This is a genomic window from Mesorhizobium sp. M1A.T.Ca.IN.004.03.1.1 (genome assembly GCF_003997555.1).
Lineage (GTDB): Bacteria > Pseudomonadota > Alphaproteobacteria > Rhizobiales > Rhizobiaceae > Mesorhizobium.
In genome coordinates this window covers 53,314-108,896 of the sequence record NZ_RZTV01000002.1, presented here as the reverse complement: position 1 = coordinate 108,896, position 55,583 = coordinate 53,314, and the positions used below count along the sequence as shown (strand labels likewise).

The 55,583-nt window shown below is 63.7% G+C and carries 56 protein-coding genes (2 of these 56 only partly in view); 32 read left to right on the top strand and 24 right to left on the bottom strand.

Annotated elements, in window-relative coordinates:
- The 5 genes from EOD29_RS06475 to EOD29_RS06455 all read right to left on the bottom strand — a co-directional run.
- A protein-coding gene (locus tag EOD29_RS06475) for a cyclopropane-fatty-acyl-phospholipid synthase family protein (protein ID WP_067330259.1) crosses the window boundary here: on the bottom strand, positions 1-672 show its 5' portion. The gene continues 612 nt to the left of window position 1, outside the view; only the first 672 of its 1,284 coding nucleotides appear in the window; the start codon lies at positions 670-672; its stop codon lies off the left edge, out of view.
- A 230-nt stretch (positions 673-902) separates the two neighbouring features.
- Positions 903-1,487: a 50S ribosomal protein L9 gene (gene rplI / locus EOD29_RS06470; protein ID WP_095779181.1), complete on the bottom strand. Its 585-nt coding sequence runs from the start codon at positions 1,485-1,487 to the stop codon at positions 903-905.
- Between the two features lie 207 nt (positions 1,488-1,694).
- Positions 1,695-1,943 (bottom strand): 30S ribosomal protein S18, encoded by a 249-nt coding sequence (gene rpsR / locus EOD29_RS06465; protein ID WP_006203718.1) that lies wholly within the window; start codon positions 1,941-1,943, stop codon positions 1,695-1,697.
- Complete coding sequence (gene rpsF, locus EOD29_RS06460; RefSeq protein ID WP_067330265.1) at positions 1,943-2,428, bottom strand: 30S ribosomal protein S6; 486 nt, start codon at positions 2,426-2,428, stop codon at positions 1,943-1,945. The genes rpsR and rpsF overlap by 1 nt, the downstream gene beginning before the upstream one ends.
- Before the next feature lie 358 nt (positions 2,429-2,786).
- Positions 2,787-4,733: an LTA synthase family protein gene (locus EOD29_RS06455; protein ID WP_082954121.1), complete on the bottom strand. Its 1,947-nt coding sequence runs from the start codon at positions 4,731-4,733 to the stop codon at positions 2,787-2,789.
- Positions 4,734-4,989: 256 nt separating this feature from the next.
- Between EOD29_RS06455 and fabD the strand changes: the two genes are divergently transcribed.
- The 8 genes from fabD to gmk all read left to right on the top strand — a co-directional run bounded on the left by fabD (position 4,990) and on the right by gmk (position 11,883).
- Positions 4,990-5,931, top strand: a complete 942-nt coding sequence (gene fabD, locus EOD29_RS06450) for an ACP S-malonyltransferase (RefSeq protein WP_127246212.1) — start codon at positions 4,990-4,992, stop codon at positions 5,929-5,931.
- Between the two features lie 82 nt (positions 5,932-6,013).
- Positions 6,014-6,133 (top strand): hypothetical protein, encoded by a 120-nt coding sequence (locus EOD29_RS38010; RefSeq protein ID WP_292083607.1) that lies wholly within the window; start codon positions 6,014-6,016, stop codon positions 6,131-6,133.
- 105 nt (positions 6,134-6,238) lie between these two features.
- Complete coding sequence (fabG, locus tag EOD29_RS06440; RefSeq protein ID WP_127246211.1) at positions 6,239-6,976, top strand: 3-oxoacyl-[acyl-carrier-protein] reductase; 738 nt, start codon at positions 6,239-6,241, stop codon at positions 6,974-6,976.
- Between the two features lie 314 nt (positions 6,977-7,290).
- A complete protein-coding gene (locus EOD29_RS06435; protein ID WP_006203723.1) occupies positions 7,291-7,527 on the top strand; it encodes an acyl carrier protein in 237 nt (78 codons plus the stop codon).
- A 34-nt stretch (positions 7,528-7,561) separates the two neighbouring features.
- The gene (fabF, locus tag EOD29_RS06430; RefSeq protein ID WP_095779177.1) at positions 7,562-8,824 is read left to right on the top strand and encodes a beta-ketoacyl-ACP synthase II; all 1,263 of its coding nucleotides are present in this window, start codon (positions 7,562-7,564) and stop codon (positions 8,822-8,824) included.
- A gap of 103 nt (positions 8,825-8,927) precedes the next feature.
- Positions 8,928-10,157, top strand: coding sequence for an endolytic transglycosylase MltG (gene mltG / locus EOD29_RS06425; protein ID WP_095800079.1), 1,230 nt, complete (start codon positions 8,928-8,930; stop codon positions 10,155-10,157).
- Between the two features lie 155 nt (positions 10,158-10,312).
- Positions 10,313-11,203, top strand: a complete 891-nt coding sequence (locus EOD29_RS06420) for a YicC/YloC family endoribonuclease (protein ID WP_095800078.1) — start codon at positions 10,313-10,315, stop codon at positions 11,201-11,203.
- 5 nt (positions 11,204-11,208) lie between these two features.
- The gene (gene gmk, locus EOD29_RS06415; RefSeq protein WP_066995702.1) at positions 11,209-11,883 is read left to right on the top strand and encodes a guanylate kinase; all 675 of its coding nucleotides are present in this window, start codon (positions 11,209-11,211) and stop codon (positions 11,881-11,883) included.
- Between the two features lie 48 nt (positions 11,884-11,931).
- Here the strand turns inward: gmk and rsmA are convergent, their stop codons facing one another.
- The 6 genes from rsmA to lptF all read right to left on the bottom strand — a co-directional run bounded on the left by rsmA (position 11,932) and on the right by lptF (position 19,733).
- Positions 11,932-12,792: a 16S rRNA (adenine(1518)-N(6)/adenine(1519)-N(6))-dimethyltransferase RsmA gene (gene rsmA, locus EOD29_RS06410; RefSeq protein ID WP_127246210.1), complete on the bottom strand. Its 861-nt coding sequence runs from the start codon at positions 12,790-12,792 to the stop codon at positions 11,932-11,934.
- On the bottom strand, positions 12,789-13,823 hold the full coding sequence (gene pdxA, locus EOD29_RS06405) for a 4-hydroxythreonine-4-phosphate dehydrogenase PdxA (RefSeq protein ID WP_127246209.1): 1,035 nt from the start codon (positions 13,821-13,823) through the stop codon (positions 12,789-12,791). Before pdxA ends, rsmA begins: the two co-directional genes overlap by 4 nt.
- Before the next feature lie 78 nt (positions 13,824-13,901).
- A complete protein-coding gene (locus tag EOD29_RS06400) occupies positions 13,902-14,828 on the bottom strand; it encodes a peptidylprolyl isomerase (protein ID WP_066995711.1) in 927 nt (308 codons plus the stop codon).
- Positions 14,829-15,034: 206 nt separating this feature from the next.
- Positions 15,035-17,449 (bottom strand): LPS-assembly protein LptD, encoded by a 2,415-nt coding sequence (locus tag EOD29_RS06395; protein WP_066995713.1) that lies wholly within the window; start codon positions 17,447-17,449, stop codon positions 15,035-15,037.
- A complete protein-coding gene (gene lptG, locus EOD29_RS06390; RefSeq protein ID WP_127246208.1) occupies positions 17,449-18,531 on the bottom strand; it encodes an LPS export ABC transporter permease LptG in 1,083 nt (360 codons plus the stop codon). Before lptG ends, EOD29_RS06395 begins: the two co-directional genes overlap by 1 nt.
- A 2-nt stretch (positions 18,532-18,533) precedes the next feature.
- Positions 18,534-19,733 carry an LPS export ABC transporter permease LptF gene (gene lptF / locus EOD29_RS06385; RefSeq protein ID WP_067330299.1) on the bottom strand — a complete coding sequence of 400 codons (1,200 nt, stop codon included), beginning with the start codon at positions 19,731-19,733 and terminating at the stop codon, positions 18,534-18,536.
- Positions 19,734-20,081: 348 nt separating this feature from the next.
- Between lptF and EOD29_RS06380 the strand changes: the two genes are divergently transcribed.
- Complete coding sequence (locus EOD29_RS06380; RefSeq protein WP_127246207.1) at positions 20,082-21,608, top strand: leucyl aminopeptidase; 1,527 nt, start codon at positions 20,082-20,084, stop codon at positions 21,606-21,608.
- 7 nt (positions 21,609-21,615) lie between these two features.
- Complete coding sequence (locus EOD29_RS06375) at positions 21,616-22,065, top strand: DNA polymerase III subunit chi (protein WP_127246206.1); 450 nt, start codon at positions 21,616-21,618, stop codon at positions 22,063-22,065.
- Between the two features lie 192 nt (positions 22,066-22,257).
- On the opposite strand, the gene EOD29_RS06365 is transcribed toward EOD29_RS06375, so the two are convergent.
- Entirely contained in the window at positions 22,258-23,034 is a 777-nt protein-coding gene (locus EOD29_RS06365) for an OmpA family protein (RefSeq protein WP_127246205.1), read from the bottom strand.
- Positions 23,035-23,141: 107 nt separating this feature from the next.
- Positions 23,142-26,381 carry a DUF6212 domain-containing protein gene (locus tag EOD29_RS06360; protein ID WP_128203106.1) on the bottom strand — a complete coding sequence of 1,080 codons (3,240 nt, stop codon included), beginning with the start codon at positions 26,379-26,381 and terminating at the stop codon, positions 23,142-23,144.
- Positions 26,382-26,638: 257 nt separating this feature from the next.
- Here EOD29_RS06360 and EOD29_RS06355 point away from each other — a divergent pair, with 257 nt between their 5' ends.
- Positions 26,639-27,592, top strand: coding sequence for a glycosyltransferase family 2 protein (locus tag EOD29_RS06355; RefSeq protein ID WP_164748224.1), 954 nt, complete (start codon positions 26,639-26,641; stop codon positions 27,590-27,592).
- A 33-nt stretch (positions 27,593-27,625) separates the two neighbouring features.
- On the opposite strand, the gene EOD29_RS06350 is transcribed toward EOD29_RS06355, so the two are convergent.
- A complete protein-coding gene (locus EOD29_RS06350) occupies positions 27,626-27,916 on the bottom strand; it encodes a hypothetical protein (RefSeq protein ID WP_127215833.1) in 291 nt (96 codons plus the stop codon).
- A 237-nt stretch (positions 27,917-28,153) separates the two neighbouring features.
- On the bottom strand, positions 28,154-30,829 hold the full coding sequence (locus tag EOD29_RS06345; RefSeq protein ID WP_127246203.1) for a DUF6212 domain-containing protein: 2,676 nt from the start codon (positions 30,827-30,829) through the stop codon (positions 28,154-28,156).
- 231 nt (positions 30,830-31,060) lie between these two features.
- Here EOD29_RS06345 and EOD29_RS06340 point away from each other — a divergent pair, with 231 nt between their 5' ends.
- From EOD29_RS06340 to EOD29_RS37810, 5 genes are all read left to right on the top strand, one after another.
- Positions 31,061-31,576 (top strand): hypothetical protein, encoded by a 516-nt coding sequence (locus tag EOD29_RS06340; RefSeq protein ID WP_245299612.1) that lies wholly within the window; start codon positions 31,061-31,063, stop codon positions 31,574-31,576.
- A gap of 140 nt (positions 31,577-31,716) precedes the next feature.
- The gene (locus tag EOD29_RS06335; RefSeq protein ID WP_127215831.1) at positions 31,717-32,457 is read left to right on the top strand and encodes a sulfotransferase domain-containing protein; all 741 of its coding nucleotides are present in this window, start codon (positions 31,717-31,719) and stop codon (positions 32,455-32,457) included.
- Between the two features lie 335 nt (positions 32,458-32,792).
- Positions 32,793-33,191, top strand: a complete 399-nt coding sequence (locus EOD29_RS06330) for a hypothetical protein (protein ID WP_127246202.1) — start codon at positions 32,793-32,795, stop codon at positions 33,189-33,191.
- Positions 33,188-33,991, top strand: a complete 804-nt coding sequence (locus EOD29_RS37815) for a sulfatase-like hydrolase/transferase (protein WP_127246201.1) — start codon at positions 33,188-33,190, stop codon at positions 33,989-33,991. The genes EOD29_RS06330 and EOD29_RS37815 overlap by 4 nt, the downstream gene beginning before the upstream one ends.
- A complete protein-coding gene (locus EOD29_RS37810) occupies positions 33,955-35,187 on the top strand; it encodes a sulfatase-like hydrolase/transferase (protein ID WP_127246200.1) in 1,233 nt (410 codons plus the stop codon). The genes EOD29_RS37815 and EOD29_RS37810 overlap by 37 nt, the downstream gene beginning before the upstream one ends.
- A gap of 28 nt (positions 35,188-35,215) precedes the next feature.
- On the opposite strand, the gene EOD29_RS06315 is transcribed toward EOD29_RS37810, so the two are convergent.
- Genes EOD29_RS06315 through EOD29_RS06305 form a run of 3 tightly spaced genes read right to left on the bottom strand, consistent with a single transcriptional unit; the run spans position 35,216 to position 38,230 of the window.
- Positions 35,216-36,199, bottom strand: coding sequence for an NAD-dependent epimerase/dehydratase family protein (locus EOD29_RS06315; protein ID WP_127246199.1), 984 nt, complete (start codon positions 36,197-36,199; stop codon positions 35,216-35,218).
- 31 nt (positions 36,200-36,230) lie between these two features.
- Positions 36,231-37,307, bottom strand: coding sequence for a glycosyltransferase family 2 protein (locus tag EOD29_RS06310; protein WP_066995901.1), 1,077 nt, complete (start codon positions 37,305-37,307; stop codon positions 36,231-36,233).
- Positions 37,308-37,312: 5 nt separating this feature from the next.
- Positions 37,313-38,230 carry a lysylphosphatidylglycerol synthase domain-containing protein gene (locus EOD29_RS06305; protein WP_127246198.1) on the bottom strand — a complete coding sequence of 306 codons (918 nt, stop codon included), beginning with the start codon at positions 38,228-38,230 and terminating at the stop codon, positions 37,313-37,315.
- 513 nt (positions 38,231-38,743) lie between these two features.
- Between EOD29_RS06305 and EOD29_RS06300 the strand changes: the two genes are divergently transcribed.
- The gene (locus tag EOD29_RS06300; RefSeq protein ID WP_245457221.1) at positions 38,744-39,211 is read left to right on the top strand and encodes a DUF995 domain-containing protein; all 468 of its coding nucleotides are present in this window, start codon (positions 38,744-38,746) and stop codon (positions 39,209-39,211) included.
- A gap of 192 nt (positions 39,212-39,403) precedes the next feature.
- Here the strand turns inward: EOD29_RS06300 and galE are convergent, their stop codons facing one another.
- The 3 genes from galE to EOD29_RS06285 form a co-directional block, all read right to left on the bottom strand.
- The gene (galE, locus tag EOD29_RS06295) at positions 39,404-40,537 is read right to left on the bottom strand and encodes a UDP-glucose 4-epimerase GalE (protein ID WP_127216988.1); all 1,134 of its coding nucleotides are present in this window, start codon (positions 40,535-40,537) and stop codon (positions 39,404-39,406) included.
- Complete coding sequence (locus EOD29_RS06290) at positions 40,537-41,598, bottom strand: UDP-glucuronic acid decarboxylase family protein (protein ID WP_095823633.1); 1,062 nt, start codon at positions 41,596-41,598, stop codon at positions 40,537-40,539. Before EOD29_RS06290 ends, galE begins: the two co-directional genes overlap by 1 nt.
- A gap of 790 nt (positions 41,599-42,388) precedes the next feature.
- A complete protein-coding gene (locus EOD29_RS06285; protein WP_127246197.1) occupies positions 42,389-42,856 on the bottom strand; it encodes a carboxymuconolactone decarboxylase family protein in 468 nt (155 codons plus the stop codon).
- Positions 42,857-42,991: 135 nt separating this feature from the next.
- Between EOD29_RS06285 and EOD29_RS06280 the strand changes: the two genes are divergently transcribed.
- The 3 genes from EOD29_RS06280 to EOD29_RS06270 are packed head-to-tail and all read left to right on the top strand — an operon-like array spanning position 42,992 to position 45,128.
- Positions 42,992-43,636 carry a TetR/AcrR family transcriptional regulator gene (locus EOD29_RS06280; RefSeq protein ID WP_245475261.1) on the top strand — a complete coding sequence of 215 codons (645 nt, stop codon included), beginning with the start codon at positions 42,992-42,994 and terminating at the stop codon, positions 43,634-43,636.
- 12 nt (positions 43,637-43,648) lie between these two features.
- On the top strand, positions 43,649-44,272 hold the full coding sequence (locus EOD29_RS06275) for a hypothetical protein (protein WP_095823631.1): 624 nt from the start codon (positions 43,649-43,651) through the stop codon (positions 44,270-44,272).
- A 7-nt stretch (positions 44,273-44,279) separates the two neighbouring features.
- Entirely contained in the window at positions 44,280-45,128 is an 849-nt protein-coding gene (locus EOD29_RS06270; protein WP_127240974.1) for a 23S rRNA (adenine(2030)-N(6))-methyltransferase RlmJ, read from the top strand.
- A 24-nt stretch (positions 45,129-45,152) separates the two neighbouring features.
- On the opposite strand, the gene EOD29_RS06265 is transcribed toward EOD29_RS06270, so the two are convergent.
- Positions 45,153-45,908: a helix-turn-helix domain-containing protein gene (locus EOD29_RS06265; RefSeq protein WP_127246195.1), complete on the bottom strand. Its 756-nt coding sequence runs from the start codon at positions 45,906-45,908 to the stop codon at positions 45,153-45,155.
- A 181-nt stretch (positions 45,909-46,089) separates the two neighbouring features.
- Here EOD29_RS06265 and EOD29_RS06260 point away from each other — a divergent pair, with 181 nt between their 5' ends.
- The 5 genes from EOD29_RS06260 (at position 46,090) to EOD29_RS06240 (ending at position 49,076) form a co-directional block, all read left to right on the top strand.
- Positions 46,090-46,512 (top strand): VOC family protein, encoded by a 423-nt coding sequence (locus tag EOD29_RS06260; protein WP_127246194.1) that lies wholly within the window; start codon positions 46,090-46,092, stop codon positions 46,510-46,512.
- A gap of 25 nt (positions 46,513-46,537) precedes the next feature.
- Positions 46,538-46,900, top strand: a complete 363-nt coding sequence (locus EOD29_RS06255; protein ID WP_127246193.1) for a DoxX family protein — start codon at positions 46,538-46,540, stop codon at positions 46,898-46,900.
- Between the two features lie 110 nt (positions 46,901-47,010).
- Complete coding sequence (locus EOD29_RS06250; protein WP_127246192.1) at positions 47,011-47,463, top strand: hypothetical protein; 453 nt, start codon at positions 47,011-47,013, stop codon at positions 47,461-47,463.
- A gap of 201 nt (positions 47,464-47,664) precedes the next feature.
- Entirely contained in the window at positions 47,665-48,243 is a 579-nt protein-coding gene (locus EOD29_RS06245) for a TetR/AcrR family transcriptional regulator (protein ID WP_127246191.1), read from the top strand.
- On the top strand, positions 48,240-49,076 hold the full coding sequence (locus tag EOD29_RS06240) for a DMT family transporter (RefSeq protein WP_127246190.1): 837 nt from the start codon (positions 48,240-48,242) through the stop codon (positions 49,074-49,076). Before EOD29_RS06245 ends, EOD29_RS06240 begins: the two co-directional genes overlap by 4 nt.
- Positions 49,077-49,096: 20 nt before the next feature.
- Here EOD29_RS06240 and EOD29_RS06235 read toward each other — a convergent pair whose 3' ends face one another.
- On the bottom strand, positions 49,097-49,690 hold the full coding sequence (locus EOD29_RS06235) for a TetR/AcrR family transcriptional regulator (RefSeq protein ID WP_067330364.1): 594 nt from the start codon (positions 49,688-49,690) through the stop codon (positions 49,097-49,099).
- Positions 49,691-50,367: 677 nt separating this feature from the next.
- On the opposite strand from EOD29_RS06235, the gene EOD29_RS06230 reads away from it, so the two are divergent.
- The 5 genes from EOD29_RS06230 to EOD29_RS06210 all read left to right on the top strand — a co-directional run bounded on the left by EOD29_RS06230 (position 50,368) and on the right by EOD29_RS06210 (position 53,159).
- Positions 50,368-50,742: a histone gene (locus EOD29_RS06230; protein ID WP_127246189.1), complete on the top strand. Its 375-nt coding sequence runs from the start codon at positions 50,368-50,370 to the stop codon at positions 50,740-50,742.
- Between the two features lie 257 nt (positions 50,743-50,999).
- A complete protein-coding gene (locus tag EOD29_RS37045) occupies positions 51,000-51,692 on the top strand; it encodes a GNAT family N-acetyltransferase (RefSeq protein WP_348630410.1) in 693 nt (230 codons plus the stop codon).
- A complete protein-coding gene (locus tag EOD29_RS06220; protein WP_245475259.1) occupies positions 51,620-52,165 on the top strand; it encodes a glutathione S-transferase family protein in 546 nt (181 codons plus the stop codon). Before EOD29_RS37045 ends, EOD29_RS06220 begins: the two co-directional genes overlap by 73 nt.
- Before the next feature lie 116 nt (positions 52,166-52,281).
- Positions 52,282-52,665 (top strand): TfoX/Sxy family protein, encoded by a 384-nt coding sequence (locus EOD29_RS06215; RefSeq protein WP_164763701.1) that lies wholly within the window; start codon positions 52,282-52,284, stop codon positions 52,663-52,665.
- Positions 52,666-52,742: 77 nt separating this feature from the next.
- Positions 52,743-53,159: a GFA family protein gene (locus EOD29_RS06210; RefSeq protein WP_127246188.1), complete on the top strand. Its 417-nt coding sequence runs from the start codon at positions 52,743-52,745 to the stop codon at positions 53,157-53,159.
- A gap of 93 nt (positions 53,160-53,252) precedes the next feature.
- On the opposite strand, the gene EOD29_RS06205 is transcribed toward EOD29_RS06210, so the two are convergent.
- Positions 53,253-53,903 (bottom strand): outer membrane protein, encoded by a 651-nt coding sequence (locus tag EOD29_RS06205; protein WP_066995784.1) that lies wholly within the window; start codon positions 53,901-53,903, stop codon positions 53,253-53,255.
- Between the two features lie 412 nt (positions 53,904-54,315).
- On the opposite strand from EOD29_RS06205, the gene EOD29_RS06200 reads away from it, so the two are divergent.
- Positions 54,316-55,080 carry an SDR family oxidoreductase gene (locus EOD29_RS06200; protein WP_127246187.1) on the top strand — a complete coding sequence of 255 codons (765 nt, stop codon included), beginning with the start codon at positions 54,316-54,318 and terminating at the stop codon, positions 55,078-55,080.
- A protein-coding gene (gene uvrC / locus EOD29_RS06195) for an excinuclease ABC subunit UvrC (protein WP_127246186.1) crosses the window boundary here: on the top strand, positions 55,077-55,583 show its 5' end (the start). It continues 1,578 nt past the right edge of the window; the window shows 507 of its 2,085 coding nt (coding positions 1-507); the start codon lies at positions 55,077-55,079; its stop codon lies off the right edge, out of view. Before EOD29_RS06200 ends, uvrC begins: the two co-directional genes overlap by 4 nt.

Below are 55,583 nucleotides of genomic sequence, written 5' to 3'. Positions count from 1 at the left end.
GTCCTGCAGGCCCAGTGCATGTGCGCGGTCGGTGGAGACGCTCTGCTGCTCGGTGGATAGCGTCACGCCCTGCACGTCGACGTCGAAGGCCTTGGCGAGATAAAGCCCGAGGCCGCCCCAGCCGGAGCCGATATCGAGCACCGTCTGGCCGGCTTTGAGTCTCAGCTTGGCGGCGATGTGGCGCTTCTTGGCGACCTGCGCTTCGTCCAGCGTCATGTCGGGCTGTTCGAAATAGGCGCAGGAATACTGCATGTCCTCGTCGAGGAAGAGCTTGTAGAGTTCGCCGGAGAGGTCGTAGTGGCGCTGCACGTTGCGGCGAGATCTCGACGCCGTGTTGATCTGCTGCAGGCGGCGGAAGGCATGGCGCAGACCTTCGATGGCCTTCGACCAGGTCACGTCGATGCCGCCGCTGCCCATGTTCTGGAAAGCGATCCGCATCACCCCGAGGACGCCGCCCTCGGGGATGTCCAGTTCGCCATCCATATAGGCTTCGGGCACGGCCAGCATCGGATCGAAGGTGATCGCGCGCTCGGCATGCATGGTCTTGATGTGGATGTGTACCGGTTCGCCGCTGCCGTCGCCGAACTTATGCGTCGTGCCTTTCGGCCCGGTCACTTTGAGGTCGCCGGTCCGCACCAGCCGTTCGAGAACGTGTTTCAACAGGATGTTCATGACCAAATGTCCCCTCAGACGGACCATCCGGCAGTCGGACCGAATGCCAAATCGAAAGTGCCACAGCGCATCGCCCGCGTCCAATCGACGCGCCACGCCGTAATCTGCAACAAGATATAGGGATCAGAAAAGTTCCTATTGGCACAAAAAAGCCCGGGTCGAAGACCCGGGCGTTGGTCCAGCCGGCGCTGGACGCAGGAGGAGCCGGAGCGCGGCTCCTGCCTTGTCGATCAGGCGTTGTCCTCGCCGCCTTCGAATTCGGCGTTCGGATCGAAGAAGTTTTCCGGCCGGGCGTTGTCGTTGATGTCTTCGCCATAGATGGCTTCGGCCGTCGTCAGCGTCTCGCCCTTGGCCTGGCGCTCCGCCTCATCGGCCGAGCGGGCGACGTTGAGCGTCACCGTGACCTCGACTTCAGGATGCAGCGCGATCGCCACGTTGGAGAGGCCGATGGTCTTGATCGGCTGGTTGAGCTCGATCTGGTTGCGGCTGACGGAGAAGCCCTCGGCGGTCAGCAGTTCGGCGATGTCGCGGGTCGACACCGAGCCGTAGAGCTGGCCGGTCTCGCCTGCCGAGCGCACGACGATGAAGCTCTTGCCGTCGAGCTTCTCGGCGATCTGCGCAGCCTCCGACTTGCGCTCGAGGTTGCGGGCTTCGAGCTGGGCGCGCTGGCCCTCGAACTTCTTCTTGTTGGCTTCGTTGGCGCGCAGCGCCTTGCCCTGCGGCAGCAGGAAGTTGCGGGCGAACCCATCCTTGACCTTGACGGTTTCGCCCATCTGGCCGAGGCGGGAAATGCGCTCGAGGAGAATGACTTCCATGGTTTCGTTCCTTTGGTTGGCGCCATCGCGGATGACGGCGGATTCTTTGGGAACAGGTCAGGAAGCAAATGGCGTCTTCGCCGGTGTCGCTGTCCTGCCTGTTTTGCCAGTTAGAGGTTTATGGCCTCAACTCGGGATTTGAGCCTGCCCGTTGCGGCGCCCGTCGCCGTGGGCTGAAGCGGGCGGCAAGCCGCCCGCATCAATAGCTTAGCGAACCACGTAGGGCAGCAGGCCGAGGAAGCGGGCGCGCTTGATCGCCTTGGCGAGCTCGCGCTGCTTCTTCTGGCTGACGGCGGTGATGCGCGACGGCACGATCTTGCCGCGCTCGGAAATGTAGCGCTGCAGCAGACGCACGTCCTTGTAGTCGATCTTCGGAGCGTTGGCGCCGGAGAACGGGCAGGTCTTGCGGCGGCGATGGAACGGACGCCGGGTCGGGATCTGGTTGATGTCGACCATTATTCTGCACCCCCTTCAACGTTTTCGCGCGGGCGGCGCGGACCACGGTCGCCGCCATCACGGTCGCCGAACGAGCGCGGGCCACGGTCGCGGTCGCCGAACGAACGCGGGCCACGGTCGCCACGGTCGCGGTCGCCGAAGCCGCCGCGCTCGGAGCGCTCTTCGCGCTTCTGCATCATCGCCGAGGGGCCTTCCTCGTGCGCCTCGACCTTGATGGTGAGGAAGCGCAGCACGTCTTCCGACAGGCCCATCTGGCGCTCCATTTCGTTGAGCGCGGCCGGCGGGCAGTTGATGTCCATCAGCGTGTAGTAAGCCTTCCGGTTCTTCTTGACCCGGTAGGTGAGGGACTTCAGTCCCCAGTTCTCGATCCGGCCGACCGATCCGCCATTGGCGGCGATGACGCCCTTGTACTGTTCGACAAGCGCATCAACCTGCTGCTGCGACAGGTCCTGCCGGGCAAGAAACACATGTTCGTAAAGAGCCATTATGTTTTTCTGCCTTTCTTCGTTTCTCTCACCGGCCCTCGCGGCTAAGCCTCTGCAACTTGTCTGACCCGTTCGCGAAGGAGCGGGGAAGAAAGGAGCATCACGAGACGGTCGAGAGCGGAGACACGGGAGGCCCAAAGCGCTTCTGGCTTCATGACGTGGCCCTCTAAGGCCACGGCCCTCCGTTCAGCCCCCAGCAAGGACCGGCAGATTGCCGGCGTCTATACATCAATTCGTGAGGAAGGCAAGGGCGGGAGAGAGGGTCGGCGGCTCCGCAGTGTCGCAGGACTGGCGGCGCTTGTGGGAATTGGCTGACCCGCCGGCCGCAGGTCAGCCATTTCGTCGGAAGGCGATCCACTCAGCTCATATGCGCGACGAGCGGGACTACCGTCTCGGGGAAGAAGTCGGGCGCGACCCGGCGCTTGCCGAACATCATATCGTACTGGATCAGCCGGAAATCGTTGATCTTCGGATCGATCTTTTTCTGCCGCGCCCAGTCGGGCGTCGCCTCGCCGGAGGGCGACAGCAAAAGGTTGCGGTCAACCACCCGGTAGTGCTCGCGCAGCGCGCCGAGGAAGCCGGTGTAATAGGGGTGGGTGATCCCGGCCGTGGTAAGGATATGATAGGGCAGGAAGGCGGGGCTCACCGAGCCCAGATTCTCGACCGGACCGGAGCGGTTCGACCAGATGATCAGCGGCGTGTCGTGATGCTCGAGCGCCGCCTCGGGCGTCGGCTCCTTGCGCGGCGCGACATTGTCCTTGAGGAAGCCGGTCTCGACATAGACGGGGCCGAGCGGCGGCAAGTGGTCGCCGAAGAAGGCGATGATGGTCGGCCGCTCGCGCTTCTTCGCCCAGTCGATCAGGCGCTGCAGGCCGCGATCGGCGTCGGCCGACCCTTCGGCGTAGGAGAGCAGCGATTCCCGCGCCCAGGTGCTGATCGGCGCGTCGACGCTATGTGTCGGATTGTAATAGCGGTAGGGCTCGTAGGGCCCGTGGTTCTGCAGGCTGACCGCGAACAGGAATACCGGCCCGTCGCTGGCATCGGCCTCGCGCATGATCTCGTCGGTCATGGCCGCGTCGGAGGCCAGCGGCCCGCGCTTCTCCATCGGCGGCAGCGTCTCTTCCGAGCGGAAGTCGCTGAAGCCGAAATCGGCGTAGACGGCGCCCCGGTTCCAGAACCAGTTGGTGCCCGGGTGGATGGCGCGCGCCCTATAGCCTTCGCTCTTCAGGAAAGTCGCCAGCGACGGCGTCGGCGTGCGCACATATTGCTGATAGGGAATCGAGCCCGCCGGCAGGAAGGCGTTGGAGAAGCCGGTCAGCGCCTCGAACTCGATATTGGCGGTCATGCCGCCGAATTCCGGCGAGAACATCGAGCCTGAGCGCAGCGCGCGCACCGTCGGGATCGGGTCGGGCTTGATGCTGACGCCGGGAAGCTCCGTCGGATCCCAGAAGGATTCGCTCATCACCACGATGATATCGGGCTTCTGGTCCGGCACCGAGGCGGCAACCCCGGGACGCGCGATCGCATCCATCGTCTTCTCGGAATAGCCGGGCGGGGCCGAGACATGCGCCATTGGCACGTTGAGCGCGAAGGCGAGCGCGAAGCCGTTGGAGGCATAGTTCTCCTTCTGGTCCCACATGATCGGGATGATCTGCAGCCTGTCGCGCGTCCACGAGAAGGTGGCGTAGTCCATGATCGAGACGAAGAAGGCGAGCAGCGGCACGGCAAGCGTCAAGCGCGCCAGCCGTCCCTTGCGGCTGAGGATCGGCACACGCCGGCGCCAGAGCCGCCAGCCATAGACGAGCAGCGCGAGGCTGGCGACGATCGCCGCCGCAAGCAGCACGGCCGTCCAGGGGCGCTCGCGCACCAGAAGCGGCATCAGCGCCATGATCTGGCGGGCATAGAGGAAATCGGTCGGGTAGAGCGGATCGCCCAGATAGTGCGATTTCTGGTGACCGACAAAGGCCAATGCCAATGTCACCGGCGCGACGATCATCAGGCTTTGATGGCTGCGGCCGAGAATGGCGTCGAGCCCGATCAGCACCAGCGAAAAGACGATGATGGTGGTCCAGCCGGGCTTGAAGGGCTGCAGGAAGAAGTCGACGGTGCCGAAGAAGTCGCCGCGCACGATCCATTCGATGGCGAACACCAGAAGGGCGGAGGCAAGCAGCGTCGCCAGGCCGTAGCGGACAATCGGCCATCTGCGCCCCGGCAGATAGCCGGTGGACGGATCGTCTTCCAAAAATTGCGGCGCGGGTTTGGCCGCGCCTTTCCTGATCCTAGCCACTTTGCTTCCCCGGCCCATGTCACGCGTCTTCCACTAGCGTCACGCCACTGTCATCGAAATGTCACACAAAGCTAGCGCCTGTGGCGGAAATAAGAAGAGCCAGCAAACGATTCGTGAGCGGTTTTCATCAGGTGTGATCGCCAAAAAGCCTTTCAGAACAGGGAACTCGGCCGTTCTCCCGGCTGGAACAGCCGCTGAACTGGTGCTGCGGGCTTGACTTGGCCGTCCGCCTTGCGCCAGAGGCAGGGAAAAACCAGCCGCTGGAGACGCTAACATGGCCGTCGCATTCACCTTTCCGGGACAGGGCAGCCAGGCCGTCGGCATGGGCAAGGACCTCGCCGATGCCTTTCCCGAGGCGCGCCGCGTCTTCGAGGAAGTCGATGAGGCGCTCGGCGAGAAACTGTCGAAGCTGATCTGGGAAGGGCCGGAAGAAACGCTGACGCTGACGGCCAATGCCCAGCCGGCGCTGATGGCGGTGTCGCTGGCGGCCGTAAGGGCGCTGGAATCGCGCGGTTTTTCGCTGAAGGACAAGGTGGCTTATGTCGCAGGCCATTCCCTCGGCGAATATTCGGCGCTTGCCGCAGCCGGCTTCGTTTCGGTGGCCGATGCCGCGCGACTGCTGCGCACCCGCGGTAACGCCATGCAGGCGGCGGTGCCGGCGGGCGAGGGCGCCATGGCTGCCATCATCGGGCTGGAGCAGGCTGATGTCGAAGCCGCCTGCGCCGAAGCGGCACAAGGCTCTGTCTGTCAGATCGCCAACGACAATGGCGGTGGCCAACTGGTGATTTCCGGCGCCAAGGCGGCCGTCGAACTGGCGGCGAAGCTCTGCGCGGAAAAGGGTGCCAAGCGGGCGCTGATGCTGCAGGTCTCGGCACCTTTTCACTCGGCATTGATGACGCCAGCCGCCGATATCATGCGCGAGGCGCTGGGCGGGGTCGCGAAAAGCGCGCCGGTGGTTCCCATCGTCTCAAATGTTTCGGTCACGCCGACCAGCGACCCGGATGAGATTGCCCGCCGCTTGGTCGAGCAGGTCGTCGCCCGCGTGCGCTGGCGCGAGACGGTGGAATGGTTCGGCGCCAAAGGTGTCGCGACGCTTTACGAGGTTGGCGCCGGCAAGGTGCTGTCAGGCTTGGCGCGACGCATCAACCGCGATATCGCGACCGGCGCCATCGGCGCGGCCGCGGAAGTCGAGGCGGCGCTGGCAACTTTAGGATAAACGGGAAACTCTTGCTGGCAGGTGCGGCATTCCTACTTCCATCCGTCTTTCTCCCGAAGTCGAGCATCGCCTCGACGATCTCGTGGCGATGACTGATCGAAGCAAAGCCGAATACCTGCGTGACTTCGTTGAACGTGGACTCGAAGATCTCGAGGACTATTACTGGGCTGCGGAAGTGCTGGAGCGGATCGAGGCTTGGTGAAGAATCGGTCGTGAGCGCCGAGAACTTCTGATATGGCCTGGACAACATGACAAAATGCGGAACGAGGGTCGCTCGCGGGGCGTCCGGAAGAATGAGGTTGAAGCAATGTTCGAACTGACCGGCCGTAAGGCGCTCGTCACCGGTGCATCGGGAGGCATCGGCGAGGCGATCGCCAGGGTGCTGCACAGCCAGGGCGCGATCGTCGGCCTGCACGGCACCCGCGTCGAGAAGCTGGAAACGCTGGCCGACGAGCTCGGCGACCGCGTAAAGCTCTTCCCGGCGGATCTGACCAACCGCGACGCGGTCAAGGCGCTCGGCCAGAAGGCGGAGGCCGATCTCGAAGGCGTCGACATCCTGGTCAACAATGCCGGCATCACCAAGGACGGCCTGTTCGTGCGCATGTCGGACGCCGACTGGGATTCCGTGCTCGAGGTGAACCTGACCGCCGTGTTCCGGCTCACTCGTGAACTCACCCATCCGATGATGCGCCGCCGCCATGGCCGCATCATCAACATCACCTCGGTGGTCGGCGTCACCGGCAATCCCGGCCAGACCAATTACTGCGCCTCCAAGGCCGGCATGATCGGCTTTTCCAAGTCGCTGGCGCAGGAGATCGCCACCCGCAACATCACCGTCAACTGCGTCGCCCCGGGCTTCATCGAGTCGGCCATGACCGACAAGCTCAACGACAAGCAGAAAGAGACCATCATGGCGGCGATTCCGACGCGGCGGATGGGCACCAGCGCCGAAGTTGCCTCGGCCGTCGCCTATCTCGCTTCCAATGAGGCGGCTTATGTCACCGGCCAGACCATCCACGTGAATGGCGGCATGGCGATGATCTAGGGTATTTGAGATTCAGGTGATGCCGGCCTGCAAACGGCGGCTTCCTGCGCTTCCGCTCCGGCCCTCGAAAGCCGCCATTTTCGGCTCGGCTTGAGCTGAATCTCACACACCTGGGCGACCGAGCCCCGGGCGCCTGTGAAAACAGCCATTTCGGCTTGGACGCCCGCTGTTTTTCGTGTAATGCGGCCGGCAACCCGGCGGTTCGGGCAAAAACCGGTCCTGTGGCGTTGCGTTTCCCACAAGACCATCTTTCAGCTTGATTAGCGGCATTCCGCCCGCTAACGAAGACAACACAACGTAAGACGAGGCCCCAAATGAGTGACACCGCAGAGCGCGTCAAGAAGATCGTCATCGAGCATCTCGGCGTCGATGCCGACAAAGTGACGGAGCAGGCGAGCTTCATCGACGATCTGGGCGCGGACAGCCTCGATACGGTCGAACTCGTGATGGCGTTCGAAGAAGAGTTCGGCGTCGAGATTCCAGACGACGCCGCCGAGACCATCCTGACTGTCGGCGATGCCGTGAAGTATATCGACAAGGCCTCGGCCTGAGGCGTTCCGCGGGTATCGCCGGGGAGGACCTGCGATGAGGCGAGTCGTCGTCACGGGCCTTGGCCTGCTTTCGCCGTTCGGCATGGGTGTCGAGCACAGCTGGAAGGAACTGCTTTCCGGCCGCAGCGCCGCCTGCCGCATCACCGAATTCGAGGTGGACGACCTTGCCTGCAAGATCGCCCACGTCATTCCACGCGGCGACGGCTCGAACGGCACCTTCAATCCCGAGGCCGTGCTCGAGCCGAAGGAACTGCGCAAGATCGGCGACTTCATCCTCTACGGCATCGCGGCCGCCGACGAGGCGCTGGCCGATTCCGGCTGGAAGCCCGAGACGCATGAGGACCAGTGCGCCACCGGCGTGCTGATCGGTTCGGGCATCGGCGGCATCGACGGCATCGCCGAGAACGCGATGATCCTGAAGGAGCGCGGCCCGCGCCGCATCAGCCCGTTCTTCATCCCCGGACAGATCATTAACCTGGTCTCCGGCCAGGTTTCCATCCGGCACGGGCTGAAAGGCCCGAACCATGCTGTCGTCACCGCCTGCTCGACGGGCGCGCACGCCATCGGCGATGCCGCGCGGCTGATCATCTGGGGCGATGCCGACGTCATGGTGGCCGGCGGCGCCGAAGCGCCGATCACCCGGCTTTCGATGGCAGGTTTCGCCGCGTGCCGCGCGCTCTCCACCGAGCGCAACGATGCGCCCGAGATCGCTTCGCGCCCCTATGACCGCGACCGCGACGGCTTCGTCATGGGCGAGGGCGCCGGCGTCGTCGTCCTCGAGGAGCTCGAACACGCCAAGGCGCGCGGCGCCAAGATCTATGCCGAGGTCACCGGCTACGGCCTGACCGGCGATGCCTATCACATCACCGCCCCGGCCGAGGACGGCGACGGCGCCTTCCGCTGCATGACGGCGGCGCTGAATCGGGCGAAGCTCTCGCCCGCCGACATCGACTACATCAATGCGCACGGCACCTCGACCATGGCCGACACGATCGAGCTCGGCGCCGTGGAGCGGCTGGTCGGCAATGCCGCTTCCAAGATCTCGATGTCGTCCACCAAGTCGTCGATCGGTCATCTGCTGGGCGCTGCGGGCGCCGCGGAAGCGATCTTCTCGATCCTCGCAATCCGCGACAACATTGCCCCCGCCACCATCAACCTCGACAATCCGGAACGCGAGACGGCGATCGATCTCGTGCCGAACAAGCCGCGCCAGCGCCAGATCGATGTGGCGCTGTCGAACTCCTTCGGCTTCGGCGGCACCAACGCCTCGCTCGTCTTCCAACGTTACGATGGCTGAACATTCAGCCTACCGGCAGGTCCGCCGCCTGCCGTCATTTTTGCCAAATTTGCCCCTACACTTCGGCTAGGGGATTCGTTGCAAGATCAGACGGTAGGGCGCCATGAATACAAATCCGGGCGGCGGTGGAGAATTCGGACAGCGTCAGGCGCAAGGACCGATCGTGCCCAAGACAGCCGCCGAGGCGCTGCGCCCCGAGGCTGGCACGCCGCCGCCGTCGAAACGCTCGCGCGCGTCGCGCAGCCAGGTCGTCGTATTTCTGAATTTCTTCCTTTCGTTGGTCATCCTGGTCGTGCTTGCCTCGGGTGCCGCACTCTATTTCGGCATGCAGGCCTTCATTGAGCCGGGTCCGTCGGCCAATGGCGACACCTTCATGGTCAAGCCGAACACCGGCGTTCAGGAGATCGCCGACCAGCTGGAGCGGCGCGGCCTGGTCAGCGATGCGCGCATCTTCAGGCTGGGGGTGCGTGCCACAGGCAACGATTCCGCGCTGAAGGCCGGCGAATACGCCATCAAGCCGCGGGCCTCGATGCGCGACATCATGGAGCTGTTCAAGAGCGGCAAGTCGGTGATGTATTCGCTGACCATCCCCGAGGGGCTGACGGTTGAGCAGGCGCTGCAGCGCGTGGCCGAGCAGGAGGCGCTGACCGGCGACATGCCGGCGGCCATGCCGCCCGAGGGCAGCATCGCGACCGACACGCTGCGCTTCACGCGCGGCGCCACCCGACAGCAGATGGTCGAAAAGCTGGTCGCCGACCAAAAGAAGCTGGTCGAGGACGTCTGGGCGCATCGCGCGCCCGACCTGCCGATCGCCAATATGGAGGATTTCGTCATCCTGGCCTCGATCGTCGAGAAGGAGACGGGCAGGGGCGACGAGCGCTCGCGCGTGGCCGCGGTCTTCCTCAACCGGCTCGCCAAGGGCATGCGGCTGCAGTCGGATCCGACCATCATCTACGGCCTGTTCGGCGGCAAGGGCAAACCGGCCGACAGGCCGATCTATCAGTCCGACATCGAGAAGCAGACGCCGTATAACACCTATCTGATCAAAGGCCTGCCGCCGACGCCGATCGCCAATCCGGGCCGCGCCGCACTCGAGGCGGTGGCCAATCCTTCGAAGACCGATGACCTTTATTTCGTCGCCGACGGCAATGGCGGCCATGTCTTTGCCGCGACGCTGGAAGAGCACAATCAGAACGTCGCCCGCTATCGGGCGGTGCAGAAGAAGCAGGCCGATACGGCGGCCAAGGCCTCCGGCCAGACGACGGCGCCGGCCACTCCCGACGACGGTGCCAGTGCAGGCGCCAGCGGCGAAAATGGCGACGCGGCCCAGTAGGACGCGGTGATTGCCGGATCTGGCCCGCCTCCTTTGACGCCGGGCCGTATTCATGTTTTGAGGGGACATCCGACGCTGGCCAGAGGTCCGGCGTCTTGCTAGGGGCGCATGCTCGGGCAATCGCGCCGGGCCTGCGTCAAGGGGTGACACGCATCATGAACGTGCAGAGCATGACCGGTTTCGCGCGAGCCGTCGCTGAGCTCGACGGCACGTCGATCGCCTGGGAAGTCAAATCGGTCAACGGCAAGAGCGTCGAGGTCAGGCTGAGGCTGCCGCAGGGTTTCGACCGGCTGGAGCCCGCTGTAAGGCAGACCGTGCAGAAGCGCTTCGCGCGCGGCAATTTCCAGGCAACGCTGACTGTCGCGCGCGCCGCCGCCCAGCAGGCGCAGCCGGTGGTCAACGAGGCGTTCCTGAAGGACCTGGCGGGACTGGCCAAGCGCCTCCAGGAGCAGTTCGGCACCGCGCCGGCGACGGCTGACGGTCTGCTGGCGCTGCGCGGCGTGCTCGACATCCTGGAGACGGTCGAGACCGAGGAGGAGCGCGCCGCCCTCGACGCGACGATCCTGTCGGCGCTGGACATGGCGCTGGCCGGATTGCAGCAGGCAAGGCAGAGCGAAGGTGCCGCGCTGCGCAAGTTGTTGTCCGGCCATATCGACGCCATCGAGGCGCTGACGCTGAAGGCCGAGGCCGACCCGTCGCGCGAGCCGGCGGCGATCCGCGAGCGCATCACCGAACAGGTCCGCCTGCTGATGGATGCGTCGGCCAATCTCGACGCGGTCCGTCTGCATCAGGAAGCGGCCTTCCTCGCCACCAAGGCCGATATCCGCGAGGAGATCGACCGGCTGAAAACGCATGTCGCATCAGGCCGCACGCTGCTTTCCAGCGGCGGCGCCGTCGGCCGCAAGCTCGATTTTCTGGCGCAGGAATTCAATCGCGAATCGAATACCTTGTGTTCCAAGTCGAATGCCGCCGCGGTCACCGCGATCGGGCTGGAGCTCAAGGCGGTGGTCGATCAGTTTCGCGAGCAGGTTCAGAATCTGGAGTGACGGGGATGGTTGCCAAGGAGCCTACGGCCGCCAGGGATCTGGGGTCCCGCATCCGCCGCCGCGGGCTGATGCTGGTGCTGTCGTCGCCGTCGGGCGCCGGCAAGTCGACGATCGCGCGCAATCTTCTGGAAAGCGATTCGAGCCTGGAGCTGTCGGTCTCCGTCACCACCAGGCCGCGTCGCGGCTCGGAGATCGAGGGCGTCCATTATCTTTTCCGCACCATGCGCGAGTTCGAACGGCTGCGCGATTCCGACGCGCTGCTCGAATGGGCCGAGGTGCACGGCAATTTCTATGCGACGCCGCGCGAGCCGGCCGAGGCAGCACTTGCCGAAGGCCGCGACATGCTGTTCGACATCGACTGGCAGGGCGCCCAGCAGCTCAAGGAGAAGATGCGCGCCGACATTGTCTCGATCTTCATCCTGCCGCCTTCAATGAAGGAGTTGAAGGCGCGCCTGAAGCGCCGCGCCGAGGACCAGGAGCAGGTCATCGAGACCAGGCTGAAGAATGCCCGCGTCGAGATCGAGCACTGGAAGGAATATGACTTCGTCATCGTCAACGACGATCTCGACCGCGCCTTTGCCGAGGTGCGTGCAATCGTTACAGCCGAGCGCCTGCGCCGCGACCGTCGGCCGGGCCTGTTCGATTTCATCTCGGGCTTGCTGGACGAGAAGACGGAGTGAGAGGCAGTGCCTCCCCTTCTCCCACAAGGGGAGAAGCAGGCCGGCGGGCTACAGCGCGTTCGTCAACCTTACGAACTCTTCCACACTCAGCGTCTCGGCCCGGCGCGTCGGGTCGATGCCGGCGCGGGTGAGCAGGGCTTCTCCGCCCAAGCTCTTCACGCTTTGCCGCAGCATCTTGCGGCGCTGGCCGAAGGCGGCTTCGGTGATGCGCCCCAGCCTCTTGCCGTCGGTGGGCAGGGGAGATGCACGCGGCACCAGATGCACCACCGAGGACGTGACCTTCGGCGGCGGAGTGAAAGCCTGCGGCGGCACGTCGAAGACGATCTTTGCCTCGGTGCGCCAGCCGGCAAGCACGCCAAGCCGGCCATAGGCGTCGCTGCCCGGGCTTGCTGTGATGCGCTCGGCCACCTCGCGCTGGAACATCAGCGTCATCGATTGGTAGAAGGGCGGCCAGTCGGCCGTCGTCAGCCAGCGGATCAGAAGCTCCGTGCCGATGTTGTAGGGCAGGTTGGCGGCGATCTTCACCGGGCTGCCGCCCGTCGTGCCGGCAAGCGCGGCAAAATCCGTCTTCAGCGCATCGCCGGGAATGACCTCGAGCCGGCCGGGATAATGGCCGGACACCTGCGCCAACGCTTCCAGACAGCGCTCGTCGCGCTCGACGGCGATCACGCGTTTGGCGCCGTTGAAGAGCAGCGCCCGGGTCAGCCCGCCGGGGCCGGGCCCGACCTCGATCACGGTCGTCTCGCTGAGGTCGCCGGCCGCGCGCGCGATCTTGCTCGTCAGATTGAGGTCGAGCAGGAAGTTCTGGCCGAGCGCCTTCTTCGCCTGCAAACCGTGGCGCTCGATCACCTCGCGCAGCGGCGGCAATCCGTCGATGGTCGTGCGCCCCCCGGTCAAATCGAGCCTCATGCCGCCGCAGTCCGGCGGCCGCTGTCGGCGAGGCGGCGAGCCAGCCTCAACGCCGCGATCAGGCTGTCGGCGCGTGCAATGCCCTTGCCGGCGATGTCGAACGCCGTGCCGTGGTCCGGCGAGGTGCGGATGAAGGGCAGGCCGAGCGTCACATTGACGGCCTCGTCGAAGGCCAGCGTCTTGGCCGGGATCAGCGCCTGGTCGTGATACATGCAAAGGGCTGCGTCATAGCCGGCGCGTGCCTGCGGATGGAACATCGTGTCGGCCGGCAACGGCCCGACAGCGTCGATGCCCTCGGCCTGAAGCGCCTCGACCGCAGGCAGGACAATCGACAGATCCTCCGTGCCCATCGCGCCGCCTTCCCCGGCATGCGGATTGAGCCCGGCTATGGCGAGCCTGGGCCGCGCGATGCCGAAGCGGCTCTCGAGGTCGGCCGCGGTGATACGTCCTGTGGCCACGATCAGCTCGCTCGTCAGAACCTTCGGCACCTCGGCAAGCGCGATGTGGATGGTGACCGGAACCGTGCGTAATTCGGGCCCGGCAAGCAGCATCACCGGCGTCACCTCGGCGCCGGTGTGGCGCGAGGCCAGATGCGCCAGGTATTCGGTGTGGCCGGGAAAGCGAAAGCCGGTGTCGTAGAGCGGCTTCTTGGCAATGGGACAGGTGACCACTGCGGCGGCGCGGCCGGCGAGGCAGTCGGCGACGGCGCGGTCGATCGCTTCGATGGTGCCCGCGGCATTGGCCGAATTCGGCTTTCCGGGACTGTCCAGATGCCGGGCGTAGAGTGGGACAACGGGCAGTGCGCGGGGAAAGTGATGCGCCGCTTGCCCCGGCAAGGTCTCCATGATCGCCACGTTGGCCCCGATCTGACGCGCCCGCGCCTTGATCAGGGCAGGATCGGCGAGCAGGTAGAAGGGCGGCACGCCGGCGCTGTCGCCCGCCTGCCAGGCGATGATGGCGATCTCGGGCCCGATGCCGGATGGATCGCCGACGCTGACCGCCAGCGGCGCGTCGGTCCTACCTGCGCTCATGGCGTCACGTGCGGCGCCATATCTGCTTCGAAGCAGGGCGGGTGGCTCGAGCCTTGTTCTGTCATGCGCCGAAACGGCCTATCGCTCGACGATGGTGGCCTTCTTGCGCAGTTCCTCGACATATTTCTTGCTGAGCTCGTCGGCGTCCTTGTCGTTGCTGCCGCCTTCGGCCTGGAACACCATCTGGGCGGCCTTGTCATCGGAAACCTCGCGCGAGGAACAGATACCGATGAACTCGACGCCGCGTTCGGTCTCGCGCGTCGGCGTCGCCCCTCCGACCTTGGTCGCCTTGATCTGTTCGGCCCAGTCCGACGGCAATTGCGGCGCCAGCACGCGGCCGAGATCGCGCACCGTGACGTCGATCAGCCCTTTGGCGAATTCGCGCGTGGTGTTGCAGCCGTTGAAGCGGGCACGCATGGCGTCGGCCTCGCGCTTGCGCTTGGCAAGCGTGGCCGAGCGCTCGGAAGCGGGCACCACGAAGATGACCTGCTGCAGCATATATTCCGTGGCGCTCGGCTTGGAGCCGCCCTTGTCGAGCATGCGGCGGACCGCATCCTGCTCAGTCACCGAGCCACCCTCGCCGGAGCGGTAGCGCGCGCCAAGCGCCTGGTTCCAGGCCATCTGCGCGCGGATGAACTCCTTGAAATGCTCCTTCGTGACGCCCGACTGCGCCATGACGGCGTCGAGCTTCGCGAGCGGCATCTTGTTGTTGGAGGCAAAACGCTGATAGGCGGCGTCGACCTGCTGGTCGGTGATGCGGATGCCGAGCCGCTTGGCCTCGGCAAGCCGCAGCGTCTGGTCGATCATTTCCTTGGCCGCGTCGCCTTTCTTGCGCTGCAGCTTGAAGAATGCGGCGCGATGGGCGATGTCGCCGGTGGTGATCGGTATGTTGTTGACGACATATTTGATCTGGCTGGCGAATGCCGGCGGCGTCATTGCCGCGATCGAAACCGAGGTCGCCGCCACCAGCAGCGCGAATCCTGCCGAAAACAGGTATTTCCTCATCTCACCTTCCCAATTCCTATCCGCCACGACGGCGCCGCACGTCCTCCGAACGCATGCGCTATGTGGTCGACCCCATGCCCGTCCTATGCGGCGAAACAATGTCGCCGGCGCATGACCCCGAGAATGGGCCCCACTTTCGAAGGATCACGCGCCAAACCAAGCTTCACGCCAGCGACGGCGCACGCCGTGACCGGCGCTGCCTCCGCTTACTGGATCGTGTCGACGCCGCTGGTCGACGAGCCGAAATCGCCGAGCGTGCGGAACGACAGGTTGAAGCCGATATTCTGCGACACCTCCTTGGTGACCGTATCGCGCGTCTGCGAGAACGTCATCACATAGGTGAAGCAGGAATCGTTATAGGCGAAGCCGACGCCGTCCTTAACCAGGACGCTTGTCTCCAGGTCGTAGGTGCCGGTGCCGAAGACCCGCCAGCTCTCGGCCAGGTGCGTAGAGGCTCCGAGCGTGACCTCGTGGCGGTCCGTGGCGAAGCCGTAGAGCGGCTGCGCCTGGATGAACGCATATTTGGCGCTGAGCGAAACCGGCAGGCCGGAATAGGCCGCCTTGATCTCCGCGCGCCTGACCTCGAATGTCTGCTCGTCGAACCGGCCGCTGAGCGAGCCGGAGAAGCCGCTCGGGCTGTTGAAGCCGATGAGGCCGACATAGTCGGACTTGGCGGTCTGCAGGCCCGAATAGGCGCCGACATTGACGAGGTCCGGCGCGTCGAAGGAGTTCTCGCCGCCCAGTTGGTAGGATTGGCCGAAGATGGCGTTGGTGCCCCAGCCGTTTCCATAGGCGCCGGAGTAGCGGAAGCCGACATTGGCGCGCGTGCCGCCTTCGATGCGATCGTAGCCGGAGAACTTGTCGCGTTCGAACAGGGTCGTGGCGTCGAAGACGAAGCTCTGCGCGTCCTCGTTCGGAATGGCCAGCCCGCCGACATATTGCTCGTTCGGGCGCACGAAGATCTGCGCTGTCGGTTCCAGGACATGACTGGAGTTCGACATCGAGAACAGGAGAGGCCAGCGCATCTCCAGGCCGAGCGTGGCCATGTAGCGGGCGAGCGAGGAGCGCATATCGACATCCTCGCCGAGATTCGCCGCCATCTGGTTGACCGCCGCCAGCGATTCGGATGTGGTCGACACATAGCCGGCGTCGCCACGGAAGGCGAGCAGCGGCGTCAGCTGCAGTCCGTCATCGGTGGTGAAGGTGCGCTTCCATTCGGCCTCCGCCGTCAGCCGGCTGGACTGGCCCTCGAGGCCGCGCACGTTGTTGATGGAAGTGTCGTCGAGCGGATTGGCCAGCACCGCGTCCAGCCGGTCGCGGCTGATGACGCGCGCATTGACGTTGAGCGACAACTGCCCGCCCGCCACCGACATGTCGGGGATATAGGCGTAGTCGAACGACGGCAGCACCCAGGGCTGCTTGGCGGAGCGCGCCGTCGGGTCGCTGGACAGCGTGTCTTCCTGCACCTCGAATCGCATTGCCCTGACGTCGAAATAATTACGGTCGCTCAGGCCCGTCAGATAGATCGACGACTGGTGGACGAGGTCGTTGTAGCCGTCGATGTTATAGGTGCGCGAAAAATTCTTGTCGGTCTGCAGCAGCACGTCCCAGCCGAAGTTCCAGCGCTCGTTGATGGCGAACTGGCCTTTGGTGCCCATCATGCCGCGGAACTTGTTGGGATCGTTTGGCTCTCCCGAATCGACGGTAAAGCGATTGCCCGTGCCGATGAAGGCGTCCGGATCCTGCTGATTGATGCCGGCGATTTTCAGGCTGTATTCGCCATTGTTGAAGCGCTGCCGCCATTCGGCCTCGCCGAGGAAGCCCTGCTTGGTGTAGCCGCTGCCGGTGACGGTCAGGTCATAGGTCGGCGAGAGCGCGAAATAGTAGGGTACTTTGAGGCCGACGCCGAGGTTGTTGTTGTAGACGATGCCGGGGATCAGGAAGCCGCTCTTGCGCTTGACCGTCGGGTCGGCGATCTCGAAGGCTGGCAAATAGGCAAGCGGATAGCCGAAGAACTCGAAATTCGCATTCTCGAACCGAACCGTCTTCTTCTCGCCGTTCCAGATGATCTTCCTCGCCTTGACGCGCCATGTCGGCGCCGAGTCGGGCTTGTCCTCGCAAGGCTCGCAAGCGGTGTAGATGCCGTTGTGGAATGTCGTCAGCACGCCGCCCATGCGTTCGGCGCTTTCGGCGGCGAAATAGGCCTTCTCGACCGTCTCGACGCGCAGCGCGTTGACGAAGCCGTCGGCGAAATCGTCGGTGATGTCGATATGCTCGGAATTGATCTTGGTGCCGTCGCTGTTGATGAGCTCGACGGCGCCGCTGGCGACGAGGCGCTTGGTATCGCGGTTGTACACCACTCGCTGGGCGACGAGCTTGTTGCCGCCATAGTCGATCTGCACGCCGCCGACGGCCGTCACCGTGTGCTTGTCGTTGTCATAGACGAGCGTATCGGCGGCCAGCAGCATCTGTGTGCCGGAGGGAACAGGCTTCGCCGTGATGGTCTGCGCCAGCGCCGGCACCGTCGGTACCACGCAAGCGAACAAACATGCCAAGGCTGTCGCCCCATAAAGGCGTGCCAGGCCGGCCTGCCTATGGCTGCGCAAACCAGCCTCCCTCACTAGCCGTCTTCCTTGTATAGCAGAAAAGTCACCCCGAAGAACATAGCCACGACAACCGGAACCCATGCAGCCACCATTGTAGGCACGAATCCGGCGACCCCGAATGCCTTGACCAGTACCGAAACGACATAAAGCAGAAAGCCGGCCAGGACGCCACCCAGAATCATCGTCGCCGACTGCCCCATCCGCGCAAATCGCATTGAAACTGTTGCCGCAATCAGCGTCATGGCGACGAGGAGGAACGGCAGCGCCACCAGCGAATCAAACTGCATGGCGAAGGCATTTGCCTTGAGGCCGAAGGAGCGGGCAACCTCGATCTTTGCCGGCAGATCGTAGAACGGGATGGTTTCCGGGCGCGCCAGGCGTTCCTGCACGAATTCCGGCTTGAGGTTGGTGGCCACGCGGTCGGAGGTCTCGGCACGGATGTTGCCGTCCTTGAACAGCTTGACGTCCTGCAATTCCCAGTAGCCGTCGCGCAGGAAGGCGCGCGCGGCGTCCTTGCGCTCGACGATGTTGCCCTGCTGGTCGAGGACGAAGAATACCGCGTCCGCCATTTCCAGCCCCTGGTTGAGGATGGCGCGGGCGCCGATGATGGTGTCGCCGGAGTTGGTCTTTTGCCTCAGCCAGGGCGTCGTGTCCTCCGTGACGGCGTTAGACTTGCCGGCGCGCAGCTGGTTTTCCATCTGCTCCGACCAGGAAAAGCCGTGCGCGGCGATCGGGTTGAGCACGCCGACCGACAACAGGCCGAACATCAGCGCGCCGACGCAGCACGGGAACAGGAACTGCCAGGCCGAAACCCCGGCCGAGCGCGCGATGACAAGCTCGTAGCGGCGGTTGAGCGACACCAGCGTTGCCATCGCCGAAAACAGCCCGACGAAAGGCACCGTCTGCAGCATGATCATCGGCATCCTGAGCGCCGAAATAGCGAAGGCGGTGCCGTAGGTGAAGCCCGGCAGTCCGGTCGTGCGGCCCGAAAGTTCGGTGAAATCGATCAGGAACACCAGCGCCAAAAGGCCGAGGAAGAACCAGATGGTGATCGACACGTAGCGGAAGAAGAAATAACGGCCCAGCGTCCAGCCCATCGTCAGGCTCCCTGGCCGGAGGTGCCGCGCCGGGCGAGCCACAGCTTGAGCGCCGTCCAGCCCTCGCTCACGCGGCCGGCGAGATTCGTCATCCAGTCGGCCCAGGCGGCGGGCAGTTCCATGCTCCGCGACGATACGATGAACCAGGCGGAGACCGCCGACGCCACGATCGGAACGGCGTAGACCATATAGGCGTAGTACCAAACCTTGTCGGCCTTGCCGGCGGCGAAGAAGCCAAGCCAGCGGACGAAAAGGGCGATAGCGATTGCCGTGATCAGCGGATGGATGCGCGCCTCGCGGTGCGAGCGCGCGTCGCCCGCGACCGCAAGCGCGATCAGCGCGAAGACCAGCGAATAGGACCATTCGGAGAAGCGCTGGTTGACCTCGGCCGTATAGCTGCCCGGATTGCGCTGGTACATCTTGTCGTTGGGATCCGGGTCGAGCAGGTATGACGTCGTCCGGTCCTTGGGCAGCAGCGTGATCTCGTTCGCCGCCGACATGAAGGCCGACAGGTCGAAGGCGTAGGAGGTGAAACGGATGACGGAAAGGTCGCCGGTCACCGATTTGCGGTTGATGACGCCGTCATTCATCATCAGCACCTTCTCGTCGCCTTTTTCGACGATGCTGCCGGTCTTTGCGTAATAGGTGAGGTTGGCGCCTTCCTCGCGCGAATCGGCGACGAAGATGCCGCCGAGCTTGTTGTCGGGCAGCCGTTCTCCGATCTGCAGGAACAGGCCGTCGTCGATCTTACGAAACGTGCCTTCCTGGATGATCAGTGACAGAAGGTCGGCGCGCGAGGCCGCCACCAGCTGCCGGTTCTTCTGCCTGGCATAGGGATCGACGCCGTTATCGACGGCAAAGGAAAAGACGCTGGCCGCCAGCGCCAGCAGAAGGAGCGGCCGCGCGATCGCCCAACGCGAGGCGCCCGCGGCGTTGATCACCGCCAGCTCCGAATCCGTGTTCATGGCGCTCAGCGTCTGCGCCACCGCGACCACCAGCGCGAACGGCACCACGATCGGGACGATCGAGGGGATGATCAGGGCCGCGACTTCGAAGAAGGTCAACGCCGACTGGCCACTGTCGGTGACCAAGTCGATCTTGGCGAGCACCTGCGTCGTCCACACGATCGCCAGTGTCCACGCCAGCGCCGCCAGGAACATCGCCGTAGCGCGACGCATGATGTAGCGTTCAACGACCTTCATGAAGGCTTTTCTCGATTGTGCCGAACGGCATCATGCCCGCCGACAAGGTAGTCATCCGCCGACGCCTGCACAACCGGGTCCACAGGCGGCTCATCCGGTTTGTCCTCTCCACGCCACGCGCCCGGCGCGGCGGAGTCTCCGCGTCAATGAATAAGAAATGCGAAACATTGATGGTTAACAATAGGTTGCGGCATGAAGCTTGCGTTCCGCCGCGACGAATCCTTGGTTGGTTTCGGCGCCGATATAGACAGCGATTTCGGCCAAAGTCTTGCCAAATGGCCGAAAACGACCAAATGTCGCGCACGCTTGAAAGCCGGTTCGCGGCGCCTCACCCGGAAGCAGGATCTGATGACTTCGAGACCTTCGATTGCCTTCGCCAAATTCGCCGCGCCTAAGAAAGGCAGCGTCTTCGTGCTTGCGGCCGACGGCGGCGGACTTGGCGATGCCGCGAAGGCCTGCGACCCGGCTGGCGCATTGGCGCGCGCGTTTCCAGTCGCCGATTTCTCCGGCAAGTTCGCGAGCTCGGTGGAAGTGCTGGCGCCGGAAGGAACCTCTGTCGACCGGCTAGTGGCGGTTGGCGCCGGCAAGGTCGCAAGCCTCGACGACTACGCCTGGCTGAAGCTCGGCGGCGCGGTTGCCGCCGCGCTGCGCAAGGCTGTGGAAGTCGCAGTCATCCTCGATCTCCCGGACCTCCAGCCGGACGGCAGGCAGGCCGCGCACCTTGCCGCCGGCATTCTCCTGCGCAGCTACGGCTTCGACAAATACAAGACCAGGAAGGACAAGGAAGAAGGCCAGTCCGACGCCAAGGGGGCGGAGAACAAAAAGGCGGAAACCGCAAAGCCGGCCAAGATAACCATCCACTGCGCCGACCCTTCCGCCGCCAAGAAGGCCTTCGCCGGGGAAGAGGCGGTTATCGAAGGCGTGCTGCTTGCGCGCGATCTCGTCAACGAGCCGGCCAATACGCTCGGTCCGGTCGAGTTCGCCGCTCGCGCGAAGGAACTGGAAGGCCTTGGCGTCGAGGTCGAGATCCTCACCGAGAAGGAGATGAAGAAGCTCGGCATGGGCTCGCTGCTCGGCGTTGCGCAGGGCTCGCCGCGCGGCGCCCGCATGGCCGTCATGCAATGGAAGGGCGGCAAGGCCAAGGACGCGCCGATCGCCTTCATCGGCAAGGGCGTCACCTTCGACACCGGCGGCAATTCGATGAAGCCGGCCTCCGGCATGGAGGACATGAAGGGCGACATGGGCGGAGCCGCCGCGGTCACCGGGCTGATCCGTGCGTTGGCCGCCCGCAAAGCCAAGGCCAATATCGTCGGCGTCATCGGCCTCGTCGAGAACGCCGTCGACGGCCATGCGCAACGCCCGGGCGACATCGTCACCTCGATGTCGGGCCAGACGATCGAGGTCTTGAACACCGATGCAGAAGGCCGCTTGGTGCTCGCCGATGCGCTCTGGTACACCAACGATCGCTTCAAGCCGAAATTCATGGTCAATCTGGCGACGCTGACCGGCGCCATCATGGTCGCGCTTGGCCAGCACTATGCCGGCCTATTTTCCAACAATGACGAGCTGGCCGGCAGGCTTTTCGGCGCCGGCCAAGCGACGCAGGAGCGGCTGTGGCGCATGCCGCTTGGTGCCGAATACGACAAGCTGATCGAGTCCAAGAACGCCGACATGAAGAACATCGGCGGCCGCTATGGCGGCGCCATCATCGCCGCGCAGTTCCTGCAGCGTTTCGTCAAGGACACGCCCTGGGCGCATCTCGACATCGCCGGCACCGCGATGGGCGCGCCGGCGAGCGAGATCAACCAATCCTGGGGCTCCGGCTTTGGCGTACGGCTGCTCGACAGGCTGGTGCGCGACCATTACGAAGGATAAGGCTGTCGTGGCCGACATCCTGTTCTACCACCTGACCGAATCGACGCTTGAGGAAGCCCTGCCGGGCCTGCTCGAGCGCAGTGTCGAGCGCGGCTGGCGCGCGGTCGTGCAGACCGGCACGGAGGAACGGCGGGACGCGCTCGACCAGCATTTGTGGACGTTTCGCGACGACTCCTTCCTCGCGCACGCCACCGACCGCGAAGCCTATCCGGCCGAGCAGCCGATCCTGCTCACCACGGGGAGGGGCAACCCCAACGCTGCCCAGATCCGCTTCCTAGTCGATGGTGCGCACCCGCCCGAGCTTTCGGGCTACGAGCGCGCCGTCTTCCTGTTCGACGGCCACGACGCAGCGCAGCTCGAAGGCGCGCGCAGCCACTGGAAGACGATGAAGGAAGCCGGCCACGCGGTGACCTACTGGCAGCAGACGCCCGACCGTCGCTGGGAGCGCAAGGCGTGAGAGTGATCAGCGGTCGCTGATCGTCGTCTTGTTGATTTTCGTGCTGGGCGGAAGGTCCTTCACCTGTCGGTGGATTTGGCCGGCGATATGCACTTTGACCCTGAAGAAGTCTTCTTGATTTGCTCGACGGACATTTCCCCACCGAGCACGGGTGGCGTTTCAAAGTCGTAACATTCGCCGGCGGCAGGCGCGCTACATCAGCGATGCGGTGGCCATGCGGTTTTTGGCGGTATTCGGCTTCTTGTCGCCGACATACTCAACATTCGTATCGACCAGCCGGTCGCTGTCGATCCCAATCGCGGTCATGATGTCCATGATCGCCTTGATCCGTTGCTTGGCCAGGTCCTTGTTCGTCTTTGCCGCATTGGCGCCCGTGATCTCCTTGGCGGCCAAGGCCGTCAGTTCCACGTTGCAACGCGTATCCTTGATGCTGTTGGCGAACTTCTCGAGGTCGCGTTTGACCGGGGGTGAAATCACCGAGGATCTGCTGTCGAAGAAGAGGGCGACCTGGGCAGGGCTTCGCTTTTCATACTGCCGGCAGGAGATCCCTTGCTTCGGCAAGGTATACAGGATAGCGCTCCGCGCCTGGTTCTTATCGCTGGCGCTATCGTCGACCCAATGAGAAAGCGCCAGCACCATTTCGGGCTTGACGCCCTGCGCTTTCAAAAACGCGCGTGTGGCGTTCAGCCTTTGGCCGGCAATGCTGTCCGCCTTGTCGTACGCGCCTTCCTTGCTGGCCGTCGCGTAGAGCCGGTAGCCGCAATCGCGACCGGCGTCCTTGACGAATGCCGCCAGCCCTTTCGCGGTTTCGTCGGAAATCTTGCTGTCGCCCTTTTTGAACAGGACGCGGTACGAGTTCCACTGGGTGCACTTCGGCCCGACGTCGCGCTCCTGGGCGGCGGCTGTGAAAAATGCGGTGCTGACGGGAATGATGAAAAGGCCCAGGACAAGGCCGACAATACTTTTCATTTCTTTGGCGCCCTTCCAAACTGACCCGATCTGTTCTTATCGCACTTCGCACTCTTGATTCGCACCCATGAAAGGTCACGTTCGCGCGATTGGCGGGCTCCCGCCCTTCAGTCCCAGACGAGCAGCAATTTGCGCCAAAAGGCGTTGGACGGCATCGGCTTCGAACCGCGCGGCAGTTTGATGGCCAGATAGATGGTCAGCCATTTGCGGTCGATCTCCCGGACGGAAACCTTCAAATCGTGCAACTCGAAAGGTTTCGAAATCCGCGTCCATCCGGAGAATGCCAGCGCGCCGACCGGCGTGTCGTTTTTCCAGCCCAGTTTTTCTTCCGGCCGGCCCAGCGCCATGGCGAATTCGAACGGCGAGGCATCCTCGTGGGCGATCTCCACCGTAGCGATGACACTGCGGGCAAAGGTCGGGAAAGTCGAATTGAGGGCGGCGACAACCGGGCCATGGATGCTCGGCCGCAAAAAGATACCGCCATTGTCCCCGGCGACCAGCAATGCCGGCAACTCGGACGGATAGTTCGTTACAAGCGCTGCGCGCTTCAGCTCTTCGCCGGTCAGCCGCCGCATGCGTTGACGTTCTTGCGGCGCGTTGAGACGCGGGTGCTTCCCGCCGGTCGAAACCACATTTCGGACCTGAATGCTTGAAAAGCCCCCGAGCACCCGAGCGTCCGGCCGATTGCCGCCGCATCTGACGGCGAGCAGCAGGTCGCGTCTGCCGGGAGCAGGCGAGTGGACGCCCGTTGCGATCTCGCGTGGTTCATGCGGGCGGCTGACATCGGCCCAACCGTTCCCGTCGCCATCCTTGAGGAGCCGGGCGAGCTGGTCAAAGGTCTGGTTTTCCGCGTCCACGATCGCGATCTGGAACTGCGCCGGTGCGGTCAGTGCCTCATCGAGATAGACCCAGCAGCTGGCGCTGATCGTCCCCGCCGGACAGACGCCCTTCAGCAGCGCCATTGAGACGGTGCCGGCGGTGGCTTGGACAAACAGCTGGTCCGGCGACTGCTCGACATAGCTCAAGAGATCCGCATCGGCAGCCGGATGCGAGCCAACATAGGCGCGGCGCAGGGCTTCGACCGGGAGGTAGCGCTCGCTGTAGAGCGAGGAATGGAGTTCCGGCACTGTTTCTTCAGCGGCGGCGTTGAGCAGTTCGACGACGCCCAGCGTGAAGTCGGACCGTCCGGCGTGAGCGAGCAGCGAAATGGCCGTGTCGGCCCTGCCTTCTCGCGCCGCAATCTCGGCCAGCAACTGCACTGCGTCCGCGGAGTTGGGGGGGGCTGCGCTCAGCCGCAGATACCGTTCGTCCTTGACGCGCAGTTCAAGATTCCAGAGGTTGAGGTCCTTCTCATGATCGGCAGTGTTCGAGCTGATGCCGAGCTGTACGAACATGTCGGTGTGCGCGAACTTGTGCTTTCGAAACACATCGATGATCGGCCGGCGATTCCTCAGCCACTCGGCATTGCGGTTCATGCCGGCCGGCGAAGACCGGTACCAGTACAGCGGCTCCGGCACGGTGACGATTTCCAGACCCGCGAGATCGGCGCGCAGGAAGAATTCCCAATCGCTCGCCGAAAAGCCGCGCTCCTCGTTGAGGTAGCCAACCTTGTCGAACACCTCGCGCCGGAACATCGCGTTGGCGTCGCCATACGGATTGGTAATCAGCGCGATGTCCGGCGGACCGCCGACCGGAAAGTAGAGCATATAGCCGCTCTTGGTGTCCGGCGGCACGAAAGGCTCGTTGAGCCATTTGGCGAAAGTCGTGCAGATATCGGCGCCGGACTTTTGCATGCCGGCCACAAACGTGCTGACCGCGTTGGGGAAGAGAGCGTTGTCGTCGTCCAGGAACAGGATAAAGGACCCCTTGGCGGCGCGAATACCGGTGTTGCGCGCTTTGCCGAGGAAGCCGTTCTTCTGCCGGATGATCCGCCAGCCGCGCTGCTCGAACTCGGGCTCGATGTCATTGAGCAGCCGAATTGCATCCGGATCCGTGCTGCCGTCATCGACGACGATCAGTTCGATATTGGGATAGTCCTGGCGCCGGACCGAGGCAATCGCCTGCGGCAACAGCCGCGCCCGATTGTAGTGCGCCGTGATGATGGATACCAGCGGCGGTCGGCTGCGGTTCCGGCTTGGGCCGTCGGCTCTGGCCGGATGCCGGCACAATTTGACGTGCAGTTTGCTCCAGGCCTTCTCGCGCGCTTCCCGGTCAAGCAACGGTTTTGCCGGACCGAACGAGCGGCTCTCGAGCACGGATTGGATCTTGGCCGCGATCGCGGAGGGGGATGCCTCCACCATGACCGCCTCGGCGGACTCCGGCTGAAGCAGCCCGCGCATGCTGCCGACGTCCGTCGTGACGAACGGGATCTTCTCGTCAAGGCACGTCACCACATCCAGCGGGAGCTGCGCGGCCGAGTGCGTTATTGCCACCAGCGCATGGCTTTGCCGCAGGTAACGAAAGATCTCGGGCTCGTCCCGGATGGGCAGCAGTTTCAGCTTGAAGGGCCAATGCCGGGCGCGCCGCAGGATCATGCCGCCCGAATGCTCGCCGAGCACATGACCAAATGCGCCGACGATGGTCACGGCCAGGTCCGTCACGCCATTCTCGGCCAGGCGATCCAGTGCGTCGCAAAACAGCGTCAGTCCGCTTCGCGTCTTGGTGCCCGAGAAATGAACCACCTCGGCGGCCGGTTTTTCCCGGGGCCGGTAGTGATCGACGGCGAAGTTCGAACGCCACTCCTCGGGCTCCAACGGCGTCGCGATGTGCTGGCTGGCCGGCAGTCTCCACCCCGCCTTGTTCATCCAGTCGAGCAGGGACTGGCCTGTGACGACGAGATGGTCGCAGGTTTCGGCGGAGGTCCTCTCCATATGGGCGACGGTCATCTGCTCCTTGCGTTCGATCGCCCTGGCGTTAGCCTCCAGATCCCACATGAGCGGCCCATGCGCGAGCACCACGAGGATGGGAGGGTCGGCAAAGACACCCGTGCGCTTGGCGACGGTGGGGAAATGCGCCAGCCCGCCTTCAAGCGCGAAATAGACGACATCGAAGGGGTTCTGTTTGAGGTAGTGGTAGACGGCTACGGAATTCTTGTCGCTGGACTCCAGGCCACGCAGCAATTCGGGTGACCGCGGCAGCAGCTCGAGGCGCACCAGGAAATTATCGAAGCTCCATTTGGCGAGCCTGTCGATCTCCTGCTCGTCGGGCTGGCTGCCGAGCGGGCTCGGCACCCATAGCAGCGTGACCGTGTCGCCGATTTTCGCCAGGTGCTGCGCCAGCGCATACGTCGCCGACCCTGGATCAGCGGTAACCGTAGAGCCGAACTCGACTTCGGAAACGACACACACCCTGCGGGGTTTGTGGCTTGACTGCCGCTTAGGCGTAGAGATTGCGCCCGTCTTCGAACCAACCTTCAATCGGTCCCCCTCGATCCTCAGCCGCAGCAGTCTTGCCAACAGGTGGATAACACTTTGATAATCGTCTGACCGGGATAATCATCGCAAGCCTGTCCAGGCTCCTCGCGCAAACCGTATTGATTGGCGTTCGCATGCTTGCCCATCGACCTCCAAAACACCTTGAGCGGCTGGACCATAGGCCGCTTGACGTGCGCAAGGACGAGATTCTGTGCTTCGTTGCACTGCGCAACGAGAGGACGTTGCTGCCGCATCTTCTCGAACATTATCGAAGGCTCGGAGTCGACCGGTTCTTCTTCCTGGACAACGGCTCGACGGACGGGACGCGAGAACTAGTCCTGGAGCAGCCGGACAGCCATTGTTTCCACACGGAGGGGTCGCATTTCGCCGAGAACATCACCCCGCCGCGATGGATCAACACATTGATGCGCGTGTTCGGTTCCGGCCACTGGTGTCTGTCCGTCGATGCCGACGAGCTTCTTGTCTATCCCGATCTCGAGCGCGTGAGCCTGCGCCGGCTTTTCAATTATCTCGAGTCGACCGGCGCCGAAGCTGTGATCGGATCCATGATCGACATGTACGCGGACGGACCGTTGGCGGAGTGCAGCTACGACGGCAGCATCCCTTTGGTGCACGCATCCTCCTATTTCGATCCGGAGCCGGGATGGCTGCGCGCGCGGGATGGACTTTATCCTCCCGAGCAAATGTTCGGCGGGGTGCGCGAGCGCGTTTTCTGGCGCGGCCGCTTCAAGCAGACCTTTCCACCGTGCCTGACCAAGGTGCCGATCGTGCGGTGGAGCAGGGACACACATTATCACGCGGCGCAGCACACCATCAGCAAGGTGCGATTCAGCGAACTCCGCGTCGCGCTGCTGCACTTCAAATTTGTTTGGGGCTTCCAGCAGAAATCGGCATCCTCGCTAGGCGAGAATGCGCAACTGAAAGAAAAGACGCTCGAAGAGCGCGCCGCCTATATGGAGGCCTTGGAGCGCAATCCGAAACTCTCGCTTCGCAACGACCGGTCCGTGCGCTATCGCGGCGACACTGCCCAGCTCGTGGAACTCGGCTGGATGAAAACCTCGGATCGCTACGCCGAATTCGTCGCGACGGGCTGGCCGCGGTTACAGGAAACCGCGGCCAGCTGATCTGACGATCTATTGGCGAAATGCCGCCGGCAATTATCCGCCGTAGCGGCCGCCGCCATCCCCGCCATTGCCGTTCCCACCGCCCCCGGCAAACTGCGACAAGCTGTTCAAAGCAAGCGCTTTGCAGGCCGTTGGCGCATTCGGATAACGATGCAGGTAGTCCTCTAGCGCCTCGATGGTGCCGATCTTGAGGGCCTGCTCGCAGGCGAGCTCGGCTTCCTTGATTGGAGCAACTTCGATTTGCGCTTGCGCCGCATTCGAAAACGCGACGCTCAACCCGAGCAGACTGAGTCCGCCCAGAAGTAGCGACTGTATCTTACGCATTACGCCCACCCTTGCCACTACATACCCCATAGGCTGTTGATACTATTGATTTGTTAGCAATTTGTCAACCATATCGGAAGAAATCGGCTTGAGAGATGGTTAACTTTGAGCGGCTGCTTGGGCCTGTGAAGGCTATTTCTCGCCGACGGGGCTGAATCGCGTCGTGGCCGCAGAAATGCGGCGCCGAAAAACAGGCGAACCGGCAGCATGTCGAGTTCAGATTTCGAACGTCCTGCTTTAGTCGCTGAACACCGTCAGCGTCCGAAAGAAGGCGTTGCTCGGAGCACCGTTCGGTCCTTCCACGAAGCGCACCGCGAGCACGATCGAAAGCGGCATCTTGCGCCTGACATTGACCGTCGCCGCCAACGCGTGGCGCACGAATCTGTCGCGGACCGTCATCCAGCCGGAAAAGCCGATTGTCTGCGCGCCGACATCCTGCTGCCAGTCTATAGGCCGGTCCGGGCGGGCGAGCGCCAGGCCGAACGCGATTGCCGGAGCCTCGGCATGGGCGAGTTCGATGGCGGCCTCTATTCTGCGAAAGAAGGGCGGGAATTGATGATCGATCGATGCTGCGACCGCACCCTCCGCATGCGGGCGCAGGAACACGCCGCCGCCGTCGGGCGCCACCAGCAACAACGGCAGCGCTGCAGTGCGCGGCGTAAGCAGCCTTGCGCTCCTCAGCACGTCGTAAGCGAGCGCGCCTGAAGCGCCGGCCGCCACGGCTCTGCCTGATGCGTCTGGCTGCGGCCTGGCGAGACCGTCTCCAAGCAAGGCGGTGGCAGTATCGTGGCGGCCGACCGAAGCGGCGATGCCGGCGAGCGTCTCGATCGCTGCCTCGCCGTTCGGCTCGAGGTCGCTGAGAGCCAAATATTTGCGATCGGCAGGCTTATATTTCAGGTTCTCGCGCGCGCTGTCGACTTCGGAACGCGCCGTGTTCTGCGCGATGGCCATTTGGTGGAGCAGCCGGGTGTCATCGGATCGCAGCGTCCGGAACGCCTCCAGGACAGGCAAGCGGTTGTCGTACCAATTCGACGTGCGGAACATGCCGTCCGGTTTCGACCGGTACCAGTAGAGCGGCTTTGGAATGGGCCTGAGCTTGCGCCCGGCGAGTGAGGCCCGCGCGAAGAACTCCCAGTCGTGCATGGCATAGCCGGGATCCTCAAGCCAAAATCCGATCTGCGAGAAAACCGACCGGCGCACCATCGCATTGGCGTCGCCATAGACGTTGTGGATCAGGCCCAGCGCGTCGGGGCCGCCAAGCGGCAGATACTGGATCAGGCCGTCGGCCCGGTCCTCGGGCACGAAATCCTCATAGAAGATCAGTTGGAAGGCGGTGCAGATATCGGCGCCCGATGCCGCCATGCCACGGACGAAATGCTCGACGGCTTCCGGAAAAAGCGCATTGTCGTCGTCGACAAACAGGACCAACTCGCCGCGCGCGGCGCGCACTCCGGCATTGCGGGCGGCGCCAAGATGCTTGTGCGGCCGGCGCAGGATCCTCCATCCGCGCTTACGGAAGCCTGGTTCCAACGTATCCAGCAATTGCCTGGCTTCTTCCAGATCGCTTCCGTCGTCGACCAGCACCAGTTCAAGATTGCCGTAGGTTTGCGCCTCGACCGCTTCGATGGCCTGTTTGAGATAGAGCGGCCGGTTGCGATGCGCCATCACCACCGAAACCAGGGGCGCCGGTTGGGGCCGCTTGCGAATGCGCTTCCGGGCAGCGGGCAGAGGGCGCGTATCCAGCCATGCCTTGCGGCCAGGCCCCGTCATATCGATCCGCCGTGGCCGGGGCGGCTTCTCGAGCGCCGCCAGCATGGCGGCCGCCAATTGCGCCGCGTCGGGCTCGACCAGCGGCGGCTGGCCGGCTTCAGCCTTCCAGGCTTCGGCATTCGCGCCGGCATTGGTTGCGACGAAGGGCAGCCCTGCCGCGGTGCATGCGCCAACGGCCTCGCCGGTCGATGCGGCAAGGCTTGGGACAACGGCCAAGGCGCCGCTGCGTGCGAGGTAGTCGAGCCTCTCCTCGAGGGTCGCGCGCGGCAACAGCTTGAGCCGGAACGGCCAACGTTCGGCGCGCCGCAGAAGCAGTCCGCCGCTGTGCTCGCCCATGATCTTGCCGAATGGACCGAACGCGGTGAGGGTCAGCCCTTCGGGCGCCGATTGCGCGAGGATGTCGAGCGCGTCGCAGAGCAGCGTCAGCCCGTCACGAAAGCGCGATCCGGCCAGGGCGGCAAGCTCACGCGCCTTGCTCGCGATGGGTGGCTGCGGCGCTTCGGTCCGGACGGCCCGAAGCGGTGGCGGCAGCACCGTCGCCTTTCTCACCTTCCAGCCTCTCGACAGCATCCATTGGCGCAGGGCGGCGGATGCACAGACCGTCCTGTCGGCCATCTCGGCGCAGTACTTTTCCATGTAGGCCGTGGCGATCGCCTCTGTGCTGCCCATGAATGTTTTGTCGGCCTCATGCGCCCATTCTTGCGGAGCGCGGGCAAGGAGGACGATCGGCGGCGTGGCGAAGGCATCGGTCTCAGCCGCGAGCAGGGTGAAGTAGGGCAGGCCACCCTCCAGCGGCGCGTAGACCAGATCGTAACTGCACCGCTCGAGATAATGCAGCAGCGCAGCGGAGCGGCTTTCGGGCGTCGCCAGCGAGGGAAGCAGCTGGTCGGACCGGTCGAGAACCTCCAGTTTGACCGAGGCGGCCCCGAACTCCGCCCGGCGGGCAGCTACCTCGTCCGTGGATGGCACGTCCCGGCCGGCAACCCACAGCAGCGTGACGTCGTCTCCGTTTTCGGCGAAGAGCCTTGCAAGTTCGCCGGGCGCCGAGGCATCGTCTTTATCGGCGTCGCGCCGGATCGCAGGCGTGACCACGCAGATGCGGCGACGACCGCCTTCCGGCTTCGGCTTGCTTCCAGCGGTCATTGAACGTTCCTCTGACCCAAATCGACCGGCAAGGCTTCCACGCTTCTCTGGTCTTTGACCATGCCGGATTTACTTTTCAGTGATCATCCTTCTGCGCCGTTGATAAACCAATGCAATCAAGCGGCTCCTAAAAAGACTGTGCAATCAAGCGATTGTTACAAGTTTATCGACACGGCATAACCAATCTTTACGCGTCCCGGCTAACCGTTCACGGCATAGCAGGAGGCGCGAATGAAAACGATATTGAAGTTTCTCGCTGCGCTCGCCTTGACGGGCGCGATGATTTCGACGAGCTCGGCAGACCAATTGCTGCGTCCGCGCATGAATCTTGGCAAGGGCTACGTCAAGACGATCAGCGGCGACCGCGGCGGCTATGTAATCGACTATGCCATCCGCATGCTGAAGATGCGCCGCAGCGGCGGTTTCGTGCGCTTCAACGGTGCGTGCGATTCGGCCTGCACGCTTTACCTGGCGATGCCCAAGAGCAAGGTCTGCGTTACGCGCAACGCATCGTTCGGCTTCCACCTGCCGTATGGCGCCGGGGCGCGCGGCAACCAGGTCGCGGCCGACTTCATGATGAAGAACTACCCTGGCTGGGTTCGCGGCTGGATCGCCAAGCGCGGCGGCCTGAAGAACTCCGTCACCACCATGACTTATGCGGATGCGAGCCGGTTCCTGCCGACTTGTCCCGCCGAACAGCGATCGACCATTGCGAGCCTCAGCCCAACGCGCCTGCGCGGCGGTTGAACCCCGCAGCAAGTGCTGGGACACCGACGACGGCGGGTGCTTCAGGGCGCGCCCGCCGTTGCCGTTTCAAGCGGCCGCGCACATTTGAACGGAGAGGTCGTTTGTGTATGTTCGGGCAAACTCCAACGGGTGTGGCGTGAATGCAGTCTTGTCAGAAGTTCGTGCTGATCGCTTCGCCACGAACCGGTTCTCAAGCGCTCAATCGCCATCTCAACCAGTATGACGGGATGGTCCTGCACGGCGAAATCTTCAATCCGAGCTTCGTCGGCTTGCGCCATGACTATCACGAGAAGATCGATCTGCCGCGCGATCGGGTCGATTTGCGAGATGCCGAGCCGGAGCAGTTCACCGCGCGCATCTTCGACGATCCGTCGGCTCGCTTCGTCGGTTTTCACATATTTCCCGACCAGACGCGCGCGGCCATACTCCCCGTGTTGGAAGATGAAAGCGTCAAGAAGCTCTGGCTTGTCAGGAATCCGATCGCGTCCTTCGTCTCGCTGCTCGAAGCGGAAGCATCCGGAGTATGGACAGTCCATGCCACCGATCGGTTCGCAGCCGACAGCCCCAGAAAGAAGGTGCATTTCGACATAGAACGTTTCAACGCGTTTCTGCGCGAGCTGAATCTGTTTCGCGCAAAGATCAGATCCGTGCTGTTCGAGACCCGACAGCCGTATTTCCCGATCCACTATAGCGACATCGGCGATCCACTGGTTGGCAATGCAATCATTGCCTATCTCGGCGGTTCCCAGCGACTGGACCACTTCGAGACCGAGATCCTGAAGCCGCCGCAGCGGCCTTTCGTCGACCGCATCGAGAACTACTGGGAATTCGTGACCTATTTCAGGGCAGTCTCGACGGACGATCTGTACGCGTTCGGCTGACGTCGGAACGAAGCCGGGTCGGCGCGCAACACGGTCTCAGCTTTCTTTTGTTGCCGCAAGTTGGCCGCTTCCATGCTGATCGGCGCTTTGGCAAACCCGTTGTCTTTCAATCTTTGCGGTTAACCAGTTCTGAAGAGACGTCGTTAACGCACACTTGATTTTGTTGACTCTTTCCTGCCCCGAACCGATTTTGCGCACGGGGTTTGAAAGCTGCCGGCCGTGGTTTCTGGCCGGAGCACAAACTGGCGGTGGGCAATCTCATGAGTATCGGCGGCGGTATGGGCTCGGCGAGCCGGTCCGAGGGCGGCCAGACGGGATCGAGGACGAAACCTGCATTGACGCAGGAACTTCGCTTCACGCGGACGTCCTTGCGCGTCATTTGCACCAGCCTGTGGTTATGGCTTCTGCTGGGCATCTACCGGGCCGTCATCGTCGATCCGCAAACGACATTTCAAGGGGCTCTGGCGTCCATTCCCATGGGATTGGCGGCAAGCTATTACGACCTGATCCTCATCACATCGGTGACGGCGGCAACGCTGATCCTGCTCTTCCTTACAAAGTCAAGCCGGCTCGCATCCGCGGCCGTCGCCGCCCTGGTGTCGCTCGGCTGGGGATTTGCCAACATCAATCTCGTCAAGATGCTGGGTGAGCCTTTCACCTTCCAGTGGCTGGTCTATGGCGACTTCCTGCAGAATGCCGACGCCAAGAGCGCGATGGCGACGCCCTCAACGTGAGGGATGCCGCGATCCTTTTCGGGTCCATCGTTCTGGTGCTGGCCCTCGGCTACGCCGCGGGCAGTTTGTGCCAGCGGCTGAGTTCCGCAGGCCGCAAGAGGTTTCTCATCGCTTTGGTTCTGTGCGTTGGCGCAGCCCTGGTCGGCAGCGGCTATCATGTGCGCGCTCAGTCGCTGCCAGCATCCAAGGTCGACAATCCTATCGTGTATTTCGTTCAGTCGGCGTGGTTCAGTTCGACGCCGGTGACTTTTGCGATGAGCGCCGGCGGCGATGATCCCGATGTCGCCAGCGTCGGGGAGCGTCCGGCGGAAACCTCAAGCTTCAAGGCGCCGACGCCAAATCCGATCAAGAACGTGCTGATTTTCATGATGGAGTCGGTGCCGTCGAAATACATCGAGACCTTTGGCGGCCAGTATCCGATCACGCCAAACATAAAGAGCTATGCCGGAGGTTCCATTCGGTTCGACAAGATCTATGCGCATGCGCCGTCCACGCACTACTCAATCTTCTCGCTGCTGACCTCGATGTACAACGACATCTCATTCTACGGGATGACCGCCAAATATCCGTACCTGCCGCTGGAGACGATCTCCAACGCCCTGTCCAAGCACAACTTTCGCACCGGGTTCTTCTGGAGCGCCGATTCCCGTTTCCAGCGTGTGGACGAGTTCCTGCTCAACAAGGGACTCGACGTCATCCAGGATTATCGGGGCAGAAATGCGCCACCCCGACCTTCAAGCTCAGTACCGAGCAGTGGAAGAACATGGACTATAACAGTGACCTCTGCACGGCCCAAATGATCATCGACTGGATGAGGAAGGATCCGCGGAAGCCCTTCTTCGGCATCATGTTCACGGCCATGACGCATTATCCGTACATCACCGGCAGCCCGATGTTCTCGAAGATGGTGCCTTCCGCTAAAGACATCGGGCCGGTGCACTACGTCGATGACGAAAAATTCAATGCCTATCTCAACGCCCTGAAGGTCGGCGACGCAGCGTTCGGTGAAATCCTCGATTCACTGAAGCAGTCCGGCAAGCTCGATTCGACGCTGGTTGTCGTCCTTGGCGATCATGGCGAGGCGTTCGGAGAACATGGCGACTACGTCCATGCCACCGCAATCTACGACGAGAACGTCCACATTCCGCTGATAATGATCAACAAGCACCTTTTCCATGACGAAGTCGCGCATCCGGTCGGCGGCATCGTCGACATCGCTCCGACGATCATGGACATACTGGGACTGCCATTGCCCGAGCAGTGGCAGGGCCGCAGCCTGTTCAGCGAGCAACGGCCAAACAGGACCTTCTTCTTCAATCCGTGGGCCGGCTCCTTGCTCGGTTATCGCGATAATGATCGAAAGGTGATTTTCAACGCTACCACCGGCAAGGTCGAGGAATACGACCTTAAGGCCGATCCCGGCGAAAAGACGAACCTATTCGAAGAAGGCTTGAGCGATCGAACGGCGCTGCTGCAGCCGATTGCCGGCTGGGTGCAATCGCAAAAGCGGCGCATAGCCACACTTGTCGCCAACGCGGCCGGAGACGCGGGGCACTGCACAGCCACAAGCTTGGAGATCGACGCGGCCGGCACCGACTACCAGGGTCAGCCTCGCTTCGACGTCTTCGCCGACGGCAAGCGCCTTGGCGAGATCGCCGTCCAGGGCAAGGAGAGCAAGGCCTCGACAGGCGAGCAGCGCGTGGCGGAACTGACGGAGGCGGCCGTCGAGGCGCAACCGTTCCACATCGACCTTAGCGGCGTGCCCAATCCAAAGACGATCGAAATTCGTTATGTCAACGACGAGTGGGCCGGAGACGGCCGGCCCGGCGATCGCAACCTTTTCATCAAGAGCATAAAAGTGAACGGGCAGCTTGTGCCCAACAGCAAGCTGCACGTGGACGAGCAATCCCATGGCTACACCGACGACAGCGGAACCGCCATGTATACCAACGGCTCGCTATGGGTCAGCGGTCCGTTTATCGAAGGATGCATGTAGGGCAGGGCATCGGCGGCAGCGCTTCGCTTTACAGCTTGCCCTCCGGCCGCCATTCCCGCCGGTACCAGTCGACGAATTTCGCCAGTCCTTCCTCGATCGGCACTTTCGGCTTGAAGCCGATGTCGCGCTCTAGCGCGCTGGTGTCGGCAAAGGTCTTCTCGACATCGCCGGGCTGCATGGGCAGATCCTCACGGATGGCCTTCACGCCGAGCAGCCCTTCCAGCGTCTCGATGAAGCGGCCGAGATGCACCGGCTGGCTGTTGCCGATGTTGTAGATGCGGTGGCGCTCGCGGCCGGCCGCCGGCGGCTTGTCGAGAACCGCAATCACGCCCTCGACAACGTCGTCGACATAGGTGAAATCGCGCCACATCTCGCCATGGTTGAAGACGCGGATCGGCTTGCCGGAGAGCATCGCCTCGGTGAAGATCCAGGCCGCCATGTCCGGTCGTCCCCAGGGGCCATAGACGGTGAAGAAGCGCAGGCCCGTCTGCGGCAGCCCAAAGAGATGCGAATAGGTCGAGCTGATCAGCTCGTCCGCCTTCTTGGTCGCCGCGTAGATCGACACCGGATTGTCGACGCGGTCGCTTTCCACGAACGGCACCTTGGTGTTGCCGCCATAGACCGAGCTCGACGAGGCATAGACCAGATGCTTGATCTCGGGCGATGCACGGCAGAGCTCCAGCACCTCCAGGTGGCCGGCGATGTTGGCGTGGATATAGGCGCGCGGATTTTCGAGCGAATAGCGCACGCCCGCCTGGGCGCCGAGATGCACGATGCCGCTCAGCAGCGTTCCCTTGAGCGTCGCCGCCAGCGCGCCCGGCTCGGCTATGTCGAGTTGGCGGAACGAAAATCCGTGCCGGCCGGAAAGCCGAGCGAGCCGTGCCGCCTTCAATGCCGGGTCGTAGTAGGCGTTCATGCTGTCGACGCCGACAACGGCGTCGCCGCGGGCGAGCAGGCGCTCGCAGACATGGCTGCCGATGAAGCCGGCGGCTCCGGTCACAAGGATGGTCATGCGCGGACCTCGGATGAGGGCAGGGGCGGGATCATTTCCGTCTCGGGGCTTTCTTGGCTTGCGCCGGCGGGCTCGGCCAACGCCAGCCATCACCTTCGCCAGGCGCGGGCTGCGGGCGCGCCACATAGGCGAGCGAAACATTGGCCTCGAGATAGACGCGCGACAGCATCTCGGCGAGTACGCCCGACGTTACCATCTGCAGGCCGGCGATGACCAGGAAGAAGCCGGTGAACAGCATCGGGCGCGTTCCAATGTCCTGTCCGAAAAACACCTTCAAGCTGAACAGGTAGGCAAGGATCAGCGAGCCGAGCACGCCGAACACGATGCCGATGCCGCCGAAGAAATGGCCGGGCCTGGTGCGGTAGCGCATGAAGAAGAACATGAAGACCAGGTCGAGCACCACGCGGAAGGTGCGCGAGATGCCGTATTTCGACTGGCCGTGGATGCGGGCGTGATGCGTCACCACCTCCTGGGCGATGCGGCGCGGCGTCGTCACCGTCGCCAGCCAGGCCGGGATGAAGCGGTGCATTTCGCCATAGAGCCTGACGCTGCGGATGACGCTGCCGCGGAACACTTTGAGGCTGCAGCCATAGTCCTTCAGCCGAACCCCGGTGACGCGCGCGATCAGCGAGTTGGCGATGCGTGACGGCAGCCGGCGCATCCAGAAACCCTCCTGACGGTTCTTGCGCCAGCCGGCGACGAGGTCGAGGTCCTCGGTCAGCAGTCGATAGACCATGCGCGGTATGTCGAACGGATCGTTCTGCAGGTCGCCGTCGAGCGTCGCTATGACATCGCCGCGGGCAGCGTCGAGGCCGGCCTGCATGGCCGCCGTCTGCTTGAAGTTGCGCACCAGCTCCACAGCGTGCACATGCGCACCGTATTCGGCCGCCAGGCGGCGAATTTCATTCGGCGTGGCGTCGGTGCTGCCGTCGTCCACCAGCACCACTTCCCAGGGCTGGCTGTAGTTCTCCATCGCCTGGTGGATACGCACGATCAGCGGCTCGACGTTGTCGGCCTCGTTATACATCGGGATGACGATGGAAAGCTGGTGCTCGGGCATGACGGCACCGGCAGGCAGCCCCGACTGAGGAATGGGAAGCATGTCCATGGCGGTCATTTCCTTGCGGGTCCCGTAGCCGGCGTCTCCGGCAGCGTCGATTTCGAGGGAAACAGCCAGGCGATCGCACCGGTGGCAACGGCCGAGCAGAGGATGAACAGATGCAGCGCCAGCGCCGCCTGCAGCCCGTCCTTCATGGCGATGCCGGAATAAAGCAGCGCCGCTGCCGCGCCCGCCTCATAGGTACCGAAACCGGCGACACCCTGCACCGGCAGGATGGCGGCGGCCTCGGCGCCGACGGCGCCGGGAAAGGCAGTCTGGAAGGAGGTGCCGAGCAGCATGGCGAGCAGCCATCCCTGCACGGCAAGCTTCAGCGTCCAGTTGGCGACCGTCCACCACCAGCCGTAGCGGGAGCGGCCCGTGGCCTCGGTGAAGATATCGCGCAGCTTGCCGAGCTTCGACACGATGCTGCCGCGCCCGGCCCAGTCATGCGGCGCGCGCGCCCAGCGCGGCAGATACCAGGCGGCGGCAATCAGCGCCGCGATGCCCGCGGCCCTGAGGGCCGGGTGAAGACCGGGCCACACCAGGCAGGCGAGCACACCGACGACGAAGGCGTCCTGCAGCCTGAACCACAGGAGCGAAGCGCCGGCGCGCACGATCGAGATGCCGAACACCTGCCGCAACAGCAGCGGGAAGGCGGTCTCGCCGCCGCGGAACGGCACCACGTTGATCATGGCGTTGTGAATCAGGATGACGCGCAGGCAGGCGCCGAAGCGGCCGTTCACGTCGTCGCGGAACTCGTCGCAGACCCGCAGCGCGCGCAGCACATAAGTGACGAACAGCGCCAGCGTCACCGCAGCGAAGGCGCCGGGCGTGATGCTGGCTAAGGCGTCGCCCACCATCTTCCAGCGCGAGTCTGCCGCAAGCCAGGCCAGCAGCGCCAGGGTGACGATTATCGAGAATGCTCTTTTCAACCAGTTCTCCGAATGGCGTCGACCGCCGCATTCCGGGTAATTGCTTCGATTTCCAAATCGGCCGCACGGCAGGGGACCGCTCCAGGCCGCCGGCTCCCTTGCCGGCTTCCAATGGCCTGGCGAGGCGCCAAGATTCCGAGCCCTTCCGTGGTCGCCGGCCCGTTCAACGTTTCTGCTCCATCATAAGCGGCCGATCCTATAAACCAGCGGCTTGCCCATCCACAAGCTTTGGCGCGGCCGCAATCACCGTCCGCGGGCGATCTTGGCTCGCTGCGACGGGAAGGTTGACACCATTCCTCGAGCGGCAGTTAATATCACGTGGGGGCGGTAGCTGCGCATTGGGATCGAATACCCAATCTGGGTAGTGACGCCAGATCGAAAGGCGTCGTCGAAATGTTATCGCTCATCATTCCTGCAGTTCGAAAAATATTGCCGTCCAGACCAGCGCGGAGCGTGAGGTGCCGTCGTTCTGCGCGGCGCGCGGACCTGATGCTTCTGCTCTTCTGCGGTGGAGTGGCGCTGTCCGGCGTTGCTCACGCAGCCGGCGCTGGGTCTCCGGCAGCGGCACAAGCAGGCACCACGCCGACGGCATTTGAGTTGCAGTTGTTCTATGCCGACCGCACCTGGAACTGGGAGGACGGAGCCGCCTATTTCGCCCAGGACAGGCGCATGCGTGCCTGGACGTCCAAGCCTGGTTCAACGTCCTTCGCCGAAGGTACATGGCATCTCAGCAATGATGGCAAGATGTGCATGGAGCTCGTCTGGCGGTCCACGGCCTATACGGCACAGCCCATCCGCACCTGCTTCAGCCATCGCGTCCTGAACGGGACCGTCCAGCAACGGAGGGATCCGGATGGCCGGTGGTACAGCTTCAGGCACGCTTCGGACAATTCGGCCGACGAGTTCAAGAAAATTCAGGCGGGCGATACCAGGAGCGTCGATTTCGAAAAGGCCCGCAAGTTGGTCGATCCCAAGAGTTAGTCGCTGCTGGCGCACGTCCAGAAAAATGCCTAGAGCGGCTGGCCGTTTCACGGAAACGCCGACCCGCTCTATCTCTTTGCTCACGCAATTTCCGGACGGAAAACCGCTGCACACGTCCTGGAATTGCTCTAGCAGTTTCCGCTCGGAATTGTCCCGGCGTATCAAATCTAAGAGGCTCGCTGAGACAAGCCGTCAACCCAGCTCAGCGAGCCCACGCCCCGACACAGTACTCACAGGGACGACTGCCAGCCGTGCAGGCTGGCGTTTTTCCGCGGCGTTCATGCCGCGCGGCGCGCGCTTCGCGCGCGAGACGCCGGCGGACGCTTTGAAAACCTTCGGCTTCAGGGCCGGTCGGAGCCCGAAGAAGGGCGCTGCCGTCCTGACGATGGTGTCTAGATCGGAAAGTTCCGCCACAAAGCCCAATTGCTCTTGTGCTAGGCTGGGATCGGCGAACAGCCCGGCCGGGTCGCCGGGCCGGCGCGGTTTATAGGCGACCGGGACCGTCCGGCCGGTGACGCGGCCGACGGCCTCGAGGATCTCCTTTATCGAGATGCCTCGGCCGGTGCCGAGATTGACGGACAGGCTGTCGCCGCCGGCCTCGAGATGCATCAATGCCATGAGATGCGCGCGCGCGAGGTCGCTGACGTGGATGTAGTCTCGCACGCATGTGCCGTCCGCCGTCTCGTAATCGGCGCCGAAGACCTCGATCGCCTCGATCATGCCGGACGCCGCCATCAGCACCCTCGGAATGAGGTGGGTTTCGGGTGTATGCCACTCGCCAAGCTCGCCTTCGGGATCGGCGCCGCAGGCGTTGAAGTAGCGAAGGATCGCGTATCTCGTTCCATAGGCAGCGGCATAGTCCCTGATGATTTCTTCGCCCATCAGCTTGCTGCGGCCATAGGGGCTGATCGGCTTCTGCGGCGAGGCCTCGCTCACCGGCAATGCTTCCGGCACGCCATAGGTCGCGCAGCTCGAGGAAAAGATCACCTTGTCGATGCCGCTTGCCCGCGCGGCGTCCAGTACGGCGATGGTGCCGCCGACATTGGTCGCATAGTAATCCGCCGGCGCGCTGACCGACTCGCCGACATAGGCAAGGGCGGCGAAATGGATGATCGCCTGTGGTCTGTGAGTCTCGATCGCCCGCCGCAACGCTTCGGGGTCGCGGATGTCGCCGACGACCAGCGGCCCCCAGGCGACGGCTTTCTCGTTGCCGCGGCTCAAATTGTCGTAGACCACCGGCAAGTAGCCCGCCGCCGACAGCAGCTTGCAGGCATGGCTACCGATGAAGCCGGCGCCACCCGTCACCAGAACGGGGCGCCGGGTCATCATGCCGTTGCCTCCCTGGCGGTTGATGCCTGGACCCTGCGCGGGGCGATGAACCGGCGTCCGCCCAGGACGGCGTCGAAATAGGCAGTGGTGTGGGCGAGGCCTTCGCTCAGCGCAACCTTCGGCTCCCAACCGAGATGCTGCCTGGCAAACGAGATATCGGGCTTGCGCTGCCTGGGGTCGTCGACCGGCAGCGGCCGGTGCACGATGCGCGAGCGTGAATTCGTATAGTCGATGACCAGCTCGGCCAATTCCATGACGGTGAACTCGACGGGGTTGCCGAGATTGACCGGGTGCTGAGGGGCCACGCCGGCGTTCATCAGGCGCACGAAGCCTTCGATCAGGTCGTCGACGAAGCAGAAGGAGCGCGTCTGCGCGCCGCTGCCGTAGACGGTGATGTCGTCGCCGCGCAGCGCCTGGACGATGAAGTTCGACACCACGCGGCCGTCGTCGGGCCGCATGCGAGGGCCATAGGTGTTGAAGATGCGCGCGACGCGGACATCGATGCCGTATGTCCGTGAGTAATCGAAGAACAGCGTCTCGGCCGAGCGCTTGCCCTCGTCGTAGCAGGAGCGCGGACCGTGCGTGTTGACATTGCCGAAGTAACCTTCGGGTTGCGGATGCACCAGCGGATCGCCATAGACCTCCGAAGTCGAGGCTTGGAAGATCTTGGCGTTGTGTCGCCGCGCGAGCTCCAGAAGGTTGATCGAGCCGAGCACGCTGGTCTTGAAGGTGTGGATCGGATCGGCCTGGTAATGCGGCGGAGAAGCCGGGCAGGCGAGATTGTAGATCTCGTCGACAGCCAGGTCCGTCGGCAGTTCCTCAACGATGTCGTGCCTGATGCAGGTGAAAGTCGCGTCACGCGCTATCGCTGACAGGTTGTAGCGCTTGCCCGTGTGGAAATTGTCCAGCGCGATGACTTCATATCCATCGGCAAGCAGCCTTTGGCACAGATGAGAACCCAGAAATCCTGCTCCGCCGGCGACCAGCGCGCGTCCTTGATCGGCACGCCTCCGTCCCGGCTTGGTGTCCAGCTTCAGAACCTTGATGACCCTACCCATGGCGACCTCATACTCGCACACACCCACGCATCATCGTTCCGGGCCGGGGCAACAGCGTTGCCCGACCAGGTGAAATCATGGCGATCCCTCCGCATACGCGGAGTCGCCAGAAACGTGTGTTTTGTCTGAGTAAGCGGGGTCGTTGCCGTACGGCTTATGTGCTGCCGCTCAGCGTCCCTTTGCCCCTAAGTCGCGATCCACGAACATGGTTGCCACCACCGCGGACTGCTCGCCCAAATTGCACACCCAACGTATAGAAAGATATACCTGTGCGCCGCATAGTCAACTAATTTAGGGATTCATTAACGTTACTCTTTTGCTGTTGGTTAACTGTAGGCGTAGGCAGGCGCGCCTTTTGCGTCATAAAAAGGGCGGTTCCGTCCGGTTTTCCCGCGGTAAACACCGCGTGCCGCGGTCTTCGCAAAACTCGTCGAGCGTTAGGGCGGAAGGCTTCAAGGTGAAGACAAGGAACGCGTCTGGCGCCGTCTCTCGGCCTCTGGCATTTCTTGCGGCCGGTCTTTCGGGCTAGAAAATTGCGCAAGTATATCTTAGTTCGCCAACAGGTAGATCTGGCGAGCCTGTAGGCCCTGTCTGCGAAACGCGCTTTCCGAATTGATCGGGGCTAGGCGGCCGTGGTGACGACGGCTCCGCAGCCGTGCTGTCCGGCACGCCGAGATGGCCTCCCGGCATCGCCACCACTCTGAGGTGCTTAAAAAAGGGAGCACAAGGAGTAGCGCAGGTTGGACAACTGGACGCCGTGCATTCCCGTTTCTACTCCTCATTGCCCTCCTTATTCTCCGCCCATCTCCTTCTTGAACTGGGCGAAGTCGACCTGCATGCCGTTGAAGATGGTGCTCCAGTGGCGGGTCAAGGCGGCCAAGGCGACTGCCTCCTGGATCTCCTCGTCGGTGGCGCCGGCGCGTTTGGCGTTCTCGGTGTCCGACCAAACACAATAATTGCAGGGGATTTGCGCCGCGACCGCCAGCGAGATCAGCGACTTCACCTTCGGCGGCAGCGCCGTCTTGTCGCTGATCTCGATTGCCTTGACCTCTGCCCACGCGCCGGGCAGACCGGCTTTCGGGAACTGCTTCATGAAGCCGGGTACGCCCCCGATGGTCGACTGGATGTCCTTGATGGCGGCGTCATAGTCGTCGGCGCCGGCAGGCACGGTCAAGGCCGCGGTGAACGCGATAGCGGCGAGCAGCGAGGCGGAACGAAGGTAGGAATGCGCGCTTGAGATGATGCGAATGACAGGCATGGTGTTCTCCTCTGGTTTTTGTTAGCCTTACGGTGTAAGGTGATTTGAACATGAACCTTACAGTGTAAGTTGTCAAGCGGCGCCATGGACTCACCGAGCAAGAAAATCCGAACCCGCGGAAAATTGTCCCGCGAGATGATCGAGGACGCGGCCTTTGAGGTAATCGAGCGGGAAGGGCTCTCCGGCTTCTCGATGCGCAAGCTCGCCGCCAGGCTCGGCTGCGAGGCGATGAGCATCTACCATCACTTTCCCTCGCAGGCGCATCTCTACGAGGCGCTGGTCGATCGCCAGATGAGCGGGCTCGTGATCCCCGATCACAGCCTTCCTTGGCGTGAGCGGGCGCGCATCGGTATGCAGGAATTCCGGCGTGTGGCGACCGAGCATCCGGCCTTCGCGCCGTTCATCGTCGTCTATCGCATGAACTCGCCGCCCTGCCTCGCCAAGTTGAACGCCATCATCGGCCTGTTCGAGGATGGCGGCTTCGGACCTGAGCTCAGCGCCCGTCTGTTCCGCGCCGCCGGTTATTATCTGATGGGCGCGATCCTCGACGAGACCGCCGGCTACGCCAAGGGGCCGTCGGCGGTCACCACGGTCAGCGACGAAGAATTGGCGCGCGACTATCCCAGTGTCGTGACGGCCGCGGCTTATTTTGGCACAAGCGGTTTCGACAAGACTTTCGAGCTTGGCCTGGAGATGTTTCTGGACGAGATGGAGCGGATTCGCGACGCTGCCCGGGACGAGGCCGCCAAAAGTGGCGATCGCGCCCGCAAGAAACTCTAACCAGGGCTTTCAATGCGCTTCCTCTCGGTTCTTGTCCTCATCGCCGGCGCTGCCATCGGGGTCTTTTATCCCTGGGCGGTGAGCAATTTCTCCGGCCATGCGATCGGCACCTGGCGCGTCTACGAGGGCGGCCGCTTCCGGCCGGCGACCGTACGGCTCGCTGCGCGCGACGCGCCTGTTCGCGTGCTGGTCGACCTCACCGCGCGTGCCGAGCGCGTCGCCTCGCAGCAGCACACGGTGCTGACGCTGACCGCGGCAAGCGGCGGCCGCACGGCGCTCGCCTCGACGCTCTCCTTCAACCACACCGACAATCCACGCCAGGTGAGCCCGCAGCTGCCCGACAAGATCTTTCGCGACGAGGCCGGTGTGATAGAGACGGTCACGCCGGGCGCTTACGTCTTCACTGTCGGTCCGGGCGATGCGGACGGGATCGACATGCGCGCCGTCGACCTGATCTTGCGTGCGGGCACCGGCTCGGTCGACGAACGCGCGCAGCCGGCCGGTTACACGCTGATGGGAGTCGGCTTGGCTGGACTGGTGCTTTCGCTGGTCTTTGGGCGTGGCAACAAGCCGCCGCAGAATCCCAACTCGCAGCCCCCGCCGCCGCGCTGGGGCCGCGGCGGTTCGCAAAGGTGAAGGCGGCATGAATTATCGCCACGCCTACCACTCCGGCAATTTCGCCGATGTCGTCAAGCACGCGGTGCTCAGCCGGCTGGTCGAGTATCTGAAGCAGAAGGACAAGGCCTTTCGCGTTATCGACACTCACGCCGGCATCGGCCGCTACGATCTCGCGTCGGTGGAGGCCGGCAAGACGGGTGAATGGCAGGGCGGCATCGGCCGGCTATCCGAGGCCGCGCTCGAGCCTCGGACGGCGGCGTTGCTTCAGCCCTATCTGGAAGCGGTGCGCTTGGAAAATCCCGACGGCGGTCTCCGCCGCTATCCCGGCTCACCGCTGATCGTGCGCCATCTCCTGCGCCAGCAGGATCGGCTTACGGCGATCGAGTTGCATTCCGAGGACGCTGCGCGGCTCAAAGCCGTCTTCGCCGGCGACATCCAGACCAGGGTGATCGAGCTCGACGGCTGGTTGGCGCTCGGCGCGCATCTGCCGCCGAAGGAAAAGCGCGGGCTCGTGCTTGTCGATCCGCCCTTCGAGGAGGAGGGCGAGTTCCAGCGTCTCGTCGAGAACCTGCGCCGAGCGCACCGGCGCTGGCCGGGCGGCATCTACGCGCTCTGGTATCCGATCAAGGATCGCAAGGCGGTCGCCGCCTTCCGCGCCGCGCTGAAGGAGACTGGCATTCCAAAACTGCTCGACATCGGCTTCGAGATCCGGCCTGCCTCGAGCGAACCGAGCCTCGACGGCAGCGGCCTTGTGGTGGTGAACCCGCCCTTCACGCTGGAGGCCGAATTGCGGCTGATGCTGCCGGCCTTGCATGGAGTGCTTGCCGTCGAACAGCCGTCGCGCTGGACGATCGAATGGCTGGCCGGTGAGTGAGACCGGGACCAGCCGAAGACTGACCTACGCCAGCGCCGAGGGTGTCACGCCGGTCAGCCGCCGGGTTTCGCGGATCAGATGCGCCTGGTCGGCGTAGCCGGCCTCGATGGCGAGCAGCGCGGTCGAGGCATCGCTATGCCGTCGCTGCAGGCGCCGGAAGCGGTGGAAGCGCAGGATGCGGTCGAGCGTCTTCGGACCATAGCCGAAAGCGTCCTCGAAACGCCGGCGCAGCGTCCGCTCGCTCATGTTGAGGCGGTTGAGCAGACAGGGAACCAGCGGCATCTCCGGCGACAGGCCTTCATCAATGAGGTCGAAGGCCCTGCCCATCAGCGCATCGAGCGCATCGCGCCCCTCTGTATGCGCGCCGACTTCATTTTCCAACTGCCGCACCATGCCGGCGAGGTCGGGCGCGGCCTTGACGCGATCCGACAGTTCGCGGGCACGCGTACCCCATAAGTCCTGGAGGCTCAGCCGCCCGCCGACGATTTCGCCGGCCGGCAGGCCGAGCCACCCGGCGGCCGCGCCCGGCCGGAAACGGAAGCCGATGATCACCGACCCGGGGGGAAGGCGCTCGATCTGCGGCTCCTTGTCCGGTCCGGCCACGCGGAAGCGACCTTCGATCCATTGCAGATCGATGGTCGCGTCCGGCGTGACGACGATTGGCGGGACGTCCTGCTTCGCCATGCGATGCACCCAGACGACGGAGAAGGCGCCGGCCAGGCCTCGCGGGACGGGCCGTTCCCGAAAGAAGCCGGTGGTCTGCGCCAGGACCGCTTCCATATCTTCTCCGATCTGCTTCGGCGTCCTCTGGCGGATCCGCTTCGGCCATTTTGGCCGAAATCTTCAATGCGGGTCGCGTCCGCCGTGGCAAAACAGATGCAGCCTCTTGGCGCGTCCAGCGCCTTCACTGCGCCGCATCCGGTCGCGGATGTGGTGACGAATATAGAAGGGAGTGAGAGAAATGAAAGCTCGCATCACCGTCTTCACCCTTGGCGTCGACGATCTGGAGGCGTCGCTCAAATTCTACCGCGACGGCCTGGGCCTGCCGACCGAAGGCATCATCGGCCGCGAGTTCGAGCATGGCGCCGTCGCCTTCTTCGAGCTTGCCGGCGGCTTGAAATTCGCGATCTTCGAGCGCGCGAACATCGCCCTCGACGCCACCGTGCCGCAGAGCGGCCGCAGCCCGACCGAGTTCACCATCGGCCACAACGTGTCGAGCGCGGCCGAGGTCGACGCTGCGATGGCCGAGGCCGTCAAGGCCGGCGCGCGCGTCGCCAAGCCGGCGCAAAAGACCTTCTGGGGCGGCTATGCCGGCTATTTCCAGGATCCCGACGATCATCTCTGGGAAGTCGTCTACAACCCCGCTTTCATCCCGAAGGATTGACCCGGAAGCCTGGCAGGAGGTCGACATGTCGATCGATACCGTTCAGGCGATAGGCGCGCTTCTCATCGGCGGCGTGTTCGTCTTCGCCGGCATCGAGCACTTCCTGAAATTCAAGGCGATGTGCGACTATCTGGCGAGCCGGAAGTTTCCGGCTCCCGCTGTCATGCTGGCAGCCGGCTCAGCGCTCGAAGTCGTCGCCGGCCTGATGCTCGCGCTCGGCCGTGCCGTGCCTTTCGCCGCCGGCGCGCTTGTCCTGTTCACGCTGGCGACGAACGTCGCGCTGCTGCGCTTCTGGGAGTCCGAAGAGCCGGAGCGGCAGGTGCTGCGCAGCGCCTTCCTGATCAACCTGGCCGTCGTCGGCGGACTGCTGGTGGCGGGAACCGTCTGACAGCCGGACCGCATCTGGAACGATGATTTGGGAAACCATTGTCTTCACAACCGCTTGACCACCGTCAAGCGAATCCGCACAGTGCGTGCAACCGACCTTGAGAGGCTGTCATGACTCGCTTCGCCCATTCCGCCCTTGCCGCGCTGATTTCGCTTCTGACGCCGCTTGGCACATCGCTTGGTTTCACCCAGGCAGCGCAGGCTGCCGACCTTGCCGTTTTAACCGAGGATGACGGCAGCGTCTGCGCCGAGGCCTGGGTGCTGAGCAGGATCACCGATCGCTTCAGCTATCAGGTTCATCATGTGCCGCACCTGCCGGATGTCGCGATCACCGATTTCCATAACATCCGCCTGCATCGTTATCTGCCGTCGAGCGAGAGATGGCCGATCGGCCGGCACTATTGCCGCGCCACCGTCAGCCTGTCGGACGGCCGCGACCGCTCGATCTTCTACCTGATCGAGGAAGGCCAGGGCTTCGCCTCGATCGGCGACAATGTCGAGTTCTGCGTCTCCGGCTTCGACCGCTGGATGGTTTATAACGGCCGCTGCCGCGTGCTTCGGTAAGAAGCCGCCGATCCATTCCCCGGCCTGCGGCCTTCAGGCCCCAGGAACACTCAGTGCGGCCCGCCGACCGCATCAGTCCGATCGCGAATATTGTGAGCTTGCCGGCTATCGCCGGAAGCAAATCGGCTAATCGGCCGCCGATTGACAACTGTCGAACTGTCGCCTAAAAGAGACAGACCTGTCTCATCACCAGGCAGCAGAATGCCCTCATCGCCCTCCGCCAAACGCCAGCATGTCGTCGACACCGCGTATTCGCTGTTCAAGCGCGACGGCTTCCACGCCACCGGCATCGACCGCATTATCGCCGAGGCCGACATCGCCAAGATGACGATGTACCGCCACTTCCCGGCGAAGGACGATCTAATCGTCGCGGTGCTGGAGCACCGCGCGGCGCGTTTCGAACGCCAGCTCGACCGGCTGGCCGCGTCGGCGGACACGGCGGAAGCGAAGATCTTCACGATACTGGACTGGCACGAACGCTGGTTTCGCGATCCGGCTTTCCACGGCTGCCTGTTCGCGCACGCGCTCGCCGAGTTCGGCGATCCCGATCATCCGGTGTTCAAGGCAGCCAGCCGCCAGAAGAAGGGTTTGCGGGCGCGCCTGCGCGCCATCCTGGAAGAAGAGATGCCGCCGGAGCGGGCCGAGGGCGTCGCCACGGCGCTGCTGATGCTGATCGAGGGCGCGACGCTGATGGCCCAGATGGGGGAGGCTGATGCCGCCATCGCCAATGCGCGCAAGGCGGCTTCCGCCATCCTCGCCGGCGCGCGGGTCCCCCAATGAACGCGACGGTCGTTGGGCTCGCGCTGTCCGCGGCCATTTTGCATGCCAGCTGGAACGCCTTCCTACGGACCGGGGTCGACAGGCTGTGGACGGTCACGGTCATGAGCTTCTCGAGCACTGCCGCTGCTATTGTCCTGGCGCTCTTCCATCCGCTGCCGGCTGCGGCTGCCTGGCCCTATGTCGTGTTATCGGCCGTCCTTCAGGTCGGCTACAGCGTGTTCCTGGTTGCCGCCTACCGCTATGGCGAGCTCGGGCAGGTTTATCCGATCGTGCGCGGCAGCGTGCCGCTGCTGGTGGCGCTCGGCGGCTTCCTGCTGGCCGGCCAGCGGCTCGCCGCGCCGGAACTCATCGGCGTCGCGCTGGTCGCCTGCGGCATTATGGGTCTGTCAGTCGGGCGGGGCAGGGCCTCAGTGACATCGATCCTCTACGCGTTGGCCACCGGCGTCATCATCGCGGCCTATGCGACGGTCGACGCGATCGGCGTGCGCGTCGCCGGCGACAGCGCCGCCTACACCGCCTGGGTACTGCTGATCTACGGTGCCCTGCTGCCGGCGGCTTTCGTCGGCCTGCGCGGCAGGCTCACTGTCGACCTGCGTGCGCCGGAAACACGCAAGGCCTTGAGCGGCGGTCTATTCGCGCTGCTGGCCTATGGCGCGGTGGTCGCCGCCTTCGCGCTGGGGCCGGCCGGGCCGATCACCGCCATCCGCGAGACCAGTGTCGTCTTCGCGGCCTTCATCGGCCGCTTTTTCCTCGGCGAGCAGTTGACGCCGCGCCGTATCGGAGCCTGTGCCGTCGTCGCGCTGGGCGCGATCTGCCTCGGCTATCGACCCTGACGGCGTCGGTCTCGCGATCGTCACGCTCGCGCGCCCTGGCCGGACAGATAGGCGCAGATCAGCTCGCCGAGCTGCTTCTGCAGCTCCGGCGCATCGAGCATGTTGCGGCGCGCCGCATTGTGGATCACGCCCTCGACGGCTGAGGAGAGCACGCGCGCCACGGTCTCGGTATTTTTCAGGCGCCGGCGGTATTGCGCGACGGCCGCCGCATAGTGCTCGAGATAGCGGGCTTGGAACGAGGCATGCGCGGCGCGCGAGCCGCGGTCGCCCGGCGTCTCGTCGAGTAGCACCTGATGCAGCGTCGGGTGAATGCTGTGCGCGGCGATCATGCCGCGCACCAGCTCGCGCGCGAATTGCCTGAGCGGCTTCTCCTCGGCCGCGGCTTCGCGAATGACGGACAGCACATGGTCGAAGTGGCGGCGTCGGATGGCGTCGACCAGCGCAAGCTTGTCGGGGAAATATTGATAGAGCGACCCGATGCTCACGCCCGCGGTCTCGGCCACCTTGTTGGTGCTGAAGCCCGCCCAGCCGATCTCGCTTAGAACGCGGGCACCTGCTTCGATTATCGCCTCGACGGTGGCGACCGAGCGCGCCTGGCGCGGCTCCTTGCGCATGCGCGGGGCTGGCTTTGCAATGCGAGTAGACATCCGCAACCTGCCTCCCGAGAATATAAGCAGGATACTCACATTTGGCCTGAGAGCAATTCCAGGAAGTGCGAAGAGGTTTTCCGTCCGGAATTGCGACCAGGAAGAACAGCAATTCCAGGACTGTGCGCAACGGTTTCCCCCCCCGAACTTGCGAGGACCATGGAACGGCGGAGTCCTCCACGCCGTCCGCAGCGGAGCCTGAGCGGATCAAGCTCTCCAGTGGCAGATCTTGAATGTGAGCGCAAAGCTCGCTTTTTGCCCGCGCAAGCTTTGCCCTTTCGTCGGTTCGGTTCTGCTCCGCCTTGACTTGTAAATCTTTCCGCTGGACAAGATGAGGTGCTTTGTTTGGTGTGCGTTGTCCATTATGAGCAATAGGCTCACATTCTGCGCTCTGCGCGGCATCAAGATGTCTGGATGATCCGTCGATAGAGAGCATCGGGAATTCTCGACGGCGCAATTTCACTTCGAAGGGCAAAGATTCTCTGTCGTTTTTTTCGTCGATGCCCTTGTCAACGCGTCTTGTGTAACCAAAATTCAATAACTGAAATTCATTGTGTTGCTTCGCTGGCTAGATAGCCGCGAGTCAGATATGCATGAGCACGCCGGGTCACTCACGACCTTGGGCAAAACGCAAGGGGCATCGCATGGCAAAGACGACAACCAAGGCGCCGGCGGCGAAAGCGCCGGCAAAGAAAGCGGCACCGAAGGCTGCCGCGAAACCTGCAGCAGCGAAGAAGGCAGCGGCACCGAAGGCAGCCGCCAAGGCTCCGGCCAAGGCAGCGGCAAAGCCTGCGGCGAAAGCTGCGGCTAAGCCGGCCGCGAAGGCGGCAGCCAAGCCGGCCGCGAAGGCGGCAGCCAAGCCCGCCGCCAAGGCGGCAGCGAAGCCCGCCGCCAAGAAGCCGGCAGCGAAGGCAGCGGCCAAGCCCGCCGCCAAGGCGCCGATGAAAGCAGCAGCCGCCAAGTCGACGGCAGCCGTGAAGAAGGCAGCGCCTGCCAAGAAGGCGCCGGCCAAGAAGTAATCGCGTAACTTCGCTCGCGAGCCTGAACAGGCGAGGGTGGGTGCCGTCGAGGCGCCCCTCTCGCCAGTTCGGCGTGACAGCGGGCGAAGTGGATCGGCAATGGCCTGTCCTGAAAGCTCCTGGAAATTTGCCGCTGGGCAAACTTCCGGGAGCTTTTTTATTGCGCGACCGGCTCGCATCGTCACGATCCGTTCTGGTCCGCGCGATGTCGGCTGCTGCCGCACGTCGATCAGGTAGAAAGGGTTGATCATGGCTTTGTGGCTTGGAATTCGACGGGCAGGCGAGGCGATGCCGAAGCGGTAAGTCGGGTCATTGTTGCCGCTCTGCGGAAAAACAACGCCAGGGATTACGGGCCGGAAATCATCGCCCGCGTTGAGCAGAGCTTCAGCCCCTCGGCCGTGCTGCAACTTTTCAAGAAGCGCCAAGTCTTTGTCGCCGTTTGCGGCGACAAAATTGTCGGTACCGCGGGGCTGGACGGAACAACGGTTCGATCTGTGTTCGTCGATCCTGAATTTCAGGGACGCGGCGTCGGCAGCCGGCTGATGCTGGAGATCGAGGAAGCAGCGCGGGCAAACGGCGCGACGGTGCTGACGGTGCCGTCCTCGGTAACCGCGGAGCGATTTTATTTCAGACTTGGCTTCCGCGCTCCGGGACTGCTTCCACGACGACGAACGAACCATCATCATGGAGCGGTCCCTGAAGTAGCGGCGGCACGCGCCGCTCGAACAAGGTGCGGCCAACTGGCGGTAGGTTTTGGCGACGCTGGCCGTTGCTCTGGCAAGAGCATTCGGTCAACAGTGCGCGCGGACAATCAGGAACCCGATCCATGCCGAAGCTGCTCTACGCCTCCACCTCTCCCTATAGTTCGAAGGTCCGCATGGCCGCCGCCTATGCCGGCATCGCCATCGACCTCGTGCCGGTCAAGACGGAGGACAAGCCGGCGGAGCTGATCTCGGCCAATCCGCTGGGCAAGATCCCGGTGCTGGTGCTGGAGGACGGCCGCACGATCCACGACAGCCGGGCGATCACCCAGCATCTCAACCGGCTGTCGAAGAACGTGCTGTTCCCGCGCAACCCCGACAAGCGGCTCGAGGCCGAGGTGCTGGAGGCGCTGGCCGACGGCATCTGCGACTGCGCGCTGTCGATGGTCTATGAGCGGCGCACGCGCCCCGACGCCATGGTCTATCAACCCTGGCTCGACCGCCAGTGGGCGAAGATCACCGCCGCGCTCGACCTGCTCAACGCCAACCCGCCGAAACTGCCCAAGAAGATCACCGCCGGCCAGCTGGCGCTGCGTGCCACCCTCGGCTATCTCGCGCTGCGTTTCGGCGGCCAGTGGGAAAAGGGCCGCGGCCGGCTTACACGTTGGGCCGCGCGCTTCGACGAAAAGTTTCCGGAACTGAAGGGCTGCGTGCCGGGGTAAACAGCTCATCTCCACCCTTGTGGGGGAGATCGGCAGCCTCGCCGCCGCGCCTCCCCATATTGAATTGTCGCCCGGATTCGTGATTGCATAGGCCGTGCAATTACGAAGTGGTTCGCATGGCGAAGTCGGTCACCCAAACAATCGTCGCCCCCGACCCGATGGTCGAGCGCTTGCGCGCGGCCCTTGGCCGGCGCGCTTTCACGGAACAGAAAATGTTCGGCGGCACCTGCTTCATGATCAACGGCAATATGCTGGTCGGCACCTCGAAGCGCGGCTTGCTGGTGCGTGTCGGCAACGACGGGCACGCGGCCGCAGCCGCACGGCCCCATGCGCGGCCGATGGAAATGGGCGGGCGTTCGATGGAAGGCTATATCCACGTCGCGCCGGAAGGCACTGCAACCGAGGCAGATCTCGCCGAGTGGATCGATCGTGCGCTGGCTTTCGTCGAGACACTGCCGCCGAAGGTCAAACCCGCCAAGGTCGCAAAGCGGCCAGCCTGAACAGATCGCGCCGCCTATCCTTCACATCGGCCGTGTCGGCGGGGGTCGGCCCGGGCACGCAGTCGGCGGAGGAAGCGATGGCATCTCTGGCGGGACGTTGCATGTGCGGCGCGGTCACCTGGATCTATTCCGGAGAGCTCACGCGAAATCTTGTCTGTCACTGCGCCGATTGCCAGCGCGCCACGTCCGCTCCCTTCACTGCTTTCCTCGGCATGAGGCCGGAGCAGCTGAACTGGGCCGGCGTCATCAGGCACTATGAAAGCAGCCCGAACACCTTTCGCGGGTTCTGCCCGTCCTGCGGCACCAGGCTCTACTTCCGCTCCGACAGATGGCCCGGCGAGATCCACGTTCACGCCGCGACCATGACCGACCCGGCCGACTACCGTCCGGACGCCCAGGTCTTCTCGCGCTCGCGCGCGAATTGGCTCGACCAGCTGCAGTCGATTTCAGCCCATGAGGCTTTCCAGCAGGCGCCATCCACCGGGTTGCGTTGAAGGCGTGGCCAAACGTGTCGGCCTGGGGCAACGCCAACCACAAAAAAAGCCGGGCGCGCGGCCCGGCTTTTTCCGTGTCGTGGCTTGGACGACTTAGAACTTCATACCGACGCCGAAGAGGACGCGGTTGTCCTTCGACTTGACGTTGCCGACATTGTCGAAATTCTTGTCGCCGTAGTCGGTGTAGCGGTACTCGACACGACCGAACACGTTGTCGGTGATCTTGATGTCGGTGCCGACACCGGCCGTCCAGCCCAGCATCGCCTTGCTGTCGCTGCTGACGCCGTCGTCGATCTTCTGGTTCTTGGCGGCGAGACCGCCGGTGCCATAGAGCAGGATTTCCGGGGTCACGGCATAGCCGAGGCGAGCGCGCAGCGAGCCTTCGAGGCCGCCCTTCGCATCGATGCCCGCGCTGTCGCCCTTGACGCCATTGTAGCCGAGATCGGCTTCAGCGCCGTAGACGAAGTTGTCCTGCTGCCACTGGTAGCCGCCGAAGACGCCGCCGATGAAGCCCTTGGTCTTCACATTGACGCCGATGTCGCGGGCGTCGGCATGGCCGCTGAAGCCGTAGCCGAGGCTGATACCGGCATAGGGGCCGGCCCAGGAAGCGACGGGGAGTTCGGCGACCGGGGCCGGTGCCGGCGGCTCTTCGGTGACGGCGTCTGCGGCATAAGCGGTACCACCGAGGGCGAAGAGCCCGAGCGCAACCGCCAGCGGCCGCGCAAACTTGAGATTAGCTTGCATTGTTGTTTACTCCTTAAGCCACAAGACACGAGGCTTTTTATGTTCATGAATGCCCCCGGCCCGTCCGGGGGGATAAACGGGCCTGGCGTTCAACGGTTCCAAATGTCGTGCTGAAATACGGCTGAAGCGAACCTGAACTTGGGTAATTCCCTGGCGCGAATGAGGCCAAAAGGTGACGTTGCATCTTCGCAACAGCGAATGTCAGCACGCTAGTCATGTTGCGCTGCACACCGCTTGGTTCAAGGGGTTCGGGGACATATATTGCATTATGAAACTTCCGCAATCCGGGTCGGCAGCGTGCGTACGGGCCGCTTCGCCACATTCCTGCCCCAGGTAGAAATGGCATTTAACGCTTGGCCCGTCATATTGTGCCGGCTTCCCGGAATCGTGAAGCCGATAGAGGATTGACGACATGAAAGAAGCCTTTGGCGTGGTGCTGGTGACGGGTGGAGCGAAAAGGATCGGCAAGGCGATCGTCGAGGACCTTGCCGCGCATGGCTTTGCCGTGGCCATCCATGCCAATCGTTCCGGAGCCGAGGCCGAGGCGCTGGCCAGCCGCATCAGGAACCAGGGCGGCCGTGCCGCCGTGCTCGCCGCCGACCTCACCGATATGAAAGCCGTCGGCGATCTGGTTGGCCGCTCCGAAGCTGCCCTTGGCCCGGTCACGCTCCTCGTCAACAACGCCTCCTTGTTCGTCGACGACCGTATCGAGGATTTCGACTGGCAGGCCTGGGACCGCCATTTCGCCATTCATCTGAAGGCGCCGGCGCTGCTGGCGCAGAACTTTGCTCGCGCCTTGCCGGAAGGCGCGGAGGGACTGATCGTCAACGTCATCGACCAGCGTGTCTGGCGGCCGACGCCGCGCTATTTCTCTTACGCGCTGTCGAAATCGGCCCTGTGGACGCAAACCCAGATGCTGGCGCAGGCGCTGGGGCCGCGCATTCGCGTCAATGCCATCGGCCCCGGCCCGACGCTGAAGAACAAGCGCCAGGACGACGATGATTTCGGCAGGCAGGTCGAAGGACTGATTCTGAAGCGCGGCCCGCAATTGCCGGAATTCGGCGCCACCATCCGCTATCTTTGGGAAGCGCGCTCCGTCACCGGCCAGATGATCGCGCTCGACGGCGGCCAGCATCTTGCATGGCAGACGCCCGATGTGACAGGCATGGTGGAATGAGTCCTGCCCATAAACACAGCCCCCTCGGCGCCGCCGATGATTTGCCGCCCGATCTCGACATCGAGGACGAGGCGTCGGAGGAAATCGTCGAGCCGGAGGCGGTTGCCGCCGGTCCCGACGTCGCTTTCACCGCTATCGACTGGACGCCGCATGCCGGCGACGCCGACGGCATGGTCGGCGCCGAGGTGATCCAGACTTTGGTCAAGCGGCTGCCCAACCAGCCGGGCGTCTACCGAATGATGAACGCCGCCGGCGACGTGCTCTATGTCGGCAAGGCGCGCAGCCTGAAGAAGCGCGTCACCAACTATGCGCAGGGGCGCTTCCACACCGCCCGCATCGGCCGCATGGTGCGCGAGACGGCGACGATGGAATTCGTCGTCACCCGCACCGAGATCGAGGCGCTGCTGCTCGAGGCCAACCTCATCAAGCGGCTGAGGCCCCGCTTCAACGTGCTGATGCGGGACGACAAGTCGTTCCCTTACATCCTGCTTACCGGCGACCAT

What these genes read in the sequence shown, in the direction of transcription:
- EOD29_RS06285 (WP_127246197.1), bottom strand. Translation starts at nt 42,856, where the DNA reads ATGCCTGTCATTCGCATCATCTCAAGCGCGCATTCCTACCTTCGTTCC.
- EOD29_RS06200 (WP_127246187.1), top strand. Translation starts at nt 54,316, where the DNA reads ATGAAAGAAGCCTTTGGCGTGGTGCTGGTGACGGGTGGAGCGAAAAGG.
- rsmA (WP_127246210.1), bottom strand. Translation starts at nt 12,792, where the DNA reads ATGAGGCTCGATTTGACCGGGGGGCGCACGACCATCGACGGATTGCCG.
- EOD29_RS06345 (WP_127246203.1), bottom strand. Translation starts at nt 30,829, where the DNA reads ATGACCGCTGGAAGCAAGCCGAAGCCGGAAGGCGGTCGTCGCCGCATC.
- EOD29_RS06455 (WP_082954121.1), bottom strand. Translation starts at nt 4,733, where the DNA reads ATGGGCCGGGGAAGCAAAGTGGCTAGGATCAGGAAAGGCGCGGCCAAA.
- EOD29_RS06275 (WP_095823631.1), top strand. Translation starts at nt 43,649, where the DNA reads ATGCGCTTCCTCTCGGTTCTTGTCCTCATCGCCGGCGCTGCCATCGGG.
- EOD29_RS06270 (WP_127240974.1), top strand. Translation starts at nt 44,280, where the DNA reads ATGAATTATCGCCACGCCTACCACTCCGGCAATTTCGCCGATGTCGTC.
- EOD29_RS06400 (WP_066995711.1), bottom strand. Translation starts at nt 14,828, where the DNA reads ATGAGGAAATACCTGTTTTCGGCAGGATTCGCGCTGCTGGTGGCGGCG.
- EOD29_RS06205 (WP_066995784.1), bottom strand. Translation starts at nt 53,903, where the DNA reads ATGCAAGCTAATCTCAAGTTTGCGCGGCCGCTGGCGGTTGCGCTCGGG.
- lptG (WP_127246208.1), bottom strand. Translation starts at nt 18,531, where the DNA reads ATGGGCTGGACGCTGGGCCGTTATTTCTTCTTCCGCTACGTGTCGATC.
- EOD29_RS06315 (WP_127246199.1), bottom strand. Translation starts at nt 36,199, where the DNA reads ATGACCATCCTTGTGACCGGAGCCGCCGGCTTCATCGGCAGCCATGTC.
- EOD29_RS06260 (WP_127246194.1), top strand. Translation starts at nt 46,090, where the DNA reads ATGAAAGCTCGCATCACCGTCTTCACCCTTGGCGTCGACGATCTGGAG.
- EOD29_RS06215 (WP_164763701.1), top strand. Translation starts at nt 52,282, where the DNA reads ATGGCGAAGTCGGTCACCCAAACAATCGTCGCCCCCGACCCGATGGTC.
- EOD29_RS06350 (WP_127215833.1), bottom strand. Translation starts at nt 27,916, where the DNA reads ATGCGTAAGATACAGTCGCTACTTCTGGGCGGACTCAGTCTGCTCGGG.
- EOD29_RS06420 (WP_095800078.1), top strand. Translation starts at nt 10,313, where the DNA reads ATGAACGTGCAGAGCATGACCGGTTTCGCGCGAGCCGTCGCTGAGCTC.
- fabD (WP_127246212.1), top strand. Translation starts at nt 4,990, where the DNA reads ATGGCCGTCGCATTCACCTTTCCGGGACAGGGCAGCCAGGCCGTCGGC.
- EOD29_RS06235 (WP_067330364.1), bottom strand. Translation starts at nt 49,690, where the DNA reads ATGCGCAAGGAGCCGCGCCAGGCGCGCTCGGTCGCCACCGTCGAGGCG.
- EOD29_RS06255 (WP_127246193.1), top strand. Translation starts at nt 46,538, where the DNA reads ATGTCGATCGATACCGTTCAGGCGATAGGCGCGCTTCTCATCGGCGGC.
- rpsR (WP_006203718.1), bottom strand. Translation starts at nt 1,943, where the DNA reads ATGGTCGACATCAACCAGATCCCGACCCGGCGTCCGTTCCATCGCCGC.
- EOD29_RS06365 (WP_127246205.1), bottom strand. Translation starts at nt 23,034, where the DNA reads ATGAAAAGTATTGTCGGCCTTGTCCTGGGCCTTTTCATCATTCCCGTC.
- mltG (WP_095800079.1), top strand. Translation starts at nt 8,928, where the DNA reads ATGAATACAAATCCGGGCGGCGGTGGAGAATTCGGACAGCGTCAGGCG.
- gmk (WP_066995702.1), top strand. Translation starts at nt 11,209, where the DNA reads ATGGTTGCCAAGGAGCCTACGGCCGCCAGGGATCTGGGGTCCCGCATC.
- lptF (WP_067330299.1), bottom strand. Translation starts at nt 19,733, where the DNA reads ATGAAGGTCGTTGAACGCTACATCATGCGTCGCGCTACGGCGATGTTC.
- EOD29_RS06335 (WP_127215831.1), top strand. Translation starts at nt 31,717, where the DNA reads ATGCAGTCTTGTCAGAAGTTCGTGCTGATCGCTTCGCCACGAACCGGT.
- EOD29_RS06240 (WP_127246190.1), top strand. Translation starts at nt 48,240, where the DNA reads ATGAACGCGACGGTCGTTGGGCTCGCGCTGTCCGCGGCCATTTTGCAT.
- EOD29_RS06310 (WP_066995901.1), bottom strand. Translation starts at nt 37,307, where the DNA reads ATGGACATGCTTCCCATTCCTCAGTCGGGGCTGCCTGCCGGTGCCGTC.
- EOD29_RS37810 (WP_127246200.1), top strand. Translation starts at nt 33,955, where the DNA reads ATGGACTATAACAGTGACCTCTGCACGGCCCAAATGATCATCGACTGG.
- galE (WP_127216988.1), bottom strand. Translation starts at nt 40,537, where the DNA reads ATGACCCGGCGCCCCGTTCTGGTGACGGGTGGCGCCGGCTTCATCGGT.
- pdxA (WP_127246209.1), bottom strand. Translation starts at nt 13,823, where the DNA reads ATGAGCGCAGGTAGGACCGACGCGCCGCTGGCGGTCAGCGTCGGCGAT.
- rplI (WP_095779181.1), bottom strand. Translation starts at nt 1,487, where the DNA reads ATGGAAGTCATTCTCCTCGAGCGCATTTCCCGCCTCGGCCAGATGGGC.
- EOD29_RS06290 (WP_095823633.1), bottom strand. Translation starts at nt 41,598, where the DNA reads ATGGGTAGGGTCATCAAGGTTCTGAAGCTGGACACCAAGCCGGGACGG.
- fabG (WP_127246211.1), top strand. Translation starts at nt 6,239, where the DNA reads ATGTTCGAACTGACCGGCCGTAAGGCGCTCGTCACCGGTGCATCGGGA.
- EOD29_RS06210 (WP_127246188.1), top strand. Translation starts at nt 52,743, where the DNA reads ATGGCATCTCTGGCGGGACGTTGCATGTGCGGCGCGGTCACCTGGATC.
- EOD29_RS06245 (WP_127246191.1), top strand. Translation starts at nt 47,665, where the DNA reads ATGCCCTCATCGCCCTCCGCCAAACGCCAGCATGTCGTCGACACCGCG.
- EOD29_RS06280 (WP_245475261.1), top strand. Translation starts at nt 42,992, where the DNA reads ATGATCGAGGACGCGGCCTTTGAGGTAATCGAGCGGGAAGGGCTCTCC.
- EOD29_RS06380 (WP_127246207.1), top strand. Translation starts at nt 20,082, where the DNA reads ATGACTTCGAGACCTTCGATTGCCTTCGCCAAATTCGCCGCGCCTAAG.
- EOD29_RS06435 (WP_006203723.1), top strand. Translation starts at nt 7,291, where the DNA reads ATGAGTGACACCGCAGAGCGCGTCAAGAAGATCGTCATCGAGCATCTC.
- EOD29_RS06340 (WP_245299612.1), top strand. Translation starts at nt 31,061, where the DNA reads ATGAAAACGATATTGAAGTTTCTCGCTGCGCTCGCCTTGACGGGCGCG.
- EOD29_RS06230 (WP_127246189.1), top strand. Translation starts at nt 50,368, where the DNA reads ATGGCAAAGACGACAACCAAGGCGCCGGCGGCGAAAGCGCCGGCAAAG.
- EOD29_RS06220 (WP_245475259.1), top strand. Translation starts at nt 51,620, where the DNA reads ATGGCCGCCGCCTATGCCGGCATCGCCATCGACCTCGTGCCGGTCAAG.
- EOD29_RS06250 (WP_127246192.1), top strand. Translation starts at nt 47,011, where the DNA reads ATGACTCGCTTCGCCCATTCCGCCCTTGCCGCGCTGATTTCGCTTCTG.
- rpsF (WP_067330265.1), bottom strand. Translation starts at nt 2,428, where the DNA reads ATGGCTCTTTACGAACATGTGTTTCTTGCCCGGCAGGACCTGTCGCAG.
- EOD29_RS06265 (WP_127246195.1), bottom strand. Translation starts at nt 45,908, where the DNA reads ATGGAAGCGGTCCTGGCGCAGACCACCGGCTTCTTTCGGGAACGGCCC.
- fabF (WP_095779177.1), top strand. Translation starts at nt 7,562, where the DNA reads ATGAGGCGAGTCGTCGTCACGGGCCTTGGCCTGCTTTCGCCGTTCGGC.